The organism is Anoxybacillus ayderensis (assembly GCF_000833605.1).
Taxonomy (GTDB): Bacteria; Bacillota; Bacilli; order Bacillales; family Anoxybacillaceae; genus Anoxybacillus; species Anoxybacillus ayderensis.
Genome location: NZ_JXTG01000006.1, coordinates 1 through 57,671 on the forward strand (window position 1 = coordinate 1; position 57,671 = coordinate 57,671).

General features: G+C 41.2%; 56 protein-coding genes and 3 pseudogenes (1 of these 59 running past the window's edge). 47 read left to right on the forward strand and 12 right to left on the reverse strand.

Features of this window, described 5'->3' with window-relative positions; genetic code table 11:
- A partial coding sequence (locus tag JV16_RS07265) for a transposase family protein (protein ID WP_042535003.1) occupies nt 1-269 on the reverse strand: 269 nt, incomplete at its 3' end.
- Nucleotides 270-641: 372 nt separating this feature from the next.
- On the opposite strand from JV16_RS07265, the gene JV16_RS15175 reads away from it, so the two are divergent.
- Together JV16_RS15175 and JV16_RS07275 are read left to right on the forward strand one after the other, a co-directional pair.
- A complete protein-coding gene (locus JV16_RS15175) occupies nt 642-941 on the forward strand; it encodes a helix-turn-helix domain-containing protein (protein WP_084220298.1) in 300 nt (99 codons plus the stop codon).
- A gap of 12 nt (nt 942-953) precedes the next feature.
- A complete protein-coding gene (locus tag JV16_RS07275; RefSeq protein WP_084220300.1) occupies nt 954-1,700 on the forward strand; it encodes an IS630 family transposase in 747 nt (248 codons plus the stop codon).
- A gap of 161 nt (nt 1,701-1,861) precedes the next feature.
- Here the strand turns inward: JV16_RS07275 and JV16_RS07280 are convergent, their stop codons facing one another.
- The 4 genes from JV16_RS07280 to JV16_RS16090 are packed head-to-tail and all read right to left on the reverse strand — an operon-like array spanning nt 1,862 to nt 4,815.
- The gene (locus JV16_RS07280; RefSeq protein ID WP_021095689.1) at nt 1,862-2,500 is read right to left on the reverse strand and encodes a response regulator transcription factor; all 639 of its coding nucleotides are present in this window, start codon (nt 2,498-2,500) and stop codon (nt 1,862-1,864) included.
- Nucleotides 2,501-2,514: 14 nt separating this feature from the next.
- A complete protein-coding gene (locus JV16_RS07285; protein ID WP_021095690.1) occupies nt 2,515-3,849 on the reverse strand; it encodes a sensor histidine kinase in 1,335 nt (444 codons plus the stop codon).
- 2 nt (nt 3,850-3,851) lie between these two features.
- On the reverse strand, nt 3,852-4,652 hold the full coding sequence (locus tag JV16_RS07290; RefSeq protein WP_244463800.1) for an alpha/beta fold hydrolase: 801 nt from the start codon (nt 4,650-4,652) through the stop codon (nt 3,852-3,854).
- A gap of 37 nt (nt 4,653-4,689) precedes the next feature.
- Nucleotides 4,690-4,815 (reverse strand): hypothetical protein, encoded by a 126-nt coding sequence (locus JV16_RS16090; protein ID WP_268744046.1) that lies wholly within the window; start codon nt 4,813-4,815, stop codon nt 4,690-4,692.
- 229 nt (nt 4,816-5,044) lie between these two features.
- Between JV16_RS16090 and JV16_RS07295 the strand changes: the two genes are divergently transcribed.
- From JV16_RS07295 to JV16_RS07325, 7 genes are all read left to right on the forward strand, one after another.
- On the forward strand, nt 5,045-5,518 hold the full coding sequence (locus JV16_RS07295; protein ID WP_021095692.1) for a GyrI-like domain-containing protein: 474 nt from the start codon (nt 5,045-5,047) through the stop codon (nt 5,516-5,518).
- A gap of 397 nt (nt 5,519-5,915) precedes the next feature.
- Nucleotides 5,916-6,155, forward strand: a complete 240-nt coding sequence (locus tag JV16_RS07300; protein WP_035063509.1) for a hypothetical protein — start codon at nt 5,916-5,918, stop codon at nt 6,153-6,155.
- A 138-nt stretch (nt 6,156-6,293) separates the two neighbouring features.
- Nucleotides 6,294-6,641 (forward strand): hypothetical protein, encoded by a 348-nt coding sequence (locus tag JV16_RS07305; RefSeq protein WP_021095694.1) that lies wholly within the window; start codon nt 6,294-6,296, stop codon nt 6,639-6,641.
- Between the two features lie 65 nt (nt 6,642-6,706).
- Nucleotides 6,707-8,902, forward strand: a complete 2,196-nt coding sequence (locus JV16_RS07310; protein ID WP_042535005.1) for a peptidase domain-containing ABC transporter — start codon at nt 6,707-6,709, stop codon at nt 8,900-8,902.
- 12 nt (nt 8,903-8,914) lie between these two features.
- A complete protein-coding gene (locus JV16_RS07315; RefSeq protein ID WP_021095696.1) occupies nt 8,915-10,573 on the forward strand; it encodes a beta-barrel domain-containing protein in 1,659 nt (552 codons plus the stop codon).
- 10 nt (nt 10,574-10,583) lie between these two features.
- Entirely contained in the window at nt 10,584-11,306 is a 723-nt protein-coding gene (locus JV16_RS07320) for a CPBP family intramembrane glutamic endopeptidase (protein ID WP_021095697.1), read from the forward strand.
- Between the two features lie 18 nt (nt 11,307-11,324).
- A complete protein-coding gene (locus tag JV16_RS07325; RefSeq protein ID WP_035063511.1) occupies nt 11,325-12,590 on the forward strand; it encodes a TolC family protein in 1,266 nt (421 codons plus the stop codon).
- Between the two features lie 532 nt (nt 12,591-13,122).
- On the opposite strand, the gene JV16_RS07330 is transcribed toward JV16_RS07325, so the two are convergent.
- Complete coding sequence (locus JV16_RS07330) at nt 13,123-14,964, reverse strand: stalk domain-containing protein (RefSeq protein WP_035063513.1); 1,842 nt, start codon at nt 14,962-14,964, stop codon at nt 13,123-13,125.
- A 250-nt stretch (nt 14,965-15,214) separates the two neighbouring features.
- On the opposite strand from JV16_RS07330, the gene JV16_RS07335 reads away from it, so the two are divergent.
- From JV16_RS07335 to JV16_RS07345, 3 genes are all read left to right on the forward strand, one after another.
- Entirely contained in the window at nt 15,215-17,440 is a 2,226-nt protein-coding gene (locus tag JV16_RS07335; protein ID WP_042535007.1) for a S8 family peptidase, read from the forward strand.
- Between the two features lie 262 nt (nt 17,441-17,702).
- Nucleotides 17,703-19,145 (forward strand): N-acetylmuramoyl-L-alanine amidase, encoded by a 1,443-nt coding sequence (locus tag JV16_RS07340; RefSeq protein WP_042535009.1) that lies wholly within the window; start codon nt 17,703-17,705, stop codon nt 19,143-19,145.
- A gap of 10 nt (nt 19,146-19,155) precedes the next feature.
- Nucleotides 19,156-19,899 (forward strand): S-layer homology domain-containing protein, encoded by a 744-nt coding sequence (locus tag JV16_RS07345; RefSeq protein WP_021095702.1) that lies wholly within the window; start codon nt 19,156-19,158, stop codon nt 19,897-19,899.
- Between the two features lie 18 nt (nt 19,900-19,917).
- On the opposite strand, the gene JV16_RS07350 is transcribed toward JV16_RS07345, so the two are convergent.
- Nucleotides 19,918-21,264, reverse strand: a complete 1,347-nt coding sequence (locus JV16_RS07350) for a SpoIID/LytB domain-containing protein (RefSeq protein ID WP_035063515.1) — start codon at nt 21,262-21,264, stop codon at nt 19,918-19,920.
- A complete protein-coding gene (locus tag JV16_RS07355; protein WP_021095704.1) occupies nt 21,264-21,482 on the reverse strand; it encodes a hypothetical protein in 219 nt (72 codons plus the stop codon). Before JV16_RS07355 ends, JV16_RS07350 begins: the two co-directional genes overlap by 1 nt.
- Nucleotides 21,483-21,706: 224 nt before the next feature.
- Between JV16_RS07355 and JV16_RS07360 the strand changes: the two genes are divergently transcribed.
- Nucleotides 21,707-22,759 carry a glycosyltransferase family 4 protein gene (locus JV16_RS07360; RefSeq protein WP_021095705.1) on the forward strand — a complete coding sequence of 351 codons (1,053 nt, stop codon included), beginning with the start codon at nt 21,707-21,709 and terminating at the stop codon, nt 22,757-22,759.
- A gap of 33 nt (nt 22,760-22,792) precedes the next feature.
- Here JV16_RS07360 and JV16_RS07365 read toward each other — a convergent pair whose 3' ends face one another.
- Complete coding sequence (locus JV16_RS07365) at nt 22,793-23,812, reverse strand: LCP family protein (protein WP_021095706.1); 1,020 nt, start codon at nt 23,810-23,812, stop codon at nt 22,793-22,795.
- Nucleotides 23,813-23,906: 94 nt separating this feature from the next.
- Nucleotides 23,907-24,545, reverse strand: a complete 639-nt coding sequence (locus JV16_RS07370) for a YigZ family protein (RefSeq protein WP_042535011.1) — start codon at nt 24,543-24,545, stop codon at nt 23,907-23,909.
- Nucleotides 24,546-24,740: 195 nt separating this feature from the next.
- Between JV16_RS07370 and JV16_RS07375 the strand changes: the two genes are divergently transcribed.
- The 21 genes and pseudogenes from JV16_RS07375 to JV16_RS15845 form a co-directional block, all read left to right on the forward strand.
- Complete coding sequence (locus tag JV16_RS07375) at nt 24,741-25,907, forward strand: sensor histidine kinase (RefSeq protein WP_042535013.1); 1,167 nt, start codon at nt 24,741-24,743, stop codon at nt 25,905-25,907.
- A complete protein-coding gene (locus JV16_RS07380; RefSeq protein WP_021095709.1) occupies nt 25,904-26,584 on the forward strand; it encodes a response regulator in 681 nt (226 codons plus the stop codon). Before JV16_RS07375 ends, JV16_RS07380 begins: the two co-directional genes overlap by 4 nt.
- Nucleotides 26,585-26,682: 98 nt before the next feature.
- The gene (locus JV16_RS07385) at nt 26,683-27,525 is read left to right on the forward strand and encodes a DegV family protein (protein WP_021095710.1); all 843 of its coding nucleotides are present in this window, start codon (nt 26,683-26,685) and stop codon (nt 27,523-27,525) included.
- A gap of 66 nt (nt 27,526-27,591) precedes the next feature.
- Nucleotides 27,592-28,932: an ATP-dependent helicase ComFA gene (locus tag JV16_RS07390; RefSeq protein ID WP_035063517.1), complete on the forward strand. Its 1,341-nt coding sequence runs from the start codon at nt 27,592-27,594 to the stop codon at nt 28,930-28,932.
- Entirely contained in the window at nt 28,929-29,597 is a 669-nt protein-coding gene (locus JV16_RS07395; protein ID WP_021095712.1) for a ComF family protein, read from the forward strand. Before JV16_RS07390 ends, JV16_RS07395 begins: the two co-directional genes overlap by 4 nt.
- A gap of 82 nt (nt 29,598-29,679) precedes the next feature.
- A complete protein-coding gene (locus JV16_RS07400; protein ID WP_021095713.1) occupies nt 29,680-34,272 on the forward strand; it encodes a metal-dependent peptidase in 4,593 nt (1,530 codons plus the stop codon).
- Nucleotides 34,269-34,556: an EscU/YscU/HrcU family type III secretion system export apparatus switch protein gene (locus tag JV16_RS07405; protein WP_009362432.1), complete on the forward strand. Its 288-nt coding sequence runs from the start codon at nt 34,269-34,271 to the stop codon at nt 34,554-34,556. Before JV16_RS07400 ends, JV16_RS07405 begins: the two co-directional genes overlap by 4 nt.
- A gap of 58 nt (nt 34,557-34,614) precedes the next feature.
- A complete protein-coding gene (fliS, locus tag JV16_RS07410) occupies nt 34,615-35,028 on the forward strand; it encodes a flagellar export chaperone FliS (protein ID WP_021095714.1) in 414 nt (137 codons plus the stop codon).
- A gap of 13 nt (nt 35,029-35,041) precedes the next feature.
- Nucleotides 35,042-35,851 (forward strand): flagellin N-terminal helical domain-containing protein, encoded by an 810-nt coding sequence (locus tag JV16_RS07415; RefSeq protein ID WP_021095715.1) that lies wholly within the window; start codon nt 35,042-35,044, stop codon nt 35,849-35,851.
- 81 nt (nt 35,852-35,932) lie between these two features.
- Complete coding sequence (locus JV16_RS07420) at nt 35,933-36,370, forward strand: YaaR family protein (RefSeq protein ID WP_035063520.1); 438 nt, start codon at nt 35,933-35,935, stop codon at nt 36,368-36,370.
- Nucleotides 36,371-36,383: 13 nt separating this feature from the next.
- Nucleotides 36,384-36,785, forward strand: coding sequence for a TIGR03826 family flagellar region protein (locus tag JV16_RS07425; RefSeq protein ID WP_021095717.1), 402 nt, complete (start codon nt 36,384-36,386; stop codon nt 36,783-36,785).
- A 62-nt stretch (nt 36,786-36,847) separates the two neighbouring features.
- Complete coding sequence (flgM, locus tag JV16_RS07430) at nt 36,848-37,108, forward strand: flagellar biosynthesis anti-sigma factor FlgM (RefSeq protein WP_235045452.1); 261 nt, start codon at nt 36,848-36,850, stop codon at nt 37,106-37,108.
- 8 nt (nt 37,109-37,116) lie between these two features.
- Nucleotides 37,117-37,575 (forward strand): flagellar protein FlgN, encoded by a 459-nt coding sequence (locus JV16_RS07435; protein ID WP_244463801.1) that lies wholly within the window; start codon nt 37,117-37,119, stop codon nt 37,573-37,575.
- Between the two features lie 12 nt (nt 37,576-37,587).
- A complete protein-coding gene (gene flgK, locus JV16_RS07440; protein WP_042535015.1) occupies nt 37,588-39,129 on the forward strand; it encodes a flagellar hook-associated protein FlgK in 1,542 nt (513 codons plus the stop codon).
- An 11-nt stretch (nt 39,130-39,140) separates the two neighbouring features.
- On the forward strand, nt 39,141-40,013 hold the full coding sequence (flgL, locus tag JV16_RS07445) for a flagellar hook-associated protein FlgL (protein ID WP_042535017.1): 873 nt from the start codon (nt 39,141-39,143) through the stop codon (nt 40,011-40,013).
- An 11-nt stretch (nt 40,014-40,024) separates the two neighbouring features.
- Nucleotides 40,025-40,582, forward strand: a complete 558-nt coding sequence (locus tag JV16_RS07450) for a DUF6470 family protein (RefSeq protein WP_209428836.1) — start codon at nt 40,025-40,027, stop codon at nt 40,580-40,582.
- Nucleotides 40,583-40,595: 13 nt separating this feature from the next.
- Nucleotides 40,596-41,033 carry a flagellar assembly protein FliW gene (fliW, locus tag JV16_RS07455; protein ID WP_042535018.1) on the forward strand — a complete coding sequence of 146 codons (438 nt, stop codon included), beginning with the start codon at nt 40,596-40,598 and terminating at the stop codon, nt 41,031-41,033.
- A 13-nt stretch (nt 41,034-41,046) separates the two neighbouring features.
- On the forward strand, nt 41,047-41,295 hold the full coding sequence (gene csrA, locus JV16_RS07460) for a carbon storage regulator CsrA (RefSeq protein ID WP_042535020.1): 249 nt from the start codon (nt 41,047-41,049) through the stop codon (nt 41,293-41,295).
- Entirely contained in the window at nt 41,285-41,470 is a 186-nt protein-coding gene (locus JV16_RS07465) for a hypothetical protein (protein ID WP_021095725.1), read from the forward strand. The genes csrA and JV16_RS07465 overlap by 11 nt, the downstream gene beginning before the upstream one ends.
- A gap of 139 nt (nt 41,471-41,609) precedes the next feature.
- Nucleotides 41,610-42,329: a flagellin N-terminal helical domain-containing protein gene (locus JV16_RS07470; RefSeq protein ID WP_021095726.1), complete on the forward strand. Its 720-nt coding sequence runs from the start codon at nt 41,610-41,612 to the stop codon at nt 42,327-42,329.
- A 344-nt stretch (nt 42,330-42,673) separates the two neighbouring features.
- Nucleotides 42,674-42,787 (forward strand): annotated as a pseudogene (locus JV16_RS15845) (flagellin); the annotation flags it as partial.
- A gap of 416 nt (nt 42,788-43,203) precedes the next feature.
- Here the strand turns inward: JV16_RS15845 and JV16_RS07475 are convergent.
- A complete protein-coding gene (locus tag JV16_RS07475) occupies nt 43,204-44,133 on the reverse strand; it encodes an LAGLIDADG family DNA endonuclease (RefSeq protein ID WP_021095727.1) in 930 nt (309 codons plus the stop codon).
- 248 nt (nt 44,134-44,381) lie between these two features.
- Between JV16_RS07475 and JV16_RS07480 the strand changes: the two genes are divergently transcribed.
- The 11 genes and pseudogenes from JV16_RS07480 to JV16_RS07530 all read left to right on the forward strand — a co-directional run bounded on the left by JV16_RS07480 (nt 44,382) and on the right by JV16_RS07530 (nt 55,303).
- Nucleotides 44,382-46,310 carry a glycosyltransferase gene (locus tag JV16_RS07480; RefSeq protein WP_021095728.1) on the forward strand — a complete coding sequence of 643 codons (1,929 nt, stop codon included), beginning with the start codon at nt 44,382-44,384 and terminating at the stop codon, nt 46,308-46,310.
- A gap of 53 nt (nt 46,311-46,363) precedes the next feature.
- On the forward strand, nt 46,364-47,605 hold the full coding sequence (locus JV16_RS15850; protein ID WP_209428837.1) for a glycosyltransferase family 2 protein: 1,242 nt from the start codon (nt 46,364-46,366) through the stop codon (nt 47,603-47,605).
- A 42-nt stretch (nt 47,606-47,647) separates the two neighbouring features.
- Nucleotides 47,648-48,831, forward strand: a pseudogene (locus tag JV16_RS07495) (IS3 family transposase).
- A 152-nt stretch (nt 48,832-48,983) separates the two neighbouring features.
- A pseudogene (locus tag JV16_RS16175) lies at nt 48,984-49,283 on the forward strand (glycosyltransferase); the annotation flags it as partial.
- Nucleotides 49,284-49,411: 128 nt separating this feature from the next.
- Entirely contained in the window at nt 49,412-50,623 is a 1,212-nt protein-coding gene (locus JV16_RS15190) for an FkbM family methyltransferase (protein ID WP_084220306.1), read from the forward strand.
- A 254-nt stretch (nt 50,624-50,877) separates the two neighbouring features.
- Nucleotides 50,878-51,951, forward strand: coding sequence for a glycosyltransferase family 2 protein (locus JV16_RS07505; protein WP_244463802.1), 1,074 nt, complete (start codon nt 50,878-50,880; stop codon nt 51,949-51,951).
- 275 nt (nt 51,952-52,226) lie between these two features.
- A complete protein-coding gene (gene flaG / locus JV16_RS07510; RefSeq protein WP_052481228.1) occupies nt 52,227-52,586 on the forward strand; it encodes a flagellar protein FlaG in 360 nt (119 codons plus the stop codon).
- A 13-nt stretch (nt 52,587-52,599) separates the two neighbouring features.
- The gene (locus JV16_RS07515; RefSeq protein WP_042535027.1) at nt 52,600-54,147 is read left to right on the forward strand and encodes a flagellar hook-associated protein 2; all 1,548 of its coding nucleotides are present in this window, start codon (nt 52,600-52,602) and stop codon (nt 54,145-54,147) included.
- 15 nt (nt 54,148-54,162) lie between these two features.
- Nucleotides 54,163-54,555 (forward strand): flagellar export chaperone FliS, encoded by a 393-nt coding sequence (gene fliS / locus JV16_RS07520; RefSeq protein ID WP_042535029.1) that lies wholly within the window; start codon nt 54,163-54,165, stop codon nt 54,553-54,555.
- Nucleotides 54,555-54,905: a flagellar protein FliT gene (fliT, locus tag JV16_RS07525; RefSeq protein ID WP_021093736.1), complete on the forward strand. Its 351-nt coding sequence runs from the start codon at nt 54,555-54,557 to the stop codon at nt 54,903-54,905. The genes fliS (JV16_RS07520) and fliT overlap by 1 nt, the downstream gene beginning before the upstream one ends.
- Nucleotides 54,906-54,913: 8 nt before the next feature.
- Entirely contained in the window at nt 54,914-55,303 is a 390-nt protein-coding gene (locus JV16_RS07530; RefSeq protein WP_035062849.1) for a DUF8042 domain-containing protein, read from the forward strand.
- A 65-nt stretch (nt 55,304-55,368) separates the two neighbouring features.
- On the opposite strand, the gene JV16_RS07535 is transcribed toward JV16_RS07530, so the two are convergent.
- Nucleotides 55,369-56,451 (reverse strand): HD-GYP domain-containing protein, encoded by a 1,083-nt coding sequence (locus JV16_RS07535; protein ID WP_021093734.1) that lies wholly within the window; start codon nt 56,449-56,451, stop codon nt 55,369-55,371.
- A gap of 174 nt (nt 56,452-56,625) precedes the next feature.
- Here JV16_RS07535 and hpf point away from each other — a divergent pair, with 174 nt between their 5' ends.
- Nucleotides 56,626-57,174 (forward strand): ribosome hibernation-promoting factor, HPF/YfiA family, encoded by a 549-nt coding sequence (hpf, locus tag JV16_RS07540; protein ID WP_021093733.1) that lies wholly within the window; start codon nt 56,626-56,628, stop codon nt 57,172-57,174.
- A 62-nt stretch (nt 57,175-57,236) separates the two neighbouring features.
- Nucleotides 57,237-57,671, forward strand: partial view of a coiled-coil domain-containing protein gene (locus JV16_RS07545; protein ID WP_021093732.1) — the 5' portion only. The gene runs 144 nt beyond the window's last position; 435 of the gene's 579 nt are visible here — the first part of the coding sequence; the start codon lies at nt 57,237-57,239; the stop codon falls past the right edge of the window.

Here is a 57,671-nt window from a genome sequence, read left to right on the forward strand (position 1 = left end):
TGAATCGATTCCAAAGAGGCGGAAAACACTTGGGAACAATTCCAGCACCGATAGCGCTTTACCTTCACGAACAAGTACACGGGTTGATGGAAAATCGCCAAATCTCGTACTTTTCTTGTCCGTCTGTCGTGGACACAGGAAGTGGCAACCCCACAATGAGGGCAACGTTCCTGTGTCTCTGTTTTCTCTACATGAATCGCATAACCATAGGAAAGAAGTTCTTGTTTAATCACTTTAAATTCTGGCAATCCTAGCGGTATAGAAAGCACTTACGAGACCTCCTTGATGTTTATTTCACCACTAACATTATTGCCAGGATCTCGTCAGTGCTTTCTCTTTTTTGTCACTAAATCACAAAATTTGGTGATGAACCTTAATAATAGGTGACCGTACATACACTTTAAAACAGTAATTTATGTACGAGCATTTCGAGACTATGCTTCTCCTAAATTACCATGCACGAAAGGAAATGAAGAAATAATCCACGAATGAACGTATTTTTTGTTAGGGAGATTGAGATATGAGGAATGTTTGATGTTAGTCTATATACATGCAATTTAAGATGATGACTTCTGTATGAACACCTTTTTCCATGGTTATACTGCTCCTAAATACCCATGTATAAAAGGAGCGGAAATGATATGAAACGTCTGAAAATTACAAATGATCACGGTTGGACACCTCGAAAACTTCGGAAACAAGAACGAAAAATCAAAGATGCTTCGCTTTGTGTTCGGGTGACTGCCGTTCGCCTCGTCATGGAAGGGTTTCTCGGCAAAGATGTCGCAAAAATGGTTCATCTATGCCGCCAATCGGTTTCCCTCTACGTCGCCCGCTTTAATGAAGGTGGGCTCGATCATTTACTCGATCGTCGCTTGCCACCTGGTCGCGTTCCATTTCTGACGGAAGAACAACAACAGGAGAGCAGACAACTGGTATGAACCACCACTCCTGTGGATGTCGGCTGGGGCATTTCTTCGTCATGGAACACACGTATATTACAATCTTACATCCAACAAACCTATGGAGTTTCGATGTCACGGGAAGGTATTCGGAAGTTGTTGCATCGTCTTCGCTTGTCATGGACACGCCCGACTGATAAGCTTGTCAAAGGCGATCCAGTGCTTCAAGCAGCCTTTGAAAAAGAACTCGAGTTTATAAAAAAACGAATCACGGAAGAAATCGTTTTGCTTCATGTCGATGAGACGCGTGTTCGTGCCTATCAAGCGCTTCGTACGACATGGGCAGAAGTAGGGAGTCAAAAACAAGTACCAAGCTACGGTCACCACGCCCACGTGTCCATTTTTGGTGCCGTCGACGTGCAACAAGGCGATGTCGTGTTTCATCGCGCATCATCCGCCAATGCTGAAACGTTCCTCGACTTTTTGCGCCTGTTGAAAGAGAAATATTCCGACCGATTCATCGTGCTTGTGTTGGACAATGCGCGTATTCATCATGCCAACATGGTGCAAGCCTTCCTTCAAAGCGAAGAAGGCGATGCCTTTCATTTTATTTTTCTCCCACCGTATTCGCCTCATTTGAATCCGATTGAACGGTTATGGAAGTGGCTGAAAGATGAAGTCATCGCTAACATTTTGCATAAAGATCAAAACGATATTGCCCAGTCGATTGCTCGGTTTGAACAACATGTCTTACAGCATCCAGATGAGGTGTTACGCCGCATCGGGTGTACTGCGTAAACCAGGGGTTAAAATGTCAATTTGGATGTATATAGATTATTGATCTTTTTAGAGGACGGACGACTGTAGATCGATAACTCAACACAGTGAGCGATCTATCAAATCAGTCGTGATAGAAAGGAAAAAAGTGATGTTTTGCCAATACATCGACCAGCTATGCACTAAAGAAATCCCATTTCTTTCGCTTTAGATACAGCATGCTTGCCGTTCTTCGCACTTAGCTTTTTTAAAATCCGACTTACGTGGTTTTTCACTGTTTGCACAGATATCACTAAATGATTAGCGATTTCTTGTTGGGTATATCCTTGGTCGATCAGTTTTAAAATAGCAATTTCTGTTTTTGTCAGGGGACATGTTATTTGTTCCCTTTTTTTTAACTTGCAAAATTCTTTTCTTATTTTATGTGCAATCGTTGGACGTATAGGAGAGCGATTTTTATACGCAGCACGAATAGCGTCTATGATTTCGTAAAATTCTGATTTGATGACATAGTCGATTGCTCCTGCCATGTAAGCCTGGAAAATGATCGCATCTTCATCTGAAGAAGTGAGCATAATGACTTTTATCTCTTTTTTCATTTCTAATAGTTGAGCAGTTAATTGGATGCCGTCACAGTCATCTTCTAAAAAAATATCCATCAACACAACGTCAACATTTTTTTTATGAATGACTGTCAATGCCTCTTCACTACAAGTCGCTACACCGATAATCTCAATGCCTTGATAACGATTCAATTCTTCTGAAATAATTTGAATCCAATCTTGATCATCTTCGACAAGCAATACGTGAATGTTACTCATCTTTGTTCCTCCATTTACTTCAAAAAAGAGCACTTTGGGAATTTAAGTGAAAATGTTGTACCACATTTTGTACTCTCTACGTCAATAAACCCACCATGCTGCTGAACGACATAGCAACAATACGCTAGTCCAATTCCATAGTTTTGACTTTTGTTTCGTTTCGTCGTGAAAAACGGTTCAAAAATATGTGGCAACGTTTGTTTGTCTATGCCTGTTCCTGTATCAGAAATTTGTATGATATGATAGCGAAAGCTTTCTTGAAAATGGATTCTAATGGCTCCCCCATTTGGCATCGCTTCGATTGCATTTAATATCATATTCACAAATACTTCTTTGAATTGTTGCTTATCACAATAAAGGATAATAGTCGAGTCATAATTCGTTTCGATTTGAATTTGATTAAGCATGTGACGAATTGATGAAATGCTCTCCTCCATAACTTCTTCCATGTTTTCACGTTTCTTCTCGGACGAACGAAAGGTGATTTTTGATTGAAATTTGGACAGTGTAGCTTGTAAATGTTGAACAACCTCCTGTATATTTTGAATGTTTGAAAGCAATTCATTATCATGTTGCTCGTTGGCGTATTGTTCCATCCGACGGCAAAACAATTGAAGTTTACTTATGTCATTTTTTAATTTATGGTTAAGCATTGCTGTTCCAATAAATATAGATTGCATCGATTGCTTCCAATATAGACGATGAATGTTCAAACGAATATGCAATATCCCATATTTGAATAAGGAAACAATAAAAAAGCTAAAAGAAATAATAATCATATCCTTGTTATAGCGCCAACTATCGTGATCGCCGAAAGCACGTAAAATATAATTTGTTATTAATGCAAATAAGATTGGAGGAATAAAAATAAGATTTGTAAAGAAACGATTTCTTTTTAATATGGGGTGTGTTTCTTTCATATAAGAAAATACAAGAGAAAACACCCCAAACACAATATACGGAGCGACCCACCATAATGCGATATGATAAGGAACAATATAAGTTGGATATATTGGATAATTGATGGCCATAAACAAAATCGGCACGGAAAGGATATATGCAAATCGCTTTTGACGATTCGGTGAAATAAGTCCAGAATATGTAATCGAAAACATAAGAAACGCATAAGGTGTTACATAATGGCAAATGAATGATAATAAATCTACGATGAGCTTTACAACGGTAGAGGAAGCGGAGTACGGCATCATATTTTCTTCGATGACAACAGATAATCCACCGAAACCACCGACGAAAGCGACAGCGCTTGCCCATTTTGAGGCTGAATTTTTATAGTCTATAAGTAAAACAATCGCTCCACCAAGCCATAATAGTACGAATAATACAAGCAAAATTATACACTCCTCGATAATAATGAGTGGATAAAGGTTAACACATCCTTAGCAATTTTTTTGCGGTGAAAAATAATGCCAGCATGTCCGCAATGATAAGGAAGGAAATTTGGGATGTCCCATGCTTGTTGTAATGCTAAGGCATCTTCAAAATGGACGTATTGGTCATATCGTCCGGCAATGAATAAAATACGATTTCGATCGATCTTCGGTTTTTGGGAAATTGGTTCGAGAATTTCCCAATATTCTTTCAGCATATCATAAGTAATTCCATTGTTTTGCAAGACCTGCTTAATGTATTTCCCAATCGGTGTATGCCACACGGCATAAGATAAGCTATTGGCATACATAATAGAAATAACCGCATCAGCATATTCATCCGCGGTAGCGACTAGATTTGCCATTAGCCCTCCTAAACTTACCCCGACCAAGATGACGTTTCCACCTTTGTTCAGTTTAATCCAGCGAATAAGTGCGCGAATTTCCGTGACAGCTTGCCTAACCGAAAAAACAGAGCGCTCTATATTTGCGCTAATCATATATTCCCCGCTATATGTGGAATGAGCTCTGTCAAAATGGAAAGGAAGCATTATTTGCCACATATGAAATCCTGATTTGTCAAAGGGATTTAAGAATAATTGGTTGATTTTCTCCCATTGATCCATTCTCCAACCATGGACAACAACAATGTGAACAGGAGAGCGGGAAGAGTGGGAGTAAACATTTCCTTGAACTCGGTCATTTATTTCATTTCCAGATTTCATCGGACTTTGAAATGAAAAGCGGCAAATTTCATAATTCATTTGTCTATGTATATGCTCAAAGTGGACATCTGGTATATCAGGTGTCGGATACACGATATCCTGCCTGTTCAAGAAGTGATCGATCATAACGCGTAAATTGCGACTGCTGGCTTTTTTGGCGATGCAATAAATATAAGCCAATCCAATCTAACGAGTATGCCACCCACTTTCGAATATGATCACTTCCTTTGGATATAAAAGTAAAAAAAGGACATTTTCATCATAGCATGACTTATCAATTGAATTCAATATGTTTTTTGAAAATTTTACTTTTATTTCACATAAAGGGTCAAGGTACTAAAAAAATTAGTACTTTACAGTTTTTTATATTCTATTTATTGTATACGTAGAACTAATGCAATGTTTCTATATTTGGAAAGAGGGATCGGTATATGCTCGAGATATTAACGAACCAAGAAATTATATTCGGTAATGTTGTTTCTTACAGAGGGAAAATTAAGCAATCTCAGTTTAATGAAGTGCTTACTAAAATGATAAAGCTACTTGAGGGAATGAATGTAAATAAGGAAGGACCTCTAATAACTACAACATTTAATGTTGAATCAGTAGGAAATGAAAATGTGTTTGACATGGAGATATTGATTCCAATCGATAAGAAGATAGAATTACCAAAAGGATATGTCTTCAAAGATGTTTTCCATCTTGTTCATGCCATTAGCACAAGATATATTGGTGATCCTATTGGATTACAAGATGTATATAATCAATTGATTGGATTCATCAGTCGAAATAAATTGCAACCCATTACAACAGCTTATAATGTATATATAAACGATACAAGCTTTTTTAAGGGAGAGCCACCTGTTATTGATGTATATATTGGTATTAATCCTTCTAAAATATGAATTGTTTATATAAGTTGCAACAAAGTTTTTCATATCTTTCTGTATTCATTTTAATATAGGCTGATATGTAACAGGAGTAGCGGACAATTGGATGTAAAATAAAACTGTGGCTTATATACATGAATACAGATTGGTTTTTCCGACATATGCAAACCGTTTTGACCGTTCTTCCAGTCAACTTAAACGGTCTTGCTTATGTCGATTTTTCAATCTGAATTTATATAGATTAAATGTAATACATCAATTGTGTTCTAAAAAAATTGCATTTATGATATCGATTTAGAAATTACTCTGTTTAAAATTCCTGATACGCTCCGTTTCGAGTTATTAAAACAGAGCGAGGGGAATTTTATATATACTAATTTTTAAATTTTTATAGGAAAGGATGAGAGAAGATATGTTACTAAATGTGTCAATTGGATTCAATGAGCTAACTTTCGAGGAAATGATTCTGGTGGATGGAGGGGTTAAAGTTAAATGGGGACAGGTATTAGAAGGAGTAGCATACTTTGGAGCAACCATGCTTGCAATTTCTAGCGCTCCTGTAACAGTTCCTGTTGGTGTAATTGCGTTAGCTGGCTTATCAGGAACTGCGTTTGCAGGATATACGGTAGGAAAGGCAATTAAATTTAGATAATAATGTGAGGTGCACTGGTTGTTAAACTAGTGCACTTTGTTACACTTTATTGCAACTTATTGCGGGTACAGGTGATGTTATCCAAAGGAAGTATTAGAAGTGCGGCGACGTGTATAGACATAGAAGGGGGAGTTATCGTTGAAAGGGAATATGCACATTTTTGTTATGACCATCATTTTTATTAATCTCCTGTTAGGTGCTTTGGTTATTGTTCTAAGGATCTGGGATCCATTGGCGTTTGCGAATTATTTTATGTTTTGTTTAATCGCTTATTTTTATTACTTGAGCAAAAAAAAGATTTATATCCCTTTTTTTGTTTTTGAATTTTTTGTGTTCTCGTTGTTGTGTATTGATGGGCTGCTTCCAGAAGGAATAGTTGATGAATCGAATGAAGTGCAAAACACATTCATGATAGTAATAGGATTGATAGTTTTTGGATTTTTGGCATTTGAAACAGTAAAGATAATAAAGAGGGACGGTATGTGATTTTATAAATGTTCAAACATAAATAGTTCTTCTTTCATTTTCTAACTTTTTGAGGTGTAGTCACTATGCTTTCCTTTTTCCATAAATACTACTGCATCAAACAACACGATATAAAAGACTGCGGTCCGGCTTGTTTGGCTACGGTATGCAAACAGTACGGTTTAAAAGTGCCGATATCGAAAATAAGAGAAGTTGCTGGTACGGATAAGCAAGGGACGAACTTATACGGTTTAATTAAAGCGGCCGAGCAGCTCGGATTTACGGCAAAAGGGGTTCGCGGTAATCAAGAAAGCCTTTTTCAACCTTTTCCATTGCCAGCGATTGCGCATGTTATTGTGAATCAAAGTCTACTTCATTACGTTGTCATTCATAAAATTACAAACAAAGAAATTGTTATTGCCGATCCGGCCGAAGGGTTAAAGAAAATGTCGCCTGAGGAGTTTTTTCAAATATGGACGGGGATTCTTGTATTGCTCGTGCCAGCTTCGACATTTGAAAAAAGAGACGAAACGAAAGGATTATTTGAGCGTTTCATTGGGATGTTAAAGCCGCAAAAAGGCATTCTTCTGCAAATTTTTTTAGCGAGTGTTTTATTTACGATACTCGGGGTTGTTGGTTCATTTTATTTTCAGTTTTTGATTGATGATATTTTATCGGAAAACCTGGAAAAGACGCTACATATTTTATCAATAGGCATGATCGTTTTATATACATTTAAAGTATTGTTGAACGCATTTCGTACATATCTTTTAATTTACTTAAGCCAAAAGTTAGATCTTGGACTCGTTTTAGGATACTACCATCACGTTTTATCATTGCCGATGAGTTTTTTCAATACGAGAAAAGTAGGGGAAATCATTTCGAGGTTAATGGACGCTTCAAAGGTTCGAGATGCGATTTCCGGAGCAACGTTGACGATTATGATTGATACGTTCATGGTCATCATCGGCGGAGCGATTTTGTATGCACAAAATTCGTTTCTGTTCGGTGTTACAGTGTTGTTAGTTCCGTTATATGCGTTGATTGTATGGGCGTTCCGTAAACCGTTTGAAACGATTAATAGAAAAGAAATGGAGAAAAATGCGGAGTTAACATCTTATATTGTAGAGTCAATGAATGGAATTGAAACGGTAAAGGCGTATAATGCGGAAGAAGAAGCGAAGTTTAAAACAGAGCAAAAGTTTATTTCGTTTCTAAAGACTGTATTTTCGCATGGGATGATGAACAATTTCCAATCATCATTAAAAACATATTTGCAACTTGTCGGAGGAATCATCATTCTTTGGGTCGGGGCAAATGAAGTGCTAAAAGGAAACATGACGGTCGGGCAACTGATTGCCTATAACGCTTTATTAGCTTATTTTCTTGAACCGATTCAAAATTTAATTAACTTACAGCCGATGATTCAATCAGCTGTTGTTGCGGCAGATCGATTAGGGGAAATTTTAGATTTAGAAATCGAAAAATCAAACAATGAAGAGAAAAAAATAAAAGTGGAAAGTTTAAAAGGCGACATTGTTATGAGAGATTTACAATTTCGCTATGGGACAAGAGATGTCGTATTGAAAAATATTAACCTTCATATCCGTCAAGGTGAAAAAATAGCACTCGTCGGCGAGAGCGGTTCGGGAAAGACGACGCTTGTGAAGCTGCTTATGCGGTTTTATGACTATGAAAAAGGAGATATTTTAATTAATGATATCAATATTAAGGATATGGACTTAGAAAGATTAAGACGAAAAATTGCGTACATTCCACAAGAAAACTTTTTCTTTAGCGGGACGATTCAAGAAAATTTATGTTTAGGCGTGGAGCAAGAAGTTTCGTTAGAGGAAATTATTGCTGCAGCGAAAGCGTGTCATGCCCATGAATTTATTAATCAACTGCCGTTACGTTATCAAACGATGCTTGAGGAAAACGCGTCTAATTTATCTGGCGGACAAAAACAGCGTCTAGCGATCGCAAGAGCGATTTTAAGAAAGCCTGATATTTTAATAATGGACGAAGCGACGAGCAATCTTGATTCGACAACAGAAAAAGCGATATCTGAAACGATTTATGAATATTGCAGTGAGATAACGACTATTATTATCGCCCATCGCTTAAGTACAATTATGAGATGCGACAAAATTTATGTGATGGAGCATGGGGTAATTATTGAAACAGGGACACATGATGAACTAATGAACATGAAAGGGAAGTACTATGAACTATGGAAAAATCAAATCCCGAGTGAACCAAGTCCAATTGCAACAATGTAAAGGGTGTTAAACATGAACGCTTATATACGAGAAATGAATGAGTTAACGGATAGCAGAGAATTGCTAGAAGCAAAACCACATCCGTTTGTTCCTGTTTTTATTTCTTTGTTATGTTTGTTTGTTGTCTCGTTTATTATCTGGGCTTATTTCGGTGAAATGGACATTGTAGCAAAAGGGAAAGCAGTTGTTCGACCAAACGAAAACGTTAGTACGATCCAAACACCTGTATCTGCAAAAGTGGAACGTGTGAACTACGTTCAAGGGGAAAAAGTACACAAGGGGGAGGTATTGCTTGAGCTAGATGCAAGCGAACTTGACGTTCAAAAACAAACCATTGAGCAACAGCTCCAAGAAGCTCAAGAAGAGTTAGAGCAACTGCGCACGTTTAAAAAAAGTGTTGAGCAACATAAAAACTTGTTTGCGAAAAACGATAATGACTATTATGAAGCATACATGAAGTACGCAGTAGACTATGAAAAGTTAAGTGGTGAATTGAAACAAATTCGTCTTAGATTAATGAAAGAAAAACAAGATGTGAATCGTTCGCAAAACGAAACGAAAGAAAAAGAACAAGTGCTGTTTGCCACACAAAAAGAGCAAGAGCTTACGATCCAATCGTTATATAAAGAAATCGCACGCTTAAGTGATACTGTCCGTGATCTGCAATTACTTGAAAAGTGTTATTTAGAAAATAAAAATTACTTTACGAATGCAACGTCTGTTTATGCAAATCAATATATGGACTTTCAAAATACTGTTCTTAAACTGCAAAAAACAGTACAGCAAAAGAAAGATGAGTATGACAGATTGATCTTTTTAGGAGAGCAATATGTTCCAAAGAGTAAGATTGAGCAAAGCAAAATAGAGTATGAAATGGCTAAATTAGAGTTGGAAAATTATATGAATGGGAAATTACAATCGGTTCGGTTAGATATAGAGAGGAATAAGCAGAAGTTGAATGAACTCACTATTCAATTACAAAAATTGCAAAAGGCGAGTACAATCGAGCCACAGTTACAAGGTATTCAATCATTAAAAAAAGACTTGCAGCAGAAAACGAAATCGCTATATCAAGAAATTTCTTTGCAGCAGGAGCTGGAGGAAATCTCATTAGCAAAATTTAAGACAGATAAATTAGTAGAGATTAATGAAGCGATAAAGCAACAGGAAAAGCTAGTGAAAGATCTTGAAGGAAAGAAAAAAGACATTGAAGTTCAACTTCGAAACTATCGCATTATTGCACCGATTAATGGAGTCGTTAATATTATAAAGGACGTAAATGAGGGAGATATTATTCACCCAAATGATCCGATTTTAACAGTCATTCCAGATCGACAGTCTCAATACAAGATGATTATTTATGTATCGAATAAAGATATAAGCAAAACTAAAATAGGTGCTAAAGTAAGCTATCATTTTGCTGCTCTCCCATATCGAGAATATGGAGAGGTCGAGGGAAGAATTGTGCGAATAAGCACAGATTCAACGGTTAATCCAGAGGATGGGATAAGCTACTATATCGTGGAAGCAACAGTTCCAAATGAAAGCTTACAAAGTTATAAAGGGAAAAAGGCGAAGATTAAAGTTGGAATGCAAGCAGAAGCATTTGTTGTTACAGATTCGAAAAAAATTCTACATTATCTTTTAGAAAAGATAAATTTGAAAGAATAGGAGTGGAAACATGAGTGAATTACTGCAAAAAGAGCAAGAACAAACAACAGTCATAGAAGGAAGAGAAGATGTGTTGTCTTGGAAAACGATGATTTTATTTTTTCTTTCGTTTTTTGGAATGTCTTTTGCAGTCGGCTTTATTTTAGGCATTATCGGTGGTGTAACAAACAATGAAGGAATTATGAATATATTTGAAGGGTATATGGGACTTCTTTTTGATGCGCTTATGTTTGTTGTTGCCCTCTTTTTATTTAAAAAAGTTCGTGCTTTTCTTAAAGGAGGTTTTGACAAAAAAGCAATTTATGAAGGAAAAACGTATTTGTATATCATACTGGCGATTTTTGTAACATTTACGGTGCAATTTCTTTCATTCCGTATAATTGGATTTGAAAATCCGGAAGCACAAGAGAAAGTAATGGGACTACAAGGAGCACAAAGTACTCTCGATTTCGTTCTGATGGGGTTAGCTGTTATCCTTTTATCGCCAATTAAAGAAGAACTTTTGTTCCGTGGTGTTCTTCATCGTTTTCTAGAGAAAAAGTATCATTTTTATGTGGGGCTTATTATATCGTCTATTTTATTTGGTCTAGCACACTTTGGTTATCCTGTAAATGGAGCGATTATGGGGGTAATTACTGTCATACTTTATCGATTAACGCAGTCATTATACACTTCAATTATTTATCATGTCATTTGGAACGCTTTTGTTTTTAGTACGATATTGCTTAGTTAGGGGAGAAGTTAGTTGAGGATGAAGCTAAGTTTTATTTTACTCATATTTGTTCTTTACCCTATGCATGTAAGGGCAAGTGAAGTAAGTCCAAGACAATTGACATTGGATGATGTTTTATACGAAGGTGTGAATCAATCAAACGATATTCTCGTTTATACGTATAAATGGGCAATGCTAAATGCGCAAAAAGAAGCCGTTCGTGAAAGTCTAAATGAGCTAAAGGAACCGACATTAGAGCCGTTAAAATTGTTACCAACGACGAGAGAGTATTTTTTGACACTATATCCAAACTATGAGCAAGCAACTGAAGAAGAAAAACAAGTGATTGATCAACAAATTGCTATTCAAATAGCTATTAACCAATCGCTTAATATAATCATTCAGCAAAACTACCAAGCCTCTCAAGAGCAGTTAAAGGCTTTGCAAAAAGATATACAGGAAAAGAAGAAGCAGTTAGCATCGCTAATAAAAGAATTAGAAAGTAGCCAAAATATAACAAAAATTGATGAACAAGAAGCAAAGGAGTTTATTCGCTATCAACTTGCGAAAAATTATATTTCCGTTTTGTCATACGATGAACAAATCGCTTATTTACAAAAAGAGATTCAATTTTTAGCTGAAGATATGAAGCGAGTAGAAGCAATGGTCGAAATAGGAGAGGTGAGTAAAGACGAGTTGAGGAAAAAGCAACGAGAATGGAAAAATAAGAAGAAGGAGCTAGAACATGTTCAAAAAGAAAGAGTAATGTTAGAGTTTCAACTAAAGATAGATTTAAATGTTCCGCAGGCACAGCCAGTGACGTTTCAATCTATCCCTAGTTCTTTTTTGCGTAAAATAGAAACTCCAAAAGATGTGAAAAGTCTCGTTTACCGTTCTTTCCTTTACTTAAAAAAGCAAGAAAACTTAAAATTAGCAAATGACAAAAAAGGGCAGGCAGCCAACCAAATCGAAAAGCAGCAGATGGAACAGTATGTGAAAATGTCAGAGGCACAATTGAATGCGGTAGCGAAAAATGTAGAAAGGTTTTTAGCAAAACGATATGATGAATTTGATCGTTCATATGCGAAATACGAAGATGCATACGATGTGTATCAACAAATGTTGTCAGAGCAAGACTATTACGAAAAACAATGGAAAATCGGTTTGATCTCTGAACATGACTACAAAGCACGCATGTTGAATATTGACAAAGCGAAGAGAGATTACATGTTAGAATTCATGTCGTATTGTTTACTACAGATAGAGGAGAAACAGTTTCACAATGGATATATTCCTTTGTTGTGAGAGGGGAACCCAAAAAGTAACGAGGTTCTCCTTTTTATAACCATATATACATGTATGAAAGAACCTTTACATAACAAAGAATGACTCGAAGCATGGGGGAGGTGAAACGTCCCCAATTACAACTCCTAGTTCATCCTCATTGACATGTCCATCAGCACGTTTCTTGCTTCCTTGCCTGTCATTTTCTTCGGTGCAAGGTTTACAATTATAAAGTCAATTCCTGTGTTAAGAACGTTATCAATGAAGGTCCAGCAAACCCTCCCCCATATATCTACTCATTTGTGTTCATTTAGTTCTACATGGTTGTTCATAATTGATCTCCCTTCTTTGGAATAAAATATGGATAAGTTGGAAAACGACCTCACCGTTTCATCACATTTTTTTATAGAAAAGAGTGGCGGAAAAATGGGGGGATGATCAACTGGATATATATGATTCCTTTAATGGTAAATGAAGAGTCCAGTGAAAGGAAATTTTGATATAGGCAAAGGAAGGTTTCCGTATAGGAGACCTTCCCTATATTTATACATATTTACTTCACCGTCGAAACTTCAACCCCAAGTGGCAGTGCAGCTCCGCCTGCATGCATAAATTCAAGCGAGATCATGTCTTGATTTGAAAAGACGATATAGTCGACAGATGCGGATTGTGTAAATGGCTGAAGCGGCGGGATGACATAGACGACACCGTTTACTTTTACAGCCCCACAATATGACCCGCCGCGGGCGCTAAAACGGAGGCGAACCGTTTGTATTTCCCCCGTTTCATTTTGAATCGGAAGCGATAGACGGTACGTTAAGCCGTAATGACCGGGATTGTGCACCGTTTCGGTCGGGTCGCTTAATGCATTGGCAACGGAAAGAAGATGATCTGTTTTTCCGTTTGATATGCTGTAGGCGACTGGTTCGTTATCGATCGTATATGTCGGCAACGTGGCTTCTAACGTTGTTCCTTTCCATACGCCGCGCGGATGAGTCGCATAAGAATCAAGCGGTGCGAGCGTAGGAGAAATCGTTGAGAAATTCGCTGACGAGCTTGTGACGACTGTGCGAATGCGATAGTTTCCTGTACCGTTGTTTTCTTGCTGAATGGTGAAGTCATATAAAAATCCGAGCAGTTGGTTGTTTGACACATCAAACGCTTGAATGACTGCGCCCGTTCCTGCTTTCACTTTCACCGTTGGTGCGGTTGTGAGCGCTTGTCGTAGCACCGTTTCAGCCAGTGGTAAACCGACATCGTAATGTCCCCAACTGTTTGGACTTGTTCGGGATGTTCCTTTTATATTCGTGACAATGATGTCGTTAGAAGAACGATTGTCAACAATAATGGCGACAGTGGCGCGAGTGCCTAAGTTGTTGACGTGCCAGCCAAATACGCGATGGTCCATCGTTCCTTGTTGTCCTTGCACGTGATCAAGTGCTAACGTCGCTTGCTGATTTGGCACAGAAACAGGTGTTAACACTTCTGGGTTGTCGCTTATTAATAGACGACGGTCATCAGCCATTTTTGGTGTTGTCACGTGCTGTGGGACAGCAATTGAAGTTTCGGCGATTGGCAGTAACGGACTGCGAAACGTCGTTCGAGGAATCGAGAAAAATAAATCGTTATTTCCGTTTCGAGTCATTTGTGCGCCAAAAACAGTCATGACCCATGAAGCGGATACGTACCATTCATCGTTTAGTCGAATTGGTGCAAGCGGTGCGACAATTTCATGATCGTCAACGATTAATTGTTTTTTTCCTGCCGTAATTGACATTTGGCCACGGGATAAGCGAACGATCATCGTTTCCTCTGTTTCAATCCAATCAACATTGACATCGATCGCTGTTAACAATTTTTTTAATGGAACATATGTATATACCCCATCCGTCATGGTGTTGTTTGTAACTTTCGTTTGATTCACGTACACTGCTCCAGCACTTGTCTGGAGGGTTGACCAAGAGATGCGCACCTCTTTTCCAGTCCATTGCACGTTCGCGTCAAGCGCTTCAGCGACAAAGCGAACAGGAACGAATGTGCGTCCTCGATAAATGATTGGAGGGGAATCAAGCGTGACCGTTTGATCGTTGATTGTCGCCGTTGTTGATTGGACGGTAAGAAAAATCACTTTTTTATTTTTTTGAACGGTCACTTGTTTTGTATTGGCGTTCCAAAAAATATTGGCCCCCATCGATTGAGAAATCGCCCGAAATGGCACAAGAACGCGATTGTTCACCATAATCGGCGAAGTATCTGTTTGTATTGTCTTTCCGTTTGCTGTAATTGGGATATGCATAGGCCGAATGCTTGTTGCCTCGGTAGCTGTTGGCATAGATGAAAAGATCATGAGGGCAACGAGTGCATATCCAACGATTTTTTTTAACAACGTAATCACTCCTTCCCATGGTATTATACCATAGGACTTCCTTTTGTCACGTATTTTGGAATTTGAAGTAAAAAAAGACGCCCGTGTGGACGTCTTTTATTTCTACTTGATTATGAATCTATGAAATGATAACAAAATTCATAAAATGTTAAAAAACTTTTATTTTTTAGTTAAATGACTACTTTTATACAAGTGTCGTTTTTGTCTATTCATGTCGAAGTGGACGCGATACAATGGAAGTACGTAGGAGGTGGCAAGTGTGAGCAGGTGGTTATGGCTATGTGTTGTTTTCTTTTTATTTCCTTCTGTCATTCAAGCAGATGAAAAAGAGGAATGGATCGTACAAGTGCGGCATCCGTCCAATTTCTCCACTATTCAATCATACGTCGTAGATACGGTTGGATCGTTTGCGAAAGTGGTGGTCACAGAAGAAGAACGAGAACACATTTCTCGTTTACCGTTTGTTTTAAAAATGGAGAAAAATGATATGAAGCGAGCAGCTGTCAATGACCCGTTATTTTCAGAGCAATGGTCTTTGCCGCTTATTGATTGGCACATGCCTTCGCTTACATCGGTCAACCGGATAATTGGAAAAACGATGATTGTTGATGGACAAGAAGAAGTGTATGACGGAGAGGCGTTTTTCGGTGAACATATCGTCATCGCGCTTGGAGAAGAAACATTATCTCGCCTTTCTGTCACAGTCGATCATATCGAAGGACCATGGCGTATACAGGTGAAAGATGAAAAAGGGACGACGTTAGGGGAAAACGAAGGTGAACTTCCTCGTCTTGATGTTCTCATCCCCCGTCCTTCTTCAACGATTCATCTATATGTTACGGCGCCAAATTGGACGAATCGTCCGCGCATCGTCGAATTAAAAGGTGTGAATCATGTCCTTGTTGCGGTCATCGATTCAGGTGTCGTACAACATGAAGATTTGAACGATCATGTGCTATATAGTGTTAGCGTTGATTATGCGGAAAACAAGCGATATGCGGATGATACGTTTGGGCATGGGACGCATGTGACAGGCATTTTAGCCGCTAGCGTCAATAACGGCAAAGGAATAGCAGGACTGATTGGGGATGCGCCCGTAGATATTTTGCCGATTAAAGTGTTAGACCGTTACGGAGTCGGCGGTGACTTTGAAATTGCAAAAGGGGTCAAATACGCGCTTGAGCACGGTGCTTCGATTATTAATTTAAGCTTAGCCGGCCAAGGAGAAACGGAAGTGTTAAAATCGATCATCGAAGAAGCTGTCAAACGTGGTGTGCATGTGGTGGCGGCGGCTGGCAATAGCCATATGCCCACCACAAATATTTATCCTGCCAGCTACCCCGGAGTCATTACGGTAGCAGCGGTTGATCGACAACAAATGCCCCTTTCTATTTCGAATTATGGTTGGGACGTAGAAGTAAGCGCCCCTGGAGATTTTCTAATAAGCACATATCCATCAGGTTATCGGGCGATGCGTGGTACGTCGATGGCTGCTCCGCACGTCTCCGCACTATTGGCTGTATTGCGCGCGATGTACCGAGAAGAAGATGCATTTCAACTTCGCAACCGTATATGGAAGACGGCGAAAGATGTATATTGGCGCGGATATGATATGTACACAGGATATGGAATCATTCAATGGCAACAAGCGATCGCGTTATCGAATCCATCAAGCATTGACTGGATGAACTTACAGCCGGGACAGCCCATTGAAAAAAATCGTACGTATATTTTAGGCTTGTCTTCGCGTTTTGTAGGGAAAAATGGTCACCTTTTTATCAATGGAAAACTTGTTCATTCGTTCGTTATTCATCAGGAGATGATGCCGTTTCGTTTGTTTGATCTAGCGAAACAACAAGGAGATGTGGCGGTTGTCATCACAGATGAACAACAACGAGTGATCGCTTCCGATATTCGTGCTGTTCCCATTCGACCAACGCCGTTTTCTGATGTAAAGAAAACATATTGGGCGTATAGCGATATTTTACAGGCACAACAACTTGGAATGATACGTGGGTATGAAGATAGGACGTTTCGTCCAAATACTCCTTTAACGCGCCGAGAAAGTATTGTGATGCTTGCTCGTCTGTTCGGTTGGGGGGCGCCTTCTATATTGCAGTCTCCTTTTGTCGATGTGCCATTGACAGCGACGAATGCGCTGTTAGTAGCAACGGCAGCGGAAAAGGGAATTGTGAAAGGAACGGAAGGAAAAGCGTTGTTACATGAGCAACTGACGCGCGGACAGTTTGCTTTACTTCTCATGCGTGCGCTTCAACTAGAAAACGAGCCGATTCGTTCTGTTTATCCATTTCAAGATGTAACACAACAAGATATGTGGAAAGCGGTGCAGTTGTTAGCGGAACGAGGGATCGTTGCGAAAACGTCATATTTTCATCCGAATGAACCTGTGACGAGAGCGCAAATGTGCGCGATGCTTGTGCGCGTTTCGACACTCATTCGACAATATTCGACAAGAGTAGCATAAAAAAAGCCCCACCGTTTCCAAATCGGTGGGGAGGCTGACTTAGCAACCAAAACCTTATCGCATAAGTAAGTATAGCCGTTTTTTTTAAAAAAAATCACTACAAAAATAATAACTTTGTTGTATAAATTTGTCGTTTAGTGTCGTTTTTTGTCGAAAAAAGACAGAGACGTGTCGAAAAGAAAAATATGCGTTGTTGGGTATGGAAAAGGTTAGGATTGTTTGTTATGCTTGATGATAGAAAAATGTCGAAAGGGAGAGAAATATGCTGGGGAAACGTCACGTATATTGTCTTTTGATCGTTTTTCTTGCTTTTTTTTCTGTCCCCACACATAGTTGGGCAAATACAGAATTAAAGCAAGAAGGACGATTTGTCGATGTTGGAGACGGTCATTGGGCGAAAAATGAAATTGACTTTTTAGCACATGCGCAAATTATTAACGGTTATCAAGTTGGGCAAACATCGGAGTTTCGTCCAGCGCAATCGGTGACGCGGGCAGAAGCGGCGAAAATGATCGTCAGCGCTCTCGGACAGACAGAGTGGAAAGATGGAACGTTGTCATTTCAAGATATTCCGAACAATCATTGGGCGCGTGGCTGGATTGCGCGTGCGGTACAGCTTGGTATTATGGGAGGGGACGGTACGACGAATTTTCGTCCAAATGACAGTCTTTCCCGCGCTGAAATGAGCATCGTTCTTGTGAACGCCTTTTCTCTTCCAAGCAAAGGTGCTGCGGTTGAGGCTGCCCCCGTATTTAAAGATACGACAGGTCACTGGGCCCTTGCGCACATCAATCGTCTATATTATCACGGCATAGCGAACGGACGGGATGGACAATTTTTCCCGAAAGATGCCATTTCTCGTGCTGAATTTGCGACGTTGTTAGCTCGGACGATTAACGATCAGTTCCGTTTGCCGTTGCCGGACTTAATCGAACAAGGAAAAACGAACATTCAAGGAACGGTGACGATTTCGACGCTCAATGTTCGACAAACGCCATCAGCGACAGGGGGGCTTGTTGGAACATTGCGAAAAGGACAAGTTGTGGATGTGTACGATATAAACGGCTATTGGGCAAAAATTGCTTATAACGGTCAGTTTGCTTACGTGCATAAAACATATTTAAAATTGCGGAATATTGCAGGTTCTCCTGTGAAAGGACGCATTATTGTCGTTGATGCGGGGCACGGTGGAAAAGATCCTGGTGCAATAAGCGGAGGAGCGAACGAAAAAACGATTGTGCTTGAAGTGGCGAAATTCGTAAAAGAAAAACTTGAAAAAGCAGGCGCAACCGTTATTATGACGCGAGAGACGGACGTTTATCCGACGTTGCAAGATCGCGTGAATATCGCGAAAAACAGCTACGCGGAAATGTTTGTTAGCATTCATACAAATTCGGCGACAAATACAAGTGCGAAAGGAGCAGAAGTGTTTTACGATTCATCGACGAATCCGAACGGAGAGGAAAGTAAAAAATTAGCACAATACATTCAAGAGGAGATTGTCCGCATGGCGAATATGGTTGATCGCGGTGTGAAAAATAGCGGCCTGTATGTGTTGCGCAACAATAGTGTGACAAGCGTGCTCGTCGAACTTGGATTTATTTCTAACGCAGAAGATCGTGCGAAATTAACGTCACCGGAATATCAAAATATATATGCTGAAGCGATTTATCAAGGGATTGTGAAATACTATACATCACAATAGAGGAGGTGGCATGGTGCGAAAATGGATTCTTCCTATCGTTTTCGTGTTGTTCTTAACAGCGTGCGAGCAGGAACACGCAGGGGCAAGTGAAGAGCAAGAAATTGCAACAGCGCCGTGGACAGAGCAACAAATAGCGGATACGAATAGACGTTTAAATCAAATCGATGAAAAGATGAAACAATTGGAACAACAGCTTACGAAAATGAAAACAGCTGCGGAATCGCCGCAAGTGTTTAAAGACGTTCCACTCGGTCATTGGGCGTATGTTCCGGTCGCTCGTTTATATCGTCAAAACATTGTCGGTGGCGTGGGGAATGGTTTATTCGCCCCGAATCAAGCGATTACGCGTGCGCAAGCAGCGGCGATGCTTGTAAGGGCATTTCAACTTCCGCTATCAAATAAGCCATCGATTTTTGCGGATGTCCCAAATTCTCATCCGTTTGCCCGCGAAATTATGACGGCGTATGAGGCTGGCTTTGTCGGAGGGTACCCAAACAATCGCTTTGCCCCTCAAGAGTCCATGAAGCGAAAACATATGGCGATGATTATTCAACGTGCTTTTCGCCTGCAAGCAACGTCAGCGCCATATGCAGGATATAAAGATGTGACAAACGGAACAGAAGGGGCGCTAGAAATTCGCATCATCTCTCAACATGGGATTGCGGAAGGAAGTAATGGTTATTTTTATCCAGAACAACCGACGACGCGCGCTCACTTTGCTACATTTATGGATCGGGCGTTGCAAAATAAATAGGCTGTGCATGTGCACAGCCTATTTGATTTTTTTTACTTCAATTCCTTTATAGTAGTACTTTAAAATTTGATCGTACGTAAAGCCTTTTTCCGCCATTGAGCGCGCACCCCATTGGCTCATGCCAAGTCGATGCCCCCATCCATCGCCTGTGAATGTAAATTCCGTTGGCGCAGTTGGGTAGTAAATCGTTTCATTTTCTGTACGAATGGAAGCATTTCCGTTTGAAATGATCGTTTGTCCGCTATTTGTTTGAAGTGTGTAGCCGACAATATGATCGACCGTTTGTTCTGAACCGTCCGCAAGTTTTACTTTTACGTTAGCATTTCCTTTGACATCGAAGGCAATACTTTTTAATGAAACGCCAAAAAATGAACGGAACGCATCAGGTGATGATACAAACGAAGGTCGCACTTGCAAGGTCCGTTTTTGCCCTGTGGCAGGATTGTACACAGTCGCTTCCATTTGTTGTACGCTTCCTGCACTTGTTTTTTGCGTGACACGAAGCGACACGACTTGTTCGTTTGTTAGTTTAAATTTTGATGATACGACAGTTGTTGCGACTTTTCCGTTCCATCCGTAATGTGGATTGCTCGCATGACGATCGTACGGATCGGAAACAGAGCGAATGTACGGAACAGCGCCGCCCCACACATTTTCGCTATTTTCTGTATTCCCACCAGAACTTGAATGGAAATAGGCGGCAATCGGTTCATTTTGATATGTTGCATACACACCTGCTGTTTCGTTAACTGCTGCGGTGGATGTCGCTTGTTCTTTTGATTTTCCACCGTATACTTGGCTGGCCACCGTCATTTGTAAAAACGACGATTTTTTCAATTGAGCGTATGCGTAGCTGCGTGCAGCGACAGCTTGTGCTTTTAACGCTTCTTTATGCCAAGATGATGGCATTTCCCCAGGGACAACACCTTTTAAATAGTCTTCCATGTCTAACGTATTAAATAAGTTTGGTGCCGTTTGCCCTGGTGTAATTTCAAACGACCCGCGGTATTTCACAGGTGCTGATTTTCCATTTGCTTGTTGAATGCTGCCGATCGTGACGTCATGTTGGTCGTTTCTTGTCACTTCATCTAATAAAAAACCGCTTGTCGATGTGTACGAAACGCCATTGATCGTTGCGACGACTGCTCCGTTCGTTTGCGAAAAGGCAACCGGATTTGTAAATGGGATCGCTTGTTTCGTTTTCAAATCAATGAGTTGATAGTTTCCATTTACTGTCGCAAGGAACGTTGCGGTCGGCAATAGTTTTACCTTGACCGGTGTCGGATACGATGCGGCATGAACGGATGTTGGGATAAAAAGAAACATGCTAAAAGCGACTACGATCCATCGAATGCTTTTCATCATTATTTCGCCGCCTCTAGTTGTTGTTTCAATTTCGCGACTTCTTGCTCAAGCTGTTGAACGCGCTGTTCAAGCTTTGTGACGCGCTCATTTAGCGGATTTATTTTTGCTAGCACCCATTCTACGCTTGCCAAAACAGGTTCGCTATTTGCCAATGCTTTTGATGCAGAAACGGTTAACATCGCTGCAAGCAACATCATGACAATCGTTCTTTTTTTCACCGTTTTCTCCTCCCTCATTTCTATCTATCTCACATTATAACAAATCATTTCAACAAAAAGGACGAAAATGTAACAAAATTCTAGTTTTCTATTTTCCATTTGTCGATTTTAAAATTTATGGTATAATGTCTGATAGGTTTGTAAAAAGAGATGGTAGAAAGTGTTACTTTTTAAACAATAATTGATTGAAAAATCGGGAATGCTAACGAATAGGGAGGTTTCCTATGGTTTATTTCACCTTGTTTCTTTGTTTTATTTTAGCTGTGCTCATTACGCCTGTCGTGAAATGGTTGGCGTTTCGAGTTGGTGCAACGGACAAGCCAAACAAGCGGAAAGTGCACCAAAAAATTATGCCACGTTTAGGTGGATTAGCGATTTTTATTAGTTTTATCGTCGGTTACTTTGTATTGAAGCCAGCTAGCCCATATGCGACAGCGATTGTCATTGGTGCGACAATCATCGTATTCACGGGCGTGCTTGATGATATATATGAGTTGCCGCCAAAGTGGAAGCTGCTCGGTCAAATCGTTGCCGCCATTGTCGTCGTATACGGTGGCATTCGTATCGATTTTATTAACTTGCCATTTGGTGGTCATTTAGAGTTTGGATTATTAAGTATCCCGATTACGATGCTTTGGATTATCGGTATTACAAATGCGATTAACTTAATTGACGGCTTAGATGGTTTAGCTGCTGGCGTCTCGTCCATTGCCCTTGTCACGATTGCTGGAATGGCAGCGACGATGGGCAATACGTATGTGTTTGTTTTTGCGATGAGTTTATTATTGCTCGGAAGTACGCTCGGTTTTCTTTTATATAATTTCCATCCAGCGAAAATTTTTATGGGCGATACAGGGGCATTATTTTTAGGCTATATGATTTCGGTGTTATCGCTTCTTGGTTTTAAAAACGTTACAGTGTTTTCGTTAATTATCCCGATTTTAATTTTAGGGGTGCCTATTTCAGATACGCTGTTTGCGATCGTTAGACGCATCGTCAATAAACAGCCGTTATCAGCGCCAGATAAGTCGCATTTGCATCATTGTCTACTACGTCTTGGATACAGTCATCGTCAAACGGTGTTAATTATTTATGGCATGGCAGCGATGTTTGGTGTTGCGGCAGTTGTGTTATCGAAAGCAACGATGTTTGGCGCGTTAGTCGTCATTGCGTTTGTGTTGCTTGTCGTTGAGCTTGTTGTCGAGAAAATTGGTCTTGTCGGAAAAGATTATCGTCCGCTACTGAAGATGGTTCGTGGCATGAGAAAAATTTCATAACAATAAAAGAGGGTGTCTCGAGAGACACCCTCTTCATTGTTCTTGCGCGAATTGTTCTGTTCGTGCTTGATAAGACGATACGTCAAGATGTGTTTTTAACGTTTGTTTAATTTCGTCTACTGTTGCTTCGTCAAGTCGGTAATAATATACGCCGCTAATGCGTGCGTCTTCTCCTTTGAGATGAAGCGTTTCAATGTTTGCGCCTGTTCCTTTTGTTGCATAAGCGAAGAAACCTTTCATTTCCTCAAACGTTAAGTTTGTCGTCATATTTTTCCCGACCGCTTCCATCACATCGTCAAATTTTGTGAGCGATTTTACGTTCATCGCTTTTTTGAAGATCGCTTTCATCAGTTCTTGTTGGCGTTTGCCGCGCTCAATGTCGTTGTCATATTTCCGTGTTCTCGCAAGCGCCAGCGCTTCTTCACCGTTTAACGTTTGTAAGCCTGGTTTCAAATGAATCGCATTTTTCCGATCGTGTGAATCCATTTCGCGAAGTTCGTAAGGGACATCAAACTCAATGCCACCGAGTTCGTCAACGACATCAACAAACGCTTCAAAGTTCATTTTGACGTAATAATCGACTGGAATATCGAGCAATTCTTCAACTGTTTCGACCGTTGCTTTTACTCCGCCGTATGCATGGGCGTGTGTAATTTTATCGTATTTTTTCTCGATTGGAATGTATACGTAAGAGTCGCGTGGGATGCTAAGCAATTTGACCGTTTTATCTTTCACGTTAAATGTCGCAAGGATAAGCGCATCGGAACGTACCGCTCCCATTCCTTTCTTTTGGCGAATGTTGCTGTCGTCTACGCCGATAAATAAAACAGAAATGTTATCGGAATTCGGATCCACTTCTTTTATTCGCTTTTCTGATTTTTCGCGCCCATCAATTTGTTCGAATGACTGTTGGATGACGGACTGTGCTTTGTTGAAAAGAAACGTGGCGTATGCCCCTCCCCCGATGATAAGAAGAAGCAATGGGAGTAGGACAAATGTCCATATTTTTTTTCGTTTTTTCTTTTTTTTCATATATGCTCGTCTATTTTGCATCGTCGTTCCCCTTTTTTCAAAAGTTCAACAAATATCGACATGTAAACAATCATCATTTTACAAAATTTTTATGCAGTCGTAAACGAAAATTTTTTTACTGTGCGACATCAAACTCGACGTATACATGCTCGCCCTCTGTGATTGTGCTTTTCCCGTTTGTCAGTTCTGTCATCCATGCGCGGAAATCGTCTTTTTGTTTTTCTTCGACGTATGTGTCGATCGTGACGTGTTCCGCATAATGAATGTCTTTCACTGCATAAATAGAGGCGCGTAGTTCATTTTCCACTTTTCCAAGCCATGTATAGTCAATTGTTGTATGCATAATGCGCATCAGTTTACGTTCGACAATGCCTGCGGCTTTTAGTCCTTCTGTCACCGCTTTTCCGTAAGCGCGCACAAGACCACCAGCGCCGAGTTTAATGCCACCAAAATATCGTGTCACAACGACGACGGTGTTTTTTAACTTTTTCTTTTTCAATACTTCAAGCATCGGAACGCCTGCCGTGCCGCTCGGCTCGCCATCATCGTTTGCTTTTTGAATGTGATCGTGTTCGCCGATCATATATGCCGAACAGTTATGCGTCGCATCCCAATGTTTTTTCTTAATTTGTTGAATAAAGCGAATCGCTTCTTCTTCTGTTGTTGCGCGTTCGACGTAACAAATGAAGCGCGATTTTTCAATGACGATTTCTGCCTCTCCATATCCTTTTACCGTATAGTATGTCTCTAACAACGTGTAATCACCTCGAATGATTATTGGAATGTTGTGCGTTTGTTGTCGAAAAATGCTGATAGAAATAGGTGAAACATGCTATAATAAAAATTATAAAACGATATGCCCAATGTTCAAAGCAAGAAGAATATTCAAATAAAAGTCAGAAAAGTCATTTCGCTTGACTTTTGGTCATTTTTCCTTTAGGTGGTGTGTATGTCCAATAAAAAAATAAATGCAAAAGAGCTCGACCGAATTGTAAAAAAAATGATTGAAACGGTCGACCAAAGTAAAGCGGAAATTTTTCATATTAGCGAACAGTCACGCAAGGAACACGAACGACTGCTTGAAGAACTCCGACAAACAAAAGAAGAAGTGAAACGCGTCATTGATCAAACAGATCACTTAGAAATGAAAGCGCGGTTGGCTCGGCAACGATTATCCGATGTAAGTAAAAACTTCTCTCGCTATACGGAAGATGAAATTCGCCAAGCGTATGAGAAAGCGCATTCTTTACAAATGGAATTAGCGATGGCGCAAGAGAAAGAAAAACAGCTGCGTCAACGTCGCGATGAGTTAGAAAGACGGCTTGCTTCTGTGAAAGAAACGATTGAGCGAGCCGATCATTTAATTGGTCAAGTGACGGTTGTGCTAAACTATTTGAACGGAGATTTCCGCGAGCTGAGCGAGTTTATTACTGGCGCAAATGAAAAACAAGAATTTGGACTTCGTATTATTGAGGCACAAGAGGAAGAGCGGAAGCGATTGTCGCGGGAAATTCATGATGGACCTGCGCAAATGCTCGCGAACGTCATTATGCGTTCCGATTTAATTGAACGCATTTACCGTGAACGCGGTGCGGAGGAAGCGATTCGTGAAATGCGTGATTTAAAAAAAATGGTGCGTTCCGCTTTATACGAAGTGCGCCGCATTATTTACGATTTACGCCCAATGGCGCTTGACGACCTCGGTTTAATTCCGACGTTAAAAAAATATTTACAAACGATCGAGGAATATCATAAAAAAACGATTACGTTTACATACATAGGAGAAGTACGCCGCTTATCCGATCGTTTTGAAGTCGCTATTTTCCGCCTCGTGCAAGAAGCGGTGCAAAATGCGTTAAAGCATGCGGAGGCAAAGGAGATTCAAGTGAAAATGGAGCTAAAAAAAGATAGTTTGCTGATCGTCGTGAAAGATGATGGCAAAGGATTTAATCCGAATGAAAAAAAAGATAAAGCATTCGGATTAATCGGCATGCGTGAGCGCATCGAATGGTTAGAAGGAAAACTACATCTTTACTCACAACTTGGACGCGGAACGATTGTGACGATGACCATTCCGCTCCGTAAGACGGAAGAGAAAGGGGAACGACAGCTATGAAAACGCGCATCGTTTTAATTGACGACCATAAACTATTTCGAGAAGGAATTAAACGCATTTTAGATTTTGAACAAGATTTTGAAGTCGTCGCGGAAGGAAGCGATGGAGACGAAGTATTGGCGCTTGTCGAGCAATATAAGCCAGATGTCGTCATCATGGACATTAATATGCCACATGTCAATGGGGTAGAGGCAACGCGTCAACTCGTTGAGGCGTATCCGGATACAAAAGTGATCATTTTATCGATTCATGATGATGAAAGTTACGTCATGCATGCGTTGCAAACGGGGGCGATGGGATATTTGTTAAAAGAAATGGATGCAGACGCCTTAATTGAAGCGGTTCGTGTTGTGGCAGAAGGCGGTTCGTACTTGCATCCGAAAGTGACGCATAATCTTGTGAAAGAATATCGTCGCCTCGTTGCAGGGGAATCGATGGGACAAGAGAAGCAAAAGCAAGACGTACGCCGACCGTACCATTTATTGACGCGCCGCGAATGCGAAGTGTTGCAGTTGTTGGCGGACGGAAAAAGCAATAAAGGCATTGCCGATGCGCTATTTATTAGCGAAAAAACGGTGAAAAACCATGTAAGTAATATTTTGCAAAAATTAAATGTTAACGACCGAACGCAAGCCGTTGTCGTTGCGATTAAAAATGGCTGGGTAGAAGTGAAATAAGGTTGTCGAATCGATTCGACAACCTTTTTCAATGCAAGGATAGTTATAATATAGTACAATGCAAGTAGGAAAAATTTTGGACAAGGAAGGTATAGGCGATGAAAACGGCGATTTTAACAGATAGTACTGCATATATCCCGAAGCATATTCGTGAACAGTTGAATATACATATCATTCCTTTAAGTGTTGTCTTTGGAACCGAGACGTATCGAGAAGAAATCGATATAAGCGCAGAAGATTTTTTTGACAAAGTAAAAACGAGCGAACAACTGCCGACAACATCACAGCCGCCGATTGGACTATTTGTTGAAACGTTCGAACAGCTTGCGAAACAATACGATGCGGTCATTTCCATTCATTTATCAAGCGGCATTAGCGGAACGTATCAAGGAGCCGTTTCCGCGGGTCAAATGGTTGAAGGTATTCGCGTGTATGCATATGATTCGGAAATTAGCTGCATGATGCAAGGATTTTATGCGATGGAAGCGGCAGAAATGGCGCAAGCAGGTATGCATCCAGAGGCGATTATTGCGCAGCTAGATGAAATGAAACGATCGGTGCGCGCTTATTTTATGGTCGATGATTTATCGCATTTGCAGCGCGGTGGTCGATTAAGTGGCGCACAAGCGTTTATCGGCAGCCTTCTGCAGGTAAAACCGATTTTACATTTCGTTGATAAAGTGATCGTGCCGTTTGAAAAAATTCGTACACGTAAAAAAGCGTTAAGCCGAATAGAAGAGCTATTTGCGGAAGATGCGATGCTCGGCGTTCCGATGCGTGCGGTCATCATTCATGCGAATCGTGAAGAAGAAGCGCGTGCATGGAAAGAAAAGCTTGAACAACAATACCCGCACGTTGAATTTTTCCTTAGTTATTTCGGTCCGGTCATCGGCACACATTTAGGTGAAGGGGCAATGGGATTCGGTTGGTATAAAAAATAAACAGGAATTTTTTTGATTAGCGCGAATAGAAGAAGTGGACGACTCGTCCACTTCTTTTTTAGTGGGGTGATTCGTTTGTATATGGCAGGCAAACAGCTGCTAAAGTCTGGACTTTCTTTTCCTTATGATGAGAAGTATGTTCAAGTTGTAGAAAGTATCGTCAAAACGAAAAAAGGGTATCGCTGTGTGCGATGCGACAACGAAGATCAACAACTTTTTGCGTCTTTTCCGTGCGCTCGTTGTGGACGTATATGTACGTATTGTCGAAAATGTGTCACGATGGGACGATGTAGCGAATGCAATCCGCTCGTCATATGGACTGGTCCAATTCCCTCCACCTCTTTTTCTTCACCGCTAAAATGGAGCGGTAAACTATCCCCGGCTCAACAACTTGCTTCCGACGAAGTTTGTCATGCGATTGATCGAAACGACTCATTGCTCGTTTGGGCCGTATGTGGTGCAGGAAAAACGGAAGTGTTATTTGCGGGAATCGATCTGGCGCTGTCGCACGGAAAGCGCGTTTGCATCGCCGCTCCGCGCACAGATGTCGTGTTAGAGCTAGCTCCGCGCTTGGCGAGCGTATTTCCATCGGTCGATATGGCGGCATTATATGGCGGTAGTCAAGACCGTGGCAAACTTGCTTCATTGACGGTGGCAACGACGCATCAATTGCTTCGGTATTATCGGGCGTTCGATGTCATGATTGTTGATGAAGTCGATGCGTTTCCGTATAGCGTTGATCCGATGCTTTCGTACGCCGTTGAACGTGCCCGAAAACCGACGTCTTCACTCATTTATTTAACTGCAACCCCAAACGAGCAATGGCAACATGAAGTAAAAAGTGGAAAACGGAAAGCGGTCATGATCCCAGCCCGTTATCATCGTCATCCGCTCCCTGTCCCTACATTCGAATGGTGCGGCAATTGGCAAAAAAAGTGGCGCCACCACCGTTTACCGCTATGTGTCATTCAATGGCTCCATGCACGTTTATCACAAAAGAAGCAAGCCTTTTTATTCGTCCCTCACATCGAATTTTTACAACAAGTGGTCCCGTACTTACAACAATTTCATCCTCTCATTGAAGGGGTGCATGCTGAAGATCCGAAACGAAAAGAAAAAGTGCTCGCTTTTCGTCGCGGACACATTCCTATTCTCGTCACAACGACGATTTTAGAGCGTGGGGTGACTGTGCCAAACATTGACGTCGCTGTGTTCGGTGCAGAACAACCGATTTTTACAGAAAGTGCGCTCGTACAAATTGCTGGACGAGTCGGGCGAAGTGCGCAATATCCGACAGGTGATATTCGCTTTTTTCATTTTGGAAAAACGAAAGCAATGGTTAAAGCAAAGCGCCATATTGTACGTATGAACGATGAAGCACGAAAGCGAGGGTTGCTTGACGAATGAAATGTGTCATTTGTCATGATGATTGGATGCCGAAAATGTCTTTTTCGATCTTTTTGACGCTTCGGCAAGAGGATGTTTGTTGCCCGCGTTGCCGCGCTCGTTTTATTCGTTTAGAAGGGAATCGTTGTGAGCGATGTAGCCGTTTAATTGATCAGGCGGTATGTGAAGATTGCATCGCGTGGGAAAAACGAAAAAGTGTTTTAAAACAAAATGTCTCGGTGTATATGTACAATGATTGGATGAAAGAAGTGATGAATCGTTTTAAATTTCGCGGCGATTATGCACTTATTGAAGCGTTTCGTCACGATGTTCGCGCCGTTTTTTCTAAACATTTTTCTTCCGATGTATGCCTCGTGCCCATTCCTCTTAGCCCTTCTCGACTAGCTGAACGCGGATTTAATCAAGCGGAGGCGATCGCTTCCCTTTTGCCATTGCCGATGATTTTTGCTTTGCGACGTATCGATGATGAAAAACAATCGAAAAAAACGAGACGTGAACGTTTCACTGGACGGAAGTTTTGTCTCACCGGAGAAAATGTGGCAGAAAAGCGCATTGTGATTGTGGATGATATTTACACGACAGGCGCAACGGTGCACGAAGCAGCAAAACTTCTGTATGACGCAGGTGCGCGCGATATTTGTTCGTTTACTCTTATCCGTTCATAGTTGGGAACAAAATCCCATTGAAAAGTGCGCAACGATGGTCGATATAAAAAGTAGGAATATTGGAGAACGGAGATGGGTCGTTATGGAAATTCGCGGATACGGACATTATCGCTCGGCATCCTCATCGTCAACGACTGTGACGTTAAAAGCCGGAGATGTGTATGAAGCGGTCGTGAAAGAGCAAGTAAGTGAAAAAGAAGCGATCGTGCAATTGCGAGGGGTGGATATTCGGTTTCGTTTTGAAGGAGACGTGCCGCCTTCTGGGAGAGTGAAAGTGCAAGTGACAGGTGGGAATGGAGAAGTGGTCGAAGGGAAGGTTGTGACACCTCCTTCCACATCATCATTTGAAACGTTTGAAACGCCTGAACTTCGCCAAGCGGCAACGATCGTTGCTCAAAAGCAACTGCCGCTCACTCGCGAAACGGTAGAGGCATTGCGCACATTTTTAGCAGAAGGGAAAGGAACGGTTGAACAAAAGTTAGAAACGATTCAAATTGCCGCAAGTAAAAAGCTTGATATGACAGTAAAGCAGTTACAAGCGGTTCATGAGGCGCTCCACGGCAAGCCGTTAAGTGCATCGCTACATGATATCGTGCGCGCCATTGACGCACATTTTTCATTTACTCCAATCGCCAAACAACCGTCGCAAACGATTAGCGAATTACGTACACAGTTACAACAAGAAAAAAATATAGACCGCGTCATCGAATGGACGAAACAGTTTGCCGAAGAAAACGGGCATGAGGAGATTGCGAAAGCTGTTCGTGAAGCGACTGTAATGAAAGAGAGAGGTCATGAATCGTTTGCCCGCAGCCGCATTATGCAAGCGGTCGCTATGGCAGAAGTGAACGAAAAGAAAACGAATGACGTACAAACAGAACGGGCAACGACGCAAGAGAAACAGTTGCAAATCATTCGTCAACAAATTGAACGCGAGCCGATTGTCGCCAAAGCGATCGCTATAGCAAAAGGAAGCGACGTCGTTCGTCAAACGCTCGGGCCAGCATTACAAGAGGCAGAACAGTTGTATCGCTCAGGTCAACCACTTCGTGCTAAACAAAGATTGCTTGAAGCGTTTGCTTCTGTAGAGAAAAACGAAGATGTTCCGGTACAATCGGCCTCACCTTCACAAAAGCAAGTCATCGATGAAGCGAAACGCATCGTTCGCAACGCTCGCCATGTCGAAGATGCGGTTCGTCAGCTGAAAGAAACGGTTTTACCACGCATCGAATCGAAGGAACTATATGAAGCCGTTGAACGTGTACAACAATTAGGAGAAAAAGCAAAAAACGACCTTATTCAAGCATTGCGTACGGTAGGAGACCAACCGAGTAAGTCAACATTGCCGTTAGAAAGAAAAGAAGCACAGCTAAAACAAGTGGTTGATTTACGAAAACAAGCAGAAAGCGATCCGAATGTGAAAGCCGTGGAGGCGCAAGTGAGAGAAATCGTTCGAGCATTGCCAGTGGAACAGGGAGAGAAGCTCGCTCGCGCTTTTGACCAAGCGAAACAGCTGGAGACGGTTGGACGAAGTGTCGAAGCTCGTCAGCAGTTGGTGCAAGCATTACGTACGGTGGAAGAAGAAGCGATTGCGGACGTCGTGCGGACAGCGAAAGAAGTGGTTCGAGCGAATGCGCCAACGTCCACACCGTTGGAAGCCAAAGAAACACAGCTGAAACAAGTGGTCGAGGTGCGGAAGCAAGCAGAAAGTGCCCCAAATGTGAGAGTGGTGGAAGCCCAAGTACGCGAAGTTGTTCGTACGTTGCCAACAGAACAAGCAGAGAAAGTCGCTCGCGCGCTTGAACAGGCGAAACAGTTGGAGACGGTTGGACGAAGTGTGGAAGCTCGTCAGCAGTTCGTGCAGGCGTTACGTACGGTGGAAGAAGAAGCGGTTGCGGATGTCGTGCGGACAGCGAAAGAAGTGGTTCGAGCGAATGCGCCGACAACGGCAGTAGAAGCGAAAGAATCGCAGTTAAAGCAGGTCACTGACGTGCGTAAGCAAGCAGAAAGTGCGCCGACGATGAAAGCAGTGGAGCCCCAAGTGAGAGAACTCACTCGTACGTTACCAGCGGATGAAGGAGAGAAAGTCGCTCGTGCGCTCGAGCAGGCGAAACAGCTGGAGACGGTTGGACGAAGTGTGGAAGCCCGTCAGCAGTTCGTGCAAGCGTTACGTACGGTGGAAGAAGAAGCGGTTGCGGATGTCGTGCGGACAGCAAAAGAAGTGGTTCGAGCGAATGCGCCTTCAACGGTAGTAGAAGCGAAAGAATCGCAGTTAAAGCAAGTTACTGAAGTGCGGAAACAAGCGGAAAGCGCGCCGACGATGAAAGCAGTGGAGCCGCAAGTGAGAGAAGTCGTTCGAGCGTTACCAGCGAACGAAGCAGAGAAAGTCGCTCGTGCGCTCGAGCAGGCGAAACAGCTGGAGACGGTTGGACGAAGTGTGGAAGCCCGACAACAGTTGGTGCAGGGGTTACGTACGGTGGAAGAAGAAGCGGTTGCGGACGTCGTGCGTACAGCAAAAGAAGTGGTTCGAGCGAATGCGCCGGCAACGGCAGTAGAAGCGAAAGAATCGCAGTTAAAGCAGGTCACTGACGTGCGTAAGCAAGCGGAAAGTGCCCCAAATGTGAGAGCAATCGAGCCGCAAGTGAGAGAAGTCGTTCGAGCGTTACCAGCGAACGAAGCAGAGAAAGTCGCTCGTGCGCTCGAACAGGCGAAACAGCTGGAGACGGCTGGACGAAGTGTGGAAGCCCGTCAGCAGTTCGTGCAGGCGTTACGTACGGTGGAAGAAGAAGCGGTTGCGGATGTCGTGCGGACAGCGAAAGAAGTGATCCGAACGAATGCGCCAACCACGGCGTTGGAGGCAAAAGAAACACAGTTAAAGCAGGTCGCTGAAGTACGGAAACAAGCAGAAAGTGCCCCAAATGTGAGAGCAATCGAGCCGCAAGTGAGAGAAGTCGCTCGTACGTTACCAGCGAACGAAGCAGAGAAAGTCATTCAAGCATTAAATCAAGCAAAATTATTTGAAGCAGTTGGTCGTGGTGCAGAGGCACAGCAAAAGCTCGTGCAAACGTTACGTGCCATCGAACAACAGCTCGTGCCTGAATATGTCCATCGTGCAAATATGATTGCCGATCGCCTTGAACAACAAACAATGACGTTGGCAGAAGCGGTTCGTGAGCTTCAAGGTGATGCGACACTTGCTAAACAACCAAATATGGCGCAAACGCTTCAGCAAGTTACACAAATGCTCGACAAACAACGCCAACAGCTATTCACAGCCCTTGTAATAACAGAAAGTGGAAAACGTGTAACGAATGATGTACGTGTTGCTATCGCTCAAGCGATGAAAACGATACAAAAGGAGCCAAATGTGAAAGAAGCGCTAAACGTGGCGCGTGCGCAACTCGCTCAACATATGGAACCGTCACTTCATGAAGCGTTTGCTCGTGCTGATGAGCTTGCAGAAAACGGGCGAGAAATGGCCGCAAGACAAACGGTCGTTCAAGCGCTTCAACAAGTTGAACAGACGTTGTTGCCAAACAATACCTCAACAGCTGATGATGCGGCGTACGAATCGTTAGCTGCGCTCGGCTTGCAATCAAAAGATATTATCGTGCAAACCGTCACGAAACGGATGGCAGAAGCGACGAAACAGTTCCAACAAACGAAGCGTGATATGATGCGCAATTTAGAGGCGATTGATCATCTCATTACTCAATACAAGCAAGCGGCGCGACCGCAAGCAAAACAATTGCTAGAAACGACGATTAAACAGCTCGACCAAACGATTTTAAAAAGCGATGCGATGTTGTTTGCCGATATGACGATGGAGAAAAAATTACTGCAAGCAAGTTCGCAATTAGCAGAAGCGAAAAAGCTGTTAGAGAAAGGGCAAATGACAGAAGCGCAAAAAATCGTAAAACAAGTAAAAAGTACGCTTGAACAAATGCAATTTAAGCCGTCCGATGTGAAAGTGAAGCATTTTGTCGACGCTCAGTCTCTTAAACAACAAGCGCCAGAACAAGCATTACTCGCGCAATGGAACGATGTTGTCCAACCGGAGCCGTCCGCGCGTCATATGCTGCAAACGATTCGTCGCCTCGGCTTGATGCATGAAACCGATATGGCGAATGCACTCGTGTTTAACGGTGAAAGCGAACAAACGGAAGATACGATGAAAGGACTCTTAATGAAATTAGCACAGACAGGTGGAGAAGCAGCGAAACAAGCAGAACAAGCGTTGACGAATATGACCGGGCAACAGCTGCTGAATAAAAACGATCAAGGAAGTGCGATGCAAACGCTCTTTTTTACGATCCCGTTGTTGCTACAAAAGGAAGTAAAAGATGTGAAAGTATATGTCAATGCCCGAAACGACGGAAAACGAGTCGATTGGGAAAACTGCAGCTTATACTTTTTACTTGAAACGAAAAAGCTCGGCGATGTCGGCGTGCTGTTAAGTGCGAACGAACGAACAATTTCTGTGACGTTTCGTAACGATCGCGAAGATTTTGCAGAGCGCATGCGTCCGCTCATCGAAACGGCGACAAAAAGGTTGGAAGACATCGGCTACCGCGTCGGTCACGTACAATTTACGACGTTTGAGAAAAAAGAAGAAAAAACGAATGAGCCGAAACGGGCAACATGGACGGAGAAAGGATATGATTTTACAATATGATGTACTTTAACCAAAAACGAAAACGGGAAATAAACGGTCCGTCGGCGGCGGTCATTCGCTATGAAGAAGGAGATAAAGCGCCGACCGTCGTCGCCCACGGGCGCGGCTATGTGGCAGAAAAAATTATCGAACTCGCCAAACAAAATGGAGTGCCCGTCGAACAAGATGCCGCGCTCGTACAACATTTACTTGATCTTGACCTTGGCGATACGATTCCCCCACAACTGTACGCAGTCATCGCAGAAATTTTAATTTTAATTGAAAAAATGGAACGAAACTATTAAACATTGAAAAATCGTGACGATAAATAAAGTAGGTGAACGATAAAAGGAGAGTGAGCGCGTGGAATTTTTAACAGAAGAAGCGGTGTATAAAAAAACGCCGCAACAATTAACAGCGCTACTTTATGAAGGGTTAATTGAAAGTGTAGAAGAAGCGATCGCAAGCACAAAAAAAGGCGACTACTCTTATGCCAACAAACTATTGCAAAAAGCAAACGATATTTTACAACGACTAGGTGTTGGGTTAAATTATGACGCAGGCATTATCGCTCATCAATTAGATGCGCTATACAACTATATGGCCGAGCGTCTTATTGATGCCAATATGAAAAAAGACGTAGCCATGATGCAAGAAGTGTTAACGATCGCCAAAGACATTGCGACAGCATGGAACGAGGCACTAAAAAAACAACCGACAACAAACGTTGTGGCAAAAAAAGCGGCGACATATGAACAATTTATTATGACAGAGTAAAGGAGAGAAAAAAATGAGAATCAACCATAACATTCAAGCATTAAACGCTTATCGTAACTTAGCGGTCAACCAATCGAATACAGCGAAAAACTTAGAAAAACTTTCCTCTGGTTTACGCATTAACCGCGCAGCAGACGATGCAGCAGGTTTAGCCATTTCCGAAAAAATGCGCTCGCAAATTCGCGGATTAGAAGTTGCAGAACGCAACGCATTAGATGCCATTTCGCTTATTCAAACAGCGGAGGGGGCGCTCGGCTCTATTCATAGTATTTTGCAACGCATGCGTGAGTTAGCGGTACAAGCGGCGAATGGGACGAATACGGATGATGATCGCGAACATATTCAAAATGAAATTGATCAGTTAATTGAAGAAATTGATCGAATCGCGGAGAACACAACGTTTAATGGCACTAAGTTGCTAGATGGTAATTTTGCCAATGTTAAATTCCAAATTGGTGCAAATGAGGGAGAAGAAGTAGAGATAACTATAGAAGATATGACAGCAGGAACATTAGGTGTTGATGGTATAGATGTTTCTACAGCGAATCCAAGTGCCATTACAACGATTGACGAAGCGATTAAGACGGTTTCTGTAGAACGTGGGAAACTTGGTGCTTACCAAAACCGTTTTGAACATACGATCAACAACTTAAAAACAGCGCATGAGAACTTAACGTCTGCTGAGTCGCGTATTCGCGATACAGATATGGCGATGGAGATGACAAACTTCACGAAAAATAACATTTTAAACCAATCTGCACAGGCGATGCTTGCGCAATCGAACCAGCTGCCGCAAGGAATTTTGCAATTGTTAAAAAGCTAACGGGTAAAAGGGTAGGTCGATGCGACCTCGCCCTTTTTTTGTACGTGTGGCATAATAAAAAGAAAAAAGGTGTGAACGATGATGGAAGTGCAAAAAGTATCGCGGGCGTCGTTGAATCGTGTCGAAAAAAAAGACGATGCGCCGATGGAATCGGTGTCGTTTACGGAAGTGATGCATAAGAAAAAAAGCGACGTGTTATTTGAACGTTTTCAAACGATGGCGCAAGAAATTGAAGCGCAAGGGAAAAGGTTAGCTGAGTCGCAAACGGTAGAAGATTTAAAAAAATATAAAAAGCTTGTGAAGCAATTTTTAGACGATGCAGTGAAAAATAGTTTGCAGCTCGAGGAACAGCGCGGATTTAGTCGCGGGGGACGGACGAAAATTTATAAGCTTGTGAAAGAAGTCGATCAAAAGTTAGTCGAGCTGACAAATGCGGTGTTGGAAAAAGAAAAAAAGGGACTTGATTTGCTTGGACTCGTCGGTGAAATTCAAGGATTGATTATTAATATTTACACATAAGGGAGGGGAAAGCATGTTAGATAACTGTCCAAAATGTGGAAGTTTGTTTGTGAAGACGCAATTTCGAGATGTGTGCGAGGCATGTTATAAAGAAGAAGAAAAATTGTTTGAAAAAGTGTACGCATTTATTCGAAAACGGGAAAATCGAACAGCAACGATGCCACAAGTAGTGGATGCCACAGGAGTAGAAGAAGCGTTAATTGTTAAATGGATTAAAAAAGGACGCCTGCAGCTCGTTCATTTTCCGAACCTCGGTTATCCGTGCGAAAAGTGTGGAGCAACGATACGTGAAGGGCGACTATGTTCAAAGTGCATTGGTGGTATCCAGAAAGAAATGACGAAAATTCAACGAGAAGAGGAACGACAAAAACAAGCGAAGCGTCAAACGACATATTTTACAGAGAGAGACGACTAAACATTTTTTTCTTTTAGCCGATAATAATCATAAGGAAAGAAGAACGGGAAAAGCGAGGTGGGATGATGAAAATTAATCGTATTCAGCCGATGAGCGTCAATCCGTATGAACGGACGTCGCGCGTTGAAAAACCAACAAAAGCGACGAAAAAAACAGATCAAGTCGAAATTTCAAGCGCGGCGAAAGAATTGCAAGAAGCGGCGAAATTTTCTTCGGAACGGTTAGAAAAAATGGAGCGGTTAAAAGCAGAAGTGCAAGCAGGGACGTATGCGATCGATGCGCGTGCCATTGCGGAAAGCGTGTTGCGCTATTATAAACGATGACGGAGCGAATGAACATGATCGATCTTATGGAAAAGCTGCTGACATTTCACCGTGGACTGTTGCAGCTGGCACAACAAAAAACAGAAGCGATTAAAAAAGGCGACATTCATGCGTTGCAACAAATGATGGCGAAAGAACAAAAATATGTCATGGCCATTCGCCAGCTCGAGAGCGAACGAATGAGCCTTCTTTCACATTTACCTGAAGAAGAGCGAACGGTTCGTTGTTACGCAGAACAGTTGGAAGAAACGGAACGTACAAAGCTTCTCCACTTAGCAAGCGATTTAAGCGAAACAATCGCACGGTTGAAAGAGCAAAACGAGCTCAATATGCAACTATTGCAACAGTCGCTTCAGTTCATTCATTTTACCCTTGATCTCATGATACCGAACGAACAAGATGTGACGTATGACCCGAAGCGAACGGATGAATTGCCGCCACGGTCGTCGTTTGAAGCAAAAACGTAAGGGGGTTTTTTTGTGCTTTCAACATTTCATGGATTAGAAACGGTACGGCGCGGGATGACCGCCCAACAACAAGCGCTATACGTTACGGGGCATAATATCGCAAACGCCAACACGCCAGGTTACTCGCGCCAACGGGTAAACTTTGAACAAACGCCGCCATATCCGTTTGCGTCGAAAAACCGTCCTGTCGTGCCAGGGCAAATGGGAACAGGTGTGGAAGGCGGCACCGTGCAACGAATGCGCGAAGAATTTTTAGACGTCCAATATCGTGGCGAAAATATGAAATACGGCTATTGGAATACGCGCGCAGAAGCGTTGTATAAAATGGAAGAAATTATGAACGAGCCGTCAGACGAAGGGCTTGCGAAGACGCTTGACCGTTTTTGGCAGTCGCTTCAAGATTTAGCCGTCAATCCGTCAAACTCAGGTGCGCGCTCCGTCGTCCGTCAGCGCGGCATGGCGGTCGCTGAAACGTTTCATTACTTATCAAGCTCGTTAAAGTCGATTCGTGATGATATAAAAAATGAGCTTGACGTAACAGTGAAAGCTGTAAATTCATTGGCGCGTCAGTTAAATGACTTAAACAAACAAATTAGCGAAGTCGAAGTGCATGGTTATTTGCCGAACGATTTATATGATGAACGAAATCGGCTGTTAGATGAGTTGTCGCAATATGTGAACGTTAAAGTAACTCCTGTGCCAAGTGGCGGAAGTGCATTAAAAATTGCGGAAGGACGTTTTACGGTAGAGTTAGTGGATCGAACTGGTAGCACAGTCATCGGCACGCTTGTTGATGGACGACTTGGGAAAGTCAATGAATTTCAAGTGACATATCAAGATAACGTAGCTAAGACGGGGCCAATTGTTAGCTTTTCTCTTGGCGATGCATCATTTTCAACATTTGAGCGCTTAAAAGAAAACGGAAAAGTAGGAGCTCTTCTTTATTCTTATGGTTACAGCGAAGACGGAGGTACAACGACGAGAGGGTTATATCCCGAAATGCTAGGAGATTTAAATGCCATGGCAAAAGCATTTGCTGATCAGTTTAATACGGTGCATTCTAATGGATGGAGTGTGGCGGAAATAAAAAATAATGCGACTTCTCCATCCACTAAGCCATTTTTCACCTATGACCCAGCTGATCCAGCTGGAACGTTAGATATCGCACAAATCATTAAAGATTCACTTGACAATATTGCCGCATCAGCATCAGGACAAATTGGTGACGGAAGCAATGCGCAAGCGTTAGCCGAAGTAAAAAATGGAATGATGAATATCGCAGGAAACACAACAACGATCCAAAACTTTTACGAAAGCTTAATCGGTCAAATGGCAGTCAATGCCCAAGAAGCGAAACGGTTATCGCAAAATAGCGAAACGCTTCGCCAATCAGTTGACGAACGGCGCATGGCGGTCAGCTCCGTATCGCTCGATGAAGAAATGATGAATATGATGAAATTCCAGCATGCTTATAACGCCTCTGCTCGCATGATTACGATGATCGACCAAATGTTGGACAAAATCATTAATAACATGGGTCTTGTCGGAAGGTAGGTGAGTAACATATGCGCGTCACGCAAATGATGCTAGCGAATAATACGCTGCGCAACGTCAGCAAAAGCTACGATAAGCTTGGCACGTATCAGCAACAGCTAGCGACAGGGAAAAAAATTCATCGTCCATCAGAAGATCCTGTCGTGGCGATGAAAGGAATGCATTATCGTACAAGTTTAACGGAAATCGAGCAGTTTCAACGCAACCTTTCCGAAGCGTATACGTGGATGGAAAATTCGGAATCGGCGCTTAGTCATACGACAAACGTCTTGCAACGTGCTCGTGAGCTTGTCGTACAAGCGAAAAACGGCACGCTCGGTCAAGAAGACCGTCAAGCGATTGCGCGAGAAATTGAGCAGTTGAAAAAAGATTTAGTTCAAGTCGCTAACACGAAAGTAGCAGGGAAATATATTTTTAACGGGACAAACATTGAACAAGCGCCTGTGACAGACGGTGCTCCGCCAACAGTTAATAACAACAACGACGATTTTACGGTTGAAGTAGCAAAAGGAGTTAAATTAAAAATTAACGTCACGCCTAACAACGTATTTAACCAAGGATTGTTCGATACGTTGCAGCAAATTGAAAACGAATTAGCGAATCCAACAGGGAGTTTAGACAATTTGCTTTCTCAATTAGACGGACATATAAACGACGTCCTTGCCGAACGGGCAGAGTTAGGAGCGCGCGTCAACCGTTTAGAACTTGTCGAGCAGCGCCTATCTGAACAACAGCTGATCGCCAAACGAATGATTTCAGATAACGAAGATGCGGACATTGAAAAAATTATTACAGAATTAAAGTCGCAAGAAAGTGTGCATCGCGCCGCGCTCTCTGTCGGGGCACGCATCATTCAGCCGACGCTCGTTGATTTCTTACGTTAAGGGGATGATGAATGTTGAGAATCCCGCAACTGACGATGCAAGCGGTGTTTCCGCAACTGTCGATTACGATTGAACGCGGATATATGCATATGCGTCAGCCACAAGCGGACATGTCGCTTGAGCAGCCGCAACCACAAGTCGAGATGAAAGCGACGCCTCCGCGCGTAACGATCGACCAGACGGAAGCGCGTGCGGACGTCGATTTAAAGCACATCTTCCGCCGCATAGAAGAAGCAGCGCAAGAAGGGTATGCGGCTTGGTTATCGTATTTAGAAACGACAGCGATACAAGGCGATGAATTAATGCGCATTGAACAAGGCGGCGACGTGCTTGCGATGCAAGCGCAGACGAATAGCGAGCGCCCACCTTTCGACTATAACGTCGGGCTAGTTCCACGCCCATTTAGCGTAAAAATCGGCTTTGAACAAGGGCGCATCGAGATGAATTGGCAAACGTTAGGAGCGCGCATTCATATCGAACCGCGCCCTGTACAAATCGACTATAAACCGAACGTCGTGCATATCGATTTAGCGCGTCACAACAGCTTGCGCATCGATGTGAGCGTATAAATGAGGGATGAATATGAACATCGAAACGAAATACCACGGAACGATCGAGTTGTCTGACATGGCAATCGTTTCATTTGAAAACGGGCTACCGGGTTTTGAACATGAAAAGCAGTTTGTCTTGCTGCCAATCCATGACTCACCTTTTACGATTTTACAGTCGGTAAAAAATAAAGACGTTGCTTTCGTCATGATCGAGCCGTTTTCTTATTTTCCAACGTACGAAGTCGAACTCGATGATACGACGTGCGAACAATTAAACATTCAAGCAGAAAACGACGTGGCGCTATACGTCATTTTAACGGTCGCCGAGCCATTTACAAATACGACCGCGAACTTACAAGCTCCCGTCGTCATTAACGTTCACGAACGAATCGGCAAGCAAGTTATTTTAACAAATACACCGTATAAAACGAAACATCGCTTGTTTCCAGAAATGGTTGAAGCAAAATAAGGAGGCGAGAACGATGCTTGTATTAACGCGCAAAATAAAAGAAGCGATCCACATCGGCGACGATATCGAAGTCGTCGTTCTCGCCATCGATGGCGAACAAGTGAAGCTTGGCATCCATGCACCGAAACATATCGATGTGCATCGGAAAGAAGTATATCTCGCTATTCAACAAGAAAACAGCGCGGCATCTCTCGCCTCCGCCACTTCGCTTCAACAACTATCCGACCAGCTAAAGAAAGGAGGGGAAGAAAATGAGCGTTAGCATCGGCGGCGTTCACGTTCCTGGCGTCATCGCGCGCATCGTTCAGGACAATAAACAAATCGCCGAACAAGCATTAAATGAGATCATCAATAAACATAAAGACGACCCAGCGCGCGTCATTAAAGAAATCCAGCAGCCATCACCGTTCTCGCAATTTCTGGACATTAAAGTATAAAATTTTTTTCATCACCCTATTAAACTTTGAAAAAACGAGCCGATAATAAACATGAGAGCAAGAAAGAAGGGCGGCCGACTTCATTCTTGCTAGCTAAACCACACGGATGTGGGAAAACAAATTCAAGGAGGAATATAAAATGAGAATTAACCACAACATCGCGGCGTTAAATACGCATCGTCAGTTGACAATGGGCACGTTAAATGCATCGAAAAATATGGAGAAATTGTCTTCAGGTCTTCGCATTAACCGTGCAGGCGACGACGCAGCAGGTTTGGCGATCTCTGAGAAAATGCGTGGACAAATTCGCGGGTTAGAAATGGCAGCGAAAAACTCACAAGACGCGATTTCATTAATCCAAACAGCTGAGGGTGCGTTAAACGAAACGCACGCGATTCTTCAGCGTATGCGCGAGTTAGCGGTACAAGGTGGTAACGACACAAATACAACGATTGACCGCGAGCAAATTCAAAAAGAGTTAAACCAATTAATTTCTGAAATTGACCGTATTTCAACGACGACACAATTTAACACAAAGAACTTGCTTGACGGTTCCTTAAATGCGACGTTCCAAGTAGGAGCGAATGATGGACAAATTATTAACTTGCAAATCTCAACAATGAGCTCTGCCGCATTAACGTTGGATGGAACAAACATCTCTGTTGCGGACAACTCTCTAGCTAGCCAATCGATCTCTAAAATTGACAGCGCAATTAACGCAGTATCACAAGAGCGCTCTAAGCTTGGTGCATTGCAAAACCGCTTAGAGTACACAATTAACAACTTGTCTACTTCTGCAGAAAACTTAACAGCAGCTGAGTCTCGTATTCGCGACGTCGATTATGCTTTAGCCGCATAAGCGGTGACAAGCACAGTCGTCCTAACTGGAAACGGTTAGGAGTATGACCGGGTGAATTGCTGGAAACCCCTTAGAGCCTTTGGCGCCACAACGAAGCTGGAAACGGCAAGCGTGATGGCTTGAAAAGTCAAAGGATTGGGCAACCAGCAGCCAAGCTCCTGTGACGAAAGTCTGGAGAAGGTTCAACGACTAGGGTATACCGCCTAAGGCGAGAGCTATGGCGATGAAACCCGTAGGTGAAGCCATGAAGGGAGACATGGTGAATCCGAAGTGCCCGGCCCCTAACAGGTAAAGCTGAGGGTGAAGATATAGTCTAGTCATTTGCGAAAGCAAATGTTCGCACGATGGCGAAAGAAATGATGGAGTTCACTAAGAACAACATCCTCTCTCAAGCAGCACAAGCAATGTTGGCTCAATCCAATCAAATGCTACAAGGAGTTTTGCAGTTACTTCGGTAATTTGATTGGAAGGGCGTCTTAGCTGGAAACGGCTAAGAGGATAACTGGGTGAATTGCTGGGAAGCCCTAAAGCTTTCCTTGCCACAACGAAGCTGGAAACGGCAAGCGTGACGGCGTGAAAAAAGGAAAGATGCTACAATGGGTAATCAGCAGCCAAGCTCCTGTGAGGAAACTCTGGAGAAGGTTCAACGACTAGGACATACCACCTAAGGCGAGTGCTATGGTGATGAAGTCCGTAGGGAATTTCCCGAAGTGCCCAGCCCTTCGCTAGCCAAACGGCTAGAAAGGTGAAGAGATAGTCTACACAACGATCGAAAGACGTTGAGGCATGGCAAGCCAACCAACAACCACAAGGAGTATTACAATTGCTCCGCTAATGAATCAAAAAGAGGCCTTAGGTTTGCTAAGGTCTCTTTTTATGTGCTATGAATAGCGCATAGATGCACGACTTGACTGACTGTTAAACCTGTTGTTTCCCTACAAGCATGGATTTGTTCCATATGTTTTTTGGTTAGTTCAATTTGATAAGGTTTGGCTGTTGCTTTGTTTATTTTCAATACCGGGAATTTTTCTGCAAACAATTTTTTGTACGTATGTTCATTCGATAACTTGTTGTGTAAAACAGGAAGTTGTTCTAACATTGCGTGAATATCTTTAGTAGGTCGAGTGATATGGAGTACGTTTGGTAAATAGATAGTTGTCCGTTTTTTGGTAAATTCTTTTGAAATGGAAGGAATAGTGGTTTTCCGTTTCATACTTTCGTGCACATATGGTTTAACTAAGCGTATAAAATAAAAAATTTGCGGTTTATCGTAAAGAGTAAGTCTGTTTTGTTTGTCTAAAGAAAAGTTTAGGCTGTATTTTCGTCTTATTAGCTGAATTAATGTTTCGTTTTCAGCTTTTGTAAATCCATCTGTTGATAAAATAACTTTTTTTACTTGATTATTTTCGATTTTTAAGTGTCCATCATCCTGATACCACCACGCTAAACAAATAGGTGTAAATAAATATGTTAAAAATTCAAATGGAATGGTTTTGCGATCATTTGGATACCATAACTCTTTTAGTTGAAAGACCACTCTTGATTTAAACGATTGGGTATAATATTGCTCAGTAAAACCGTTTTTGATGCGATTGTCTAGGATTTTTCGATATCTCGGTTTTGAAAGAGGAAGATATTTGTTTAATTGTTCGTAACAATAAAAACACCATGCTTTATCGCTAGCACAATGAGCGAAGCGAAATCGTGGATGGCGATTTTTTTCTATACTGATATTTGCATCCCCTAGTAATTTTCCACTAATCATGCTTAACGCCTCAATAGATAATTGTTGAAGTATTTCCATATGCTTATTCCCCTCTCTATAAGAACATTTGTTCCTATTTTAATACAAATATATTAATTAAGCAATAACATTATTGGACTTTTCAAATATCGGAGAATTATGTAAGCTGGGCGCTAGCTAATTGAATGTATAAATTTGAGATTAGGGAAATGGACAATACTTTTTTCCTCCTCCTCTTCACATCTTCACCTTTTTATCCGATATAAACAGTAGATGAATACATAAATGAAGAAAGAAGGAAGAGAGCGATGAAGCCGTTTTTATCGTTATGTATGATCGTAAAGAATGAAGAAAAAGTGTTACAACGTTGTTTAGACTCTGTATATGGCGTTGTGGATGAAATTGTTATTGTCGATACAGGTTCAACCGATTTAACGAAAGAAATTGCGTTGAAATATACGAATAAAGTATATGATTTTGAATGGACGAATAATTTCGCTGACGCGCGCAACTTTGCCCAGCAACATGCAACAGGGGAATGGATTCTCGTATTAGATGCCGACGAGTATGTTGAACGTACGAACTTGCAAGAGATGATACAGCAATTAAAACAAACTGATGATAGCGTGGAAGCTTATGACGTGAGTATTTACAACTTTGTAGGTGCGTACGGTGAACGAGTACTCCAACATCGCCACACGCGCATTTATCGCAATGTACCATATTTGCGCTACGATCGTGCGATTCATGAACAATTACGGCATGTGAGCGGGAAGTATGTTGAAGCTAAGACAGGTATTTTAACGATTTATCATACAGGTTATATGCGGCATGTGGTGGTAGAAAAGAAAAAACATGACCGAAACGCGCAATTGATTGAGCGTGAGATGGAGGCAGGGGAGAGCATTGCTTTCGATTATTTTAATTTAGGAAACGAGCATCTTTCAAAAGGGGAAGTCGAACAAGCGCTGCAAGCATTTATTCAAGCGTATCAACATAAAAAAGATATTCGTCTAAGTTGGGTTTCGTATTGCCTTGTGCAAATTATTTTATGTTTGAAGTATTTACAGCGGTTTGATGATGCTTTGCGAGTGATTGCTGATGTGGAGAATATATATAGCGAAACAGCCGACTTTCAGTTTTTGCGCGGGGAAATTTACTACTTGCAACATCGTTACGATGATGCTTTAAAGCAGCTCGAATACTTGCTAGAAAACAAAGAAAAGTATCCTTACACCATTAAAACGTTTGAATACGTTGAGTATGATCCGCATATGTTGCTTGGTCAAATTTACAAACATAAAGGAAATTTACAAAAAGCAATATATCACTTTTCTTGTGCACTTTCGTTTAATCGAAAAAGTTACGAAGCGCTTTACAACGTATTGCAATTGCTTGCTCGTGTTCATAGTGAAACGGAAATTATCCAATTTATTGAAAGCAAACAGTTGGCGAACGATTTGTTAGCGATCTCGCTAGTTGCTCGCATCGCATCGGCTTTACATTTAGAAAATGTGATGAAATCGCTTGTTGCAAAGCTAGGTGATGATGTGATTCAGCGCGGATTTGAAATTAAAGTAAATATATTACAAAATGCTTATGATGACGCCTTACAAAAAATATTGAAAAGTTCTGTGGCCGATTTACAGACGTATGTTCGTTCGGGAGGTTTAGACTCTTACGATTTATTAGTTTTGGCATTCAAAACAAATCAATTGGATGTCGTTCGCTTATTGCTTCATCTCGTTTCCGATCAAAAGGAAAAAGAGTTTTTGCTGTTTATGTTGAATGAGCATGAACAAGCACCTGAATCGATGTTTTACTTATTTTTACTCGAACGAACGATTCAGCTAAAAGAGTACGAGCTGTTTGAGCAATTTCTTGCTTTGAAAAATCGGTTTGCCCCATCTGTTCATATTCAAATCGCACACTTGCTTCATCGCTATGAATTTATGGATGTAGCGCTCCAACTATATCGTTCAGTCGATAATATGAACGATTGGGATGCGGGTGCGTTTGTCAATGTGATGGAAGCGTTGGCGATGAAAAATGAGATTATGGAAGCGATGCAGTACGGTCTATTAGCGATTAGCTTCGGTCATCACGATTTTCGTCTGTACAAATACATGATCGAGCTAATGAGCATATGTGGAATGAGTGAAGAAAGAAGAAAAATCGTTCAACAAGCGAAACAATTATATCCGGACAGCGAATGGTTACTGAAACAGAGAGATTAGTTTGAACAATACAAGTGTTTTATTCAAAAATAAAATATGGGAAGGTAATGAAAATGAAAAAGAGGGTGCTAATCGGTAGTCCCATTCATCAAAAGGCATCAATCCTACAGTTATTTTTAACATCCCTTGAGTATATGAATACAGAAGGTCTTGAGGTTCACTACCTATTTGTAGACGATAACGAAAGTCAAGATGCAAAAAAAATTCTCTCAGATTTTATGAGGAGAAAAAATACAGCCTATATACTAAATAGTACAGACACCCAGAGTTATATTTGTGATGAAAGTACCCATTACTGGAATGAAAATTTAGTTTGGAAAGTCGCCCACTTTAAAAATGTTATTATTCAATTCGCTCTGGATAAAAAATTTGACTATCTTTTTCTTATTGACTCTGATATTGTGTTGCATCCAGAAACGTTACAAAAGCTAATTGAAGCAGAAAAAGATATTGTCTCCAATATTTTTTGGACAAGATGGAAACCGAATTTTCCAGAATTGCCGCAAGTTTGGGTGTTTGATCAATATAGTCAGTATTATTACAAAAGGGGTGAAAGGTTAACTGAGGAGCAAATACATGAAAGACATCAACAGTTTTTAGAAATGTTAAGGAAACCCGGAATATATGAAGTTGGTGGTCTTGGAGCGTGTACGTTGATCAGCAGAAGGGCGTTACAGGCAGGGGTCAATTTCAATGAAATTAAAAATGTTTCGTTTTGGGGAGAGGATAGGCACTTTTGTATAAGAGCCCAAGCTTTAGGTTTTAATTTGTTCGTGGATACTCACTATCCTGCATTTCATATTTATAGAGAGTCGGATTGCGAGAAGGCGCAAGAGTTTATGATAAGGAACATTAAAGAAAAAATAGAAAAAGATTTATTTTATAAAATAAAGGTTGCATTTGAAAGTATAGGGTCATTTGATTATGAAAAAGGATACGAAGATTTATCAACTGCTTATTTTTCCAATCAGATGCGTCAACGTGTCCTCGATGAGATTCAAAGCCAGTTAGAGGATAATGTTAGGAGAAAGCTTCGGGTAAAAGCAAACGTTTATGGCTGCCAAGTTAAAGAAATAAGTTTGAAAGGGCAAAAAGGGATTATCACGTTTATGTTGGAGAACAATGGGGTAGAAGGAGGGAGTACATTTTCTGAGACCTTTTTATGTGAGTCTGAAGTAATTAAAGAAGGGAATGAATGGTTTATTCATTCGTTATCTGTTGTTGATAAGATAGGGGATATGGATTACAAGATTGGGAACACTGATGTTAGTCTAGATTATAGACACAACGAATAGAGAAATGTATAGTAAATCCATCAATCATAGGGAGTGTCTATAATGACAAGACGTTTTGATAAAGAATTCAAAATACATGCAGTAAAATTAGTGATTGAGGAAGGAAAGGCGGTCGCTCAAACCGCAAAACAACTCGATATTTCGCCAAAAACGCTTCATAAATGGGTCGCAGATTATAAAAAAGGTGCTAAGCATAGCTTTGTCGGGAGTGGAAACCTCAAGCCGGAAGATCGTGAAAAGCATGAACTTCAAAAACGTATTCGGGATCTGGATGAGGAAAACGCGATCTTAAAAAAGGCCATGAGCATCTTCGCCAAAAACCAGAAGTAATTTATACATTCATTCATACGCATAGAAAAGAGTTTCGCGTGGCGAAGATGTGTGAAGTCTTAGGCGTTTCAAGAAGTGGATACTATGCATGGGCCAAACGACCCGAAAGTCAACAAAAGAAAAGACAGGAAGCATTGAAAAAGCAAATCAAAAAGATTCATATCGAGTCAAGAGAAACGTATGGCAGTCCAAAAATCACAAAAATCCTTCAGAAACAAGGGGTTAAGGTATCTCAAAAAACGGTCGCTAGAATCATGAAAGATGGTGATATTCGTTCAAAAACAAAGAAAAAATATAAGGCAACCACGAACTCGAAGCATCATTGGCCTGTGTATCCCAACCTATTGAATCAGCAGTTTGAAGTCAATGAGCCGAATCAAGTATGGGTGGCGGATATCACGTATATTTGGACGAAAGAAGGCTGGCTGTATTTAGCATCCATCATGGATTTGTTTTCTCGTAAAATTGTAGGCTGGTATCTTTCCGAGCGCATGACAAAGGAGTTAGTGATCAAAGCATTCCACCGGGCCATCCATCAGCGAAATCCTTAACCTGGTCTGATTCACCATTCGGATCAAGGGAGCCAGTATGCATCGAATGAATATCAAGCCATGTTGAGGCAATACGGAATCCAGACGAGCATGAGCCGAAAAGGAAACTGTTATGACAACGCATGTGCCGAATTGTTTCACAGCATCCTTAAAAAGGAACTCATTTTCCACGAAACCTTTACAACAAGAGAAGAAGCCAAACAACGAATTTTCGAATACCTGGAATGTTTTTATAATGCCCAACGAATTCATTCAGCAAACGGGTACATGTCGCCAATGGAGTATGAGAAGATGCATCAGCAAGGCAAAAAGCAGCAACGCTTCTCTTCACAAGTCACGATATAAGGGGCATCTTTCCTCTTGAGAAGGGGAAGGGGTTACCAAACCGTTCTCCTTCTCAAGAGGCCACCAAACGAAGTGCAGTAGTAGGGCTTTAAAATTTTTCTCGATTTTACGTGTCTATTTTCTTGACATAATACCAAGCGCAATTAAGAGATCTTAACGATGAATATGAATTATCTATTTTTGGAAACGGTCCAGAGTATGAAAAATTGTTGTCTTATTCTATACAAAATAAATTACCAGTAACGTTTCATGGCTATATTGAACGGGAAAGATTAATTTCTGAGTTAGGTAACTATGATATATTTATACAACCATCAAGAACAGAACCGTTTGGTTATTCTGTAACGGAAGCAATGGCTAGTGGCTGTGTACCTATTTGTAGTAAAGTAGGAGGTTTACAAGATCAAGTTATTCATTTTCAATTCGATTACTCATTAAAAATAAAGAGCTAAGGAATAAGATGAGGGAAAAGGCATTAGAGGTAGTAAAACAAAAGTTTTCACTAAGTGTTTTTGGAGAACGTTTAGAAAACATTTATTCTAGTCTTATATAATTTTTTAATTGGAAGTGGGGTTTTTTTATGAGGGGTGTATATATCGGAAATAATAAAATGTTAATTTCTCCTATCTGGGGTGGGAAGTTAATTGCCTCTTCAAATGACAGAAGTTTGATGCCTGAACTTGTAATACACGGATTTTACGAAATTGCTTTAACTAAATATTTCTTAAAAAATATTAAACCAGGAGATACAGTTATTGATGTAGGTGCAAACCTAGGATACTTTACTGTTTTAGCGGGCTATTTAGTCGGTTCAAATGGAAAGGTTATTGCCTATGAAGCGGCTAACGAAAACTGTGACTTGATTCAGGAAAACATCTCATTAAATTATATTAATGACAGGGTTGAAATACGAAACAGGGCTGTATATTCACAAAATAAAACTATCTCCTTTTTTGAAACAGAAACGTTTAAAGGGAATGGTTCGATAAAAAAACATGATAAGAATTATTTTGATTTTTTCGGAAGCGAACATATAAAAGAAAATATGGTTCCAGCTGAGTGTTTAGATAATTACGTTGAAGAGTTACCATTTATCAAAATAATCAAAATAGATATTGAGGGTGGAGAATACCATGCTTTATTAGGTATGCAGAAATTAATAGAAAATAATAAGGTAGATACAATAATTTTTGAATTTAATCAAAATATGTTAGGAAGCGATGGTATTTTATTAAGAAATCTATTGGAAAAATGGGGAGATGAATATTCTTACTATTTCTTTACACTAAATGATGAAGGGGAAGAAATTGTTGTTGATTTAGATACTATTTATTCAAAACCTATAATTCCTTCAGTAGGGATGAAAAAAATTAATCTTGAATCAAGTAAAGTTGCAGAGATTTCTAATTCAAATGATATAGAGGGAAGTATAAGTAAAAAAGACCAAATGGCTCAAGGAATATTGGAATTATCAGAAACTTGTTTAGAAGCTTTGGGATTTGTTGAATCACAACTAAATAATATGACGTCGGCGAATGTTGAATTGGTTATAAATGATTTTATATTCGCTTTAAATAAACTAGAACAATTTATCCGTGAAATAAATTTAGGTGTCTTTTCTGATATAACTAAAGATCGTTTTGAATTAATACAAGAATCGTTAAACCAATCATTAATCATTGTTGCAAATAAAGATTATCTAGGGGCATTGAATTTAATTCAGAAAGAGGTTATTCCCGTTTATGGTGACTGGCAGAAAACATTGAGTGAATTGTTATCTCTATCTAATTGACAGATAATATAGGACATAAAACCTTCTTCCGTACTGGTCGCTCCTATATATGTATTATTTTTTTGGATATTTTAGGCAGCAAATCGAATATGAGATTATACTTTTCTTTTTTGTTAAATAGGACCGTTTTTTCTAATAAAAATAGCCGTTCTTATTTAGTATTAGCTGTTCGTCTCTTTTCAGTGCATTATTTTTGAATCCATTAAATTATTCAAATAATCTGCGATTGTGGTTAATTTTTATGGGGTGAAATCTTGACAACACTAGCGTTAGTCATGATTGTAAAAAATGAAGAGAGGCATCTTAGCCGTTGTCTGCAAAGTGTCAAAGGTATTGTTGATGAAATGGTTATTGTCGATACAGGCTCTACCGATGCGACGAAAGAAATTGCTTACTCGTTTGGAGCGAAGGTGTTTGATTTTGAATGGGTGAATGACTTTTCAGCGGCGCGAAACTATGCGCTCATGCAGTCGACGTGCGATTGGAATCTTGTGCTTGACGCTGATGAATATATTGTAAACGACTGTAAGAGCATCATCAGACATTTCATTGAAACAAATGAGGGAGTAGTTGGACGAATTAAACGAATAGATGAGTTCAATCAAAACGGCGAGCGACGATATGCCCAATCTTACTTATCACGGTTGCTTCCTAAAGGGGTAACATACAGCGGGAGAGTTCATGAGCAAGTCGATTCTCCGTTTCCACGCAAAAATGTTAATGTCGAAGTGTACCATGATGGATACGTCCACACGAATAAAACAGAACGGAACTTGAATTTACTATTGCAAGAGTTAAAACAACACCCAACCGATGATTATGTTTTATACCAAGTAGGAAAGCAGTACAAGCTGTTGCAGCAATTGAACATGGCGGAGAAGTATTTTGAGGAAAGTTATCGTCTTGTTCCTCTCCATGCGTGGTATCGTCATAGTTTAGTCATTGACTATTTATACACGATGACAGTTAACCGTTCGTTTGAACAAGGATTGCAAGTTATCGCAATAGAGCAAAAAAGATTAGATGATTCGCCGGATTTCCACTTCGCGTGTGGACTGTTTTATATGGATGCGATTTTTTGTCATACGGATCGTTATGCGCACTTGTTTCCGTTAATTGAACGATGTTTTATCCGCTGCTTAGAAATTGGCGAAACAGAGAAATACGATCGTGTGCGCGGAACGGGGAGTTTTTTAGCAGCGTACAATCTTGGCGTATTTTACGAAGTGACTGGACAAATCGAGAAAGCTGTTCATTTTTATAAACGAGCGGCACATGAAGAATATGAAAAGGCTGTTGGGCGGTTAAATAGGCTGTTAGGAAAGTGATGGGCTACTTTATAAAATGAGACGAAAGGAGAAAAATGAGCTCTTTTCTCCTTTTGTTTTTTCGAAAAGTTTTTAGAATTTTAGCTGTTTTTAAAGATGTTTCAGATTCATACAACAATCCTTGTGCACCTCGTCAAACTCCCACAATGAAAGTTTCGGTGCGAAGGAGGCAACTCCATCGCATAGATGAGGTGTTTTTTCTTCTTCCCCTTTAAATTTCCCTTCCCCCATCCGATATAAACAGTAGGAACGTATATGTAAAGGAGCGAAAAGTGATGATTGAACGAATTTCTTCTTCTCATTCTTCCACATATATGTATGAAAAAATGACAGAGCGTCCAGCCGAACAGCCAAAACAAGAGCAAGCGACCGTGCAGCAAGCGACAGCCAAGCAAGAGGAAGAACGTATTTCAAAAGAAAAACTTGAAGAAATCGTCAAAGGGATGAACGAATTTTTACAGCCGAGCCATACGTCGTTAAAGTTTAATGTGCATGAAGATTTAAAAGAGTATTATATTCAACTAATCGATGATCGAACGAAGGAAGTTGTGCGCGAAATTCCGCCGAAAAAATTGTTAGATATGTATGCGGCGATGATGAAGTTTGTCGGGTTGATTGTTGACCGAAAAATTTAGGAGGTGGTAAGTTATGAGCATGATGCGAATTGGTGGATTGGCAAGCGGAATGGATATCGATCAAATTGTGCGGGATTTAATGAAAGTCGAGCGTGCGCCAATTGATAAATTAAAACAAAAAAAGCAATTGCTTGAGTGGCAACGCGACGCATATCGCGATATGAATCGGTTATTAGACGCATTAGATAAACATATTTTCGAAGGCGTCATGCGCCAAAGCACGTTTTTGCAGAAAAAAGTGACGAGTTCGAATGAAAATGTCGTCACCGCCACCAGCACGCCGAGCGCGTCGAATCAAACAGTCGAGATTAGCAATATTACACAACTTGCAACAGCGGCAAGGTGGACGTCTGAAAGCGCCATCCAAACTGTAGGGGCTTTTGATCCAAATGCGAAATTGAAAGATATCACCTTTCTGGTGGGGGGAGCTACCCCTGTTAATTTGACTAGTTCGTTAACAGTTAAATTGGCTGTAACTGATCCTAACGGTGGTACAAAAAATGTTGAAATAAGTGTGGATCCAAACAATGATACAATTCAGTCAGTTATCAATAAAATGAATCAACATATAGAACTGGGCATAAATTCATTTTTTGACGATATTACGAAAAAAGTGGTTATTAACAAAAAACAAACAGGGATTGGGGCGTCCATACAAGTTATTGAAGGTCAAGAATTGTTCCAAGCGTTTGGTTTTACAGCTACTCTAAACAATTTTGAACTAACAGGAAAAACGGATGGACAAAACGCCAAATTTACAATTAACGGTCTTGAAACAGAGCGTCTGTCGAACACGTTTACGATTAACGGTATGACGTATACGTTGAAAAACACGCATATCGGGACGGTAACGATTTCATCAACAACAAATACGGATGCGATTTTTAACTCGATTAAATCGTTTGTCGATAAATATAATGAAACGATTGATGAAATCAATAAAAAGCTAAAAGAAACGCGTTATCGCGATTATCAGCCGCTGACAGATGAACAGCGCGAGAAGTTGACGGAAAAGCAGGCGGAAAAGTGGGAGGAAAAAGCGAAAAGCGGCATTTTGCGCGGTGATTCGATTTTGTCAAACGCCCTCTCTAGCATGCGCCAAGCACTTTATCGAAAAGTGGATGGAGTGGCGGACGGATTTTCTCAACTTGCACAAATTGGCATTACAACGACGCCAAACTATTTAGAAGGCGGAAAGTTAATTATTGACGAAGCGAAACTAAGACAAAAAATTGAAGAAAATCCAGATGCGATTTATCGTCTATTTAGCAACAACGGTGAAGGAAATGCGAAAGGGATTGTCCGCCAACTTCGCGATGAAATTAAAAAGACGATCAAAAGTATTGAAGATAAAGCAGGAAATACGTTAAAAGCTACGAATCAGTATATCATTGGAAAAAGTATTATTGACATTGATACGCGCATTAGTGCGGCCGAAGATCGGCTAAAACGAGTAGAAGATCGCTACTGGAAGCAGTTTTCCGCGATGGAAAAAGCAGTGCAACGTGCAAACTCGCAAAGTATGTATCTCATGAATGCCTTTGGCGGTGGAGCACAATAATTAGGAGGTTGAAAGATGAACCCATATCAATCATATCAAACAAATGCGGTGCAAACAGCGTCACCGGGGGAATTGACGCTTATGCTTTATAACGGTTGCCTAAAGTTTATTGCGCAAGCGAAGAAAGCGATCGAAGAGAAAGATATTGAAGCGCGCAATACAAATTTATTAAAAGCGCAAAAAATTATTCAAGAGTTGATGGTGACGCTCAATATGGAATATGAAGTAGCCAAATCGATGATGACGATGTATGACTATATGTATCGTCGTTTAGTTGAAGCAAATATTAAAAGCGACATCGCGATTTTAGAAGAAGTTGAAGGATATGTCAAAGAGTTCCGTGATACGTGGAAGCAAGTGATTCAACTAAATCGTCAACGTCAATACGCGCAAGGCGGTCACGTGTAATGAGCGTTGTTTCGGAGCTTTTGGGCATAACAAAGGCAATGGTTGAATTGCTTCGCGAGCCGATTGAAAAAGAAAAACGTGATGCGGTGATTGAACAAATCGAGGAAATGCTTGAGAAGCGGGAACAGCTTCTCAAGCAACTGCCTGCAACGTTAACGGAAGAAGAAAAGAAAATGGGGAAACAGTTGCTTGCGTTAGATCGTGAGACAAACAATCTTCTTCGGCAATTTAAACAACAAATCCAGCAAGACTTAAAGCAAATTAAACAAACAAGAGAAGCGGTCGATCGTTATGACGACTTGTACGATTCGTTAGCGAGCGACGGCATGTTTTACGATAAAAGAAGGTAGGTATCATGATGACTCAGTTAACTCCAGAACAATTGACGGTCGTTCGTCACTATGCAGCGCTATTGGACACAATTGAAGAAGGATTTCATTACGTAATTGAAAGTTTTTCCAATTATGGGCGTACGCAAGGGGATGTTGTGCTTGCGGATATTTTTACAGCGTTCGGTCAAATTGAACAGACAAATGAGCGATCGCTTGCACATTTTTTCGCTGATGATGTCGCACTATTGAATGAGCTACAACGATTTTCCGCCGTCGTAGAAGAGGCGTGGAAATTAGACGGAAAACTACACGATCCAAACGCAAAGAAGCAAATTGTTGAAAAATATGTAGCGCCAGCGTTTGAAGCGTGGAAAGTAAGCATGATGCAACATCTTCGTCCATATGTTGAACAATAAGAAGAGGAGGGCAGACAGCTCTCCTCTTTGTCATATATTAACATATTCACAAAAACGGGTGCTGTTTAAAATGCTTCTACAATGGTGACGTTTACTTCTTTTCGCAAGTCGATTTCAAATGGTGATTTTAGCGTTTCACCGTTTGGGTTTTGTAAAATACGAACGACAGGACGAAGCGGATATTCTGGGAAAATGTTTGAGACGACGCCTCGGTATCCTGTGTTGAGTACAATGTTTGTGCCAAGCGGGTAAATGGCGACGTATTTTAAAAACGTTTTAATGAGCTCGTAATCAAACAGCGTGTTGCCAGCTGCGCATAAATATTCGGCCGCTTCGTGTGGCGAATGTTGTTGGCGATGATCGCGCGGTGAAGTGAGCGCATCGAACACGTCTGCGATCGCAATAATGCGCGCGAATTCGTGAATGTATTTGCCGGCTGCTTTGTGCGGGTAACCGCTCCCGTCAAAACGTTCATGATGTTGTAAGGCACAGTAAGCGGAAGATGGTGAAATATTATTTTGCTTTTTCAATAGTTCAAATCCAAATTCCGTATGATGTGATATAATTCGGCGTTCCTCAGGGCTAAGAGGCCCTTTTTTCGCCCAAAGTGCACTCGGAATTTGCGTCATGCCGATATCAAATAAAAGCGCCCCAACACCTAAATCGAGCAATTGTTGCGAGGAATAACCTTTCGCTAATCCGATGACACCTGCGATCGTTGCGACGTTGACCGAGTGATGAAAAAAATATCCCTTTGAAATAACAAGGTCGGATAAGTTAATGAGCAAGTTTTCCCTGCTCAATAAGTAGTCTAAAATTTCTTTAAATATTTTTTGATATTCTTGCCCGAGATCTAGCGAAGATACGCGTTGAACAGCTTTTTGTTCTTCGATGAGTTCCGTCATCGTTTCGTACACTTTTTTTACGGCTTGTTGTCGTACAACCGGGCTAATCGTTGGCTTTTCCTCAATGTCAAATGTAAAAATGTCGTGAATATAAATATGACGAATGCCGTTTTCGCGCAATCCGCGAATGTATGAGTCGGTCAGTTTGACTCCTTTAGCAAGCAAAACGGCACCGTTCGGTCCGTAAATATCGACGGCGAGCACATCGCCACTTTTTGCTTCAAATATATGCACTTTGCGCATGCGATCACACCTCAGCAGAAAAATACGAACGCTTTTTCATCATCTATAAATTATAGCATAATTATCCATCATTTTGTTCATCATTTTTTCACAAAAAATGTGACGATTGAGGAGGAGTTTTGTAGGGAATTGTAGAAATAAGTAATCAACCTTTCATAAAAGGAGGAACAGCGTATGAAATACAACATTCGCGGAGAAAACATCGAGGTTACACAAGCGATTCGAGAATATGTCGAGAAAAAAATTGGGAAGTTAGAACGTTATTTTGAATCAACGGAAGGAGTTACTGTTCACGTTAACTTAAAAGTATATAACGATAAACAATCGAAAATTGAAGTAACGATCCCAATGCCACAAATTGTATTGCGTGCGGAAGAGCGCCACGACGATATGTATGCGGCAATCGATTTGGTTGTCGATAAACTCGAACGCCAAATTCGTAAACATAAAACGAAAGTGAATCGAAAAATGCGTGAAAAAGAAGTAAACGGTGTGACGCTTACAACAACTGCTCCTGTCGCAACAGAAGAGCATGAGGAAGAAGAATTTGAAGTTGTACGTACGAAGCGTTTTAGCTTAAAACCGATGGATAGTGAAGAAGCGATTTTACAAATGAATATGCTTGGCCATAACTTTTACGTCTTTATTAATGCGGAAACAAACCGCACAAACGTCGTTTACAAACGAAAAGACGGCAAATATGGCTTAATTGAAGCGAACTAATCCTACCGCCCTCTGTCGACATAAGACAGAGGGTGGTATAATGTGAAAGGGGGTGAAAAAAGGTGGAAGCAATCTTACGTGAAATTTTAGGGAAGTTGACGAGTATTGAGAGTCATTTTTTGCAATTTCAACAAGAAGTGCGCGAAAGATTTGCGCAAATTGATGAGCGCTTTGCCCAGATCGATGAGAGATTTAAGCAAATTGATGAAAGATTTGCCCAGATCGATGAGAGATTTAAGCAAATTGATGAGCGCTTTGCGCAGATCGACGAAAGATTTGCGCAAATTGATGAAAGATTTGCCCAGATTGATAAACGGTTTGCGCAGATTGACGAGCGGTTTGCTAATATGGAAAGTCGGTTAGATGCGCTTGAACAAGAAATGAAAGAAACAAATGAGCGCATCAGTCGCCTGGAGGAAGAGATGTGCGATGTCAAGAAACGTCTCGAGCATGTTGAAACACAGCTAAGCGACGTAAAAGAAACAGTGCAACGTTTA

Excerpts from the sequence above, each read along its gene's own strand:
- JV16_RS15175 (WP_084220298.1), top strand. The coding sequence starts at position 642 with ATGAAACGTCTGAAAATTACAAATGATCACGGTTGGACACCTCGAAAA.
- JV16_RS07280 (WP_021095689.1), bottom strand. The coding sequence starts at position 2,500 with ATGAGTAACATTCACGTATTGCTTGTCGAAGATGATCAAGATTGGATT.
- JV16_RS07290 (WP_244463800.1), bottom strand. The coding sequence starts at position 4,652 with ATGAATTATGAAATTTGCCGCTTTTCATTTCAAAGTCCGATGAAATCT.
- JV16_RS07295 (WP_021095692.1), top strand. The coding sequence starts at position 5,045 with ATGCTCGAGATATTAACGAACCAAGAAATTATATTCGGTAATGTTGTT.
- JV16_RS07300 (WP_035063509.1), top strand. The coding sequence starts at position 5,916 with ATGTTACTAAATGTGTCAATTGGATTCAATGAGCTAACTTTCGAGGAA.
- JV16_RS07310 (WP_042535005.1), top strand. The coding sequence starts at position 6,707 with ATGCTTTCCTTTTTCCATAAATACTACTGCATCAAACAACACGATATA.
- JV16_RS07315 (WP_021095696.1), top strand. The coding sequence starts at position 8,915 with ATGAACGCTTATATACGAGAAATGAATGAGTTAACGGATAGCAGAGAA.
- JV16_RS07320 (WP_021095697.1), top strand. The coding sequence starts at position 10,584 with ATGAGTGAATTACTGCAAAAAGAGCAAGAACAAACAACAGTCATAGAA.
- JV16_RS07325 (WP_035063511.1), top strand. The coding sequence starts at position 11,325 with ATGAAGCTAAGTTTTATTTTACTCATATTTGTTCTTTACCCTATGCAT.
- JV16_RS07340 (WP_042535009.1), top strand. The coding sequence starts at position 17,703 with ATGCTGGGGAAACGTCACGTATATTGTCTTTTGATCGTTTTTCTTGCT.
- JV16_RS07345 (WP_021095702.1), top strand. The coding sequence starts at position 19,156 with ATGGTGCGAAAATGGATTCTTCCTATCGTTTTCGTGTTGTTCTTAACA.
- JV16_RS07350 (WP_035063515.1), bottom strand. The coding sequence starts at position 21,264 with ATGATGAAAAGCATTCGATGGATCGTAGTCGCTTTTAGCATGTTTCTT.
- JV16_RS07360 (WP_021095705.1), top strand. The coding sequence starts at position 21,707 with ATGGTTTATTTCACCTTGTTTCTTTGTTTTATTTTAGCTGTGCTCATT.
- JV16_RS07365 (WP_021095706.1), bottom strand. The coding sequence starts at position 23,812 with ATGCAAAATAGACGAGCATATATGAAAAAAAAGAAAAAACGAAAAAAA.
- JV16_RS07375 (WP_042535013.1), top strand. The coding sequence starts at position 24,741 with ATGTCCAATAAAAAAATAAATGCAAAAGAGCTCGACCGAATTGTAAAA.
- JV16_RS07380 (WP_021095709.1), top strand. The coding sequence starts at position 25,904 with ATGAAAACGCGCATCGTTTTAATTGACGACCATAAACTATTTCGAGAA.
- JV16_RS07385 (WP_021095710.1), top strand. The coding sequence starts at position 26,683 with ATGAAAACGGCGATTTTAACAGATAGTACTGCATATATCCCGAAGCAT.
- JV16_RS07395 (WP_021095712.1), top strand. The coding sequence starts at position 28,929 with ATGAAATGTGTCATTTGTCATGATGATTGGATGCCGAAAATGTCTTTT.
- JV16_RS07400 (WP_021095713.1), top strand. The coding sequence starts at position 29,680 with ATGGAAATTCGCGGATACGGACATTATCGCTCGGCATCCTCATCGTCA.
- JV16_RS07405 (WP_009362432.1), top strand. The coding sequence starts at position 34,269 with ATGATGTACTTTAACCAAAAACGAAAACGGGAAATAAACGGTCCGTCG.
- JV16_RS07415 (WP_021095715.1), top strand. The coding sequence starts at position 35,042 with ATGAGAATCAACCATAACATTCAAGCATTAAACGCTTATCGTAACTTA.
- JV16_RS07420 (WP_035063520.1), top strand. The coding sequence starts at position 35,933 with ATGGAAGTGCAAAAAGTATCGCGGGCGTCGTTGAATCGTGTCGAAAAA.
- JV16_RS07425 (WP_021095717.1), top strand. The coding sequence starts at position 36,384 with ATGTTAGATAACTGTCCAAAATGTGGAAGTTTGTTTGTGAAGACGCAA.
- flgM (WP_235045452.1), top strand. The coding sequence starts at position 36,848 with ATGATGAAAATTAATCGTATTCAGCCGATGAGCGTCAATCCGTATGAA.
- JV16_RS07435 (WP_244463801.1), top strand. The coding sequence starts at position 37,117 with ATGAACATGATCGATCTTATGGAAAAGCTGCTGACATTTCACCGTGGA.
- flgL (WP_042535017.1), top strand. The coding sequence starts at position 39,141 with ATGCGCGTCACGCAAATGATGCTAGCGAATAATACGCTGCGCAACGTC.
- JV16_RS07450 (WP_209428836.1), top strand. The coding sequence starts at position 40,025 with ATGTTGAGAATCCCGCAACTGACGATGCAAGCGGTGTTTCCGCAACTG.
- fliW (WP_042535018.1), top strand. The coding sequence starts at position 40,596 with ATGAACATCGAAACGAAATACCACGGAACGATCGAGTTGTCTGACATG.
- csrA (WP_042535020.1), top strand. The coding sequence starts at position 41,047 with ATGCTTGTATTAACGCGCAAAATAAAAGAAGCGATCCACATCGGCGAC.
- JV16_RS07465 (WP_021095725.1), top strand. The coding sequence starts at position 41,285 with ATGAGCGTTAGCATCGGCGGCGTTCACGTTCCTGGCGTCATCGCGCGC.
- JV16_RS07470 (WP_021095726.1), top strand. The coding sequence starts at position 41,610 with ATGAGAATTAACCACAACATCGCGGCGTTAAATACGCATCGTCAGTTG.
- JV16_RS07475 (WP_021095727.1), bottom strand. The coding sequence starts at position 44,133 with ATGGAAATACTTCAACAATTATCTATTGAGGCGTTAAGCATGATTAGT.
- JV16_RS07480 (WP_021095728.1), top strand. The coding sequence starts at position 44,382 with ATGAAGCCGTTTTTATCGTTATGTATGATCGTAAAGAATGAAGAAAAA.
- JV16_RS15850 (WP_209428837.1), top strand. The coding sequence starts at position 46,364 with ATGAAAAAGAGGGTGCTAATCGGTAGTCCCATTCATCAAAAGGCATCA.
- JV16_RS15190 (WP_084220306.1), top strand. The coding sequence starts at position 49,412 with ATGAGGGGTGTATATATCGGAAATAATAAAATGTTAATTTCTCCTATC.
- flaG (WP_052481228.1), top strand. The coding sequence starts at position 52,227 with ATGATTGAACGAATTTCTTCTTCTCATTCTTCCACATATATGTATGAA.
- JV16_RS07515 (WP_042535027.1), top strand. The coding sequence starts at position 52,600 with ATGAGCATGATGCGAATTGGTGGATTGGCAAGCGGAATGGATATCGAT.
- fliS (WP_042535029.1), top strand. The coding sequence starts at position 54,163 with ATGAACCCATATCAATCATATCAAACAAATGCGGTGCAAACAGCGTCA.
- fliT (WP_021093736.1), top strand. The coding sequence starts at position 54,555 with ATGAGCGTTGTTTCGGAGCTTTTGGGCATAACAAAGGCAATGGTTGAA.
- JV16_RS07530 (WP_035062849.1), top strand. The coding sequence starts at position 54,914 with ATGACTCAGTTAACTCCAGAACAATTGACGGTCGTTCGTCACTATGCA.
- JV16_RS07535 (WP_021093734.1), bottom strand. The coding sequence starts at position 56,451 with ATGCGCAAAGTGCATATATTTGAAGCAAAAAGTGGCGATGTGCTCGCC.
- hpf (WP_021093733.1), top strand. The coding sequence starts at position 56,626 with ATGAAATACAACATTCGCGGAGAAAACATCGAGGTTACACAAGCGATT.